The sequence below is a fragment of the Luteimonas sp. TWI382 genome (assembly GCF_039674545.1).
Lineage (GTDB): Bacteria > Pseudomonadota > Gammaproteobacteria > Xanthomonadales > Xanthomonadaceae > Luteimonas.
Genome location: NZ_JBDJNS010000028.1, coordinates 1 through 48796 on the forward strand (window position 1 = coordinate 1; position 48796 = coordinate 48796).

The 48796-nt window shown below is 69.1% G+C and carries 39 protein-coding genes, 1 other RNA gene and 1 riboswitch; of the genes, 28 read left to right on the plus strand and 12 right to left on the minus strand.

Going from position 1 to position 48796, the window contains the following annotated elements; genetic code table 11:
- From ABE505_RS14600 to ABE505_RS14615, 4 genes are all read right to left on the minus strand, one after another.
- On the minus strand, positions 1-4029 hold a 4029-nt coding region (locus tag ABE505_RS14600), incomplete at its 3' end, for an MBG domain-containing protein (protein WP_346458288.1).
- A gap of 10 nt (positions 4030-4039) precedes the next feature.
- Positions 4040-5728, minus strand: coding sequence for a ShlB/FhaC/HecB family hemolysin secretion/activation protein (locus ABE505_RS14605; protein WP_346445252.1), 1689 nt, complete (start codon positions 5726-5728; stop codon positions 4040-4042).
- 286 nt (positions 5729-6014) lie between these two features.
- Positions 6015-7913: an ATP-binding protein gene (locus ABE505_RS14610; protein ID WP_346445251.1), complete on the minus strand. Its 1899-nt coding sequence runs from the start codon at positions 7911-7913 to the stop codon at positions 6015-6017.
- Positions 7914-7918: 5 nt separating this feature from the next.
- Complete coding sequence (locus ABE505_RS14615; RefSeq protein ID WP_346445250.1) at positions 7919-8548, minus strand: response regulator transcription factor; 630 nt, start codon at positions 8546-8548, stop codon at positions 7919-7921.
- Positions 8549-8761: 213 nt separating this feature from the next.
- Here ABE505_RS14615 and glyA point away from each other — a divergent pair, with 213 nt between their 5' ends.
- From glyA to thiL, 8 genes are all read left to right on the plus strand, one after another.
- Positions 8762-10030, plus strand: a complete 1269-nt coding sequence (glyA, locus tag ABE505_RS14620; RefSeq protein WP_346445249.1) for a serine hydroxymethyltransferase — start codon at positions 8762-8764, stop codon at positions 10028-10030.
- Between the two features lie 105 nt (positions 10031-10135).
- Complete coding sequence (gene nrdR / locus ABE505_RS14625) at positions 10136-10660, plus strand: transcriptional regulator NrdR (RefSeq protein WP_346445248.1); 525 nt, start codon at positions 10136-10138, stop codon at positions 10658-10660.
- A gap of 118 nt (positions 10661-10778) precedes the next feature.
- Entirely contained in the window at positions 10779-11876 is a 1098-nt protein-coding gene (gene ribD, locus ABE505_RS14630) for a bifunctional diaminohydroxyphosphoribosylaminopyrimidine deaminase/5-amino-6-(5-phosphoribosylamino)uracil reductase RibD (RefSeq protein ID WP_346445247.1), read from the plus strand.
- A 177-nt stretch (positions 11877-12053) separates the two neighbouring features.
- A riboswitch (FMN riboswitch) is annotated at positions 12054-12221 on the plus strand.
- A gap of 94 nt (positions 12222-12315) precedes the next feature.
- Positions 12316-12933 carry a riboflavin synthase gene (locus tag ABE505_RS14635; protein WP_346445246.1) on the plus strand — a complete coding sequence of 206 codons (618 nt, stop codon included), beginning with the start codon at positions 12316-12318 and terminating at the stop codon, positions 12931-12933.
- Complete coding sequence (ribB, locus tag ABE505_RS14640; protein WP_346445245.1) at positions 12930-14030, plus strand: 3,4-dihydroxy-2-butanone-4-phosphate synthase; 1101 nt, start codon at positions 12930-12932, stop codon at positions 14028-14030. The genes ABE505_RS14635 and ribB overlap by 4 nt, the downstream gene beginning before the upstream one ends.
- Positions 14031-14070: 40 nt before the next feature.
- Positions 14071-14538: a 6,7-dimethyl-8-ribityllumazine synthase gene (gene ribH, locus ABE505_RS14645; protein WP_346445258.1), complete on the plus strand. Its 468-nt coding sequence runs from the start codon at positions 14071-14073 to the stop codon at positions 14536-14538.
- The gene (gene nusB, locus ABE505_RS14650; protein ID WP_346445244.1) at positions 14535-14999 is read left to right on the plus strand and encodes a transcription antitermination factor NusB; all 465 of its coding nucleotides are present in this window, start codon (positions 14535-14537) and stop codon (positions 14997-14999) included. Before ribH ends, nusB begins: the two co-directional genes overlap by 4 nt.
- A 21-nt stretch (positions 15000-15020) precedes the next feature.
- Entirely contained in the window at positions 15021-15977 is a 957-nt protein-coding gene (gene thiL / locus ABE505_RS14655; protein ID WP_346445243.1) for a thiamine-phosphate kinase, read from the plus strand.
- A 1-nt stretch (position 15978) separates the two neighbouring features.
- Here thiL and ABE505_RS14660 read toward each other — a convergent pair whose 3' ends face one another.
- The 3 genes from ABE505_RS14660 to ABE505_RS14670 form a co-directional block, all read right to left on the minus strand.
- On the minus strand, positions 15979-16536 hold the full coding sequence (locus ABE505_RS14660; RefSeq protein WP_346445242.1) for a TlpA disulfide reductase family protein: 558 nt from the start codon (positions 16534-16536) through the stop codon (positions 15979-15981).
- Between the two features lie 174 nt (positions 16537-16710).
- Positions 16711-17091, minus strand: coding sequence for a YraN family protein (locus tag ABE505_RS14665; protein ID WP_346445241.1), 381 nt, complete (start codon positions 17089-17091; stop codon positions 16711-16713).
- Complete coding sequence (locus ABE505_RS14670; protein ID WP_346445240.1) at positions 17088-18317, minus strand: penicillin-binding protein activator; 1230 nt, start codon at positions 18315-18317, stop codon at positions 17088-17090. The genes ABE505_RS14665 and ABE505_RS14670 overlap by 4 nt, the downstream gene beginning before the upstream one ends.
- Positions 18318-18393: 76 nt before the next feature.
- On the opposite strand from ABE505_RS14670, the gene rsmI reads away from it, so the two are divergent.
- From rsmI to lpxC, 17 genes are all read left to right on the plus strand, one after another.
- Complete coding sequence (gene rsmI, locus ABE505_RS14675; protein WP_346445257.1) at positions 18394-19230, plus strand: 16S rRNA (cytidine(1402)-2'-O)-methyltransferase; 837 nt, start codon at positions 18394-18396, stop codon at positions 19228-19230.
- Between the two features lie 38 nt (positions 19231-19268).
- Complete coding sequence (locus ABE505_RS14680) at positions 19269-20138, plus strand: alpha/beta hydrolase (RefSeq protein WP_346445239.1); 870 nt, start codon at positions 19269-19271, stop codon at positions 20136-20138.
- A gap of 112 nt (positions 20139-20250) precedes the next feature.
- An RNA gene (gene rnpB, locus ABE505_RS14685) (RNase P RNA component class A) lies at positions 20251-20629 on the plus strand.
- An 821-nt stretch (positions 20630-21450) separates the two neighbouring features.
- Positions 21451-21900: a division/cell wall cluster transcriptional repressor MraZ gene (locus ABE505_RS14690; protein WP_346445238.1), complete on the plus strand. Its 450-nt coding sequence runs from the start codon at positions 21451-21453 to the stop codon at positions 21898-21900.
- A complete protein-coding gene (rsmH, locus tag ABE505_RS14695) occupies positions 21888-22874 on the plus strand; it encodes a 16S rRNA (cytosine(1402)-N(4))-methyltransferase RsmH (protein ID WP_346445256.1) in 987 nt (328 codons plus the stop codon). Before ABE505_RS14690 ends, rsmH begins: the two co-directional genes overlap by 13 nt.
- Before the next feature lie 2 nt (positions 22875-22876).
- On the plus strand, positions 22877-23140 hold the full coding sequence (ftsL, locus tag ABE505_RS14700; RefSeq protein ID WP_183427949.1) for a cell division protein FtsL: 264 nt from the start codon (positions 22877-22879) through the stop codon (positions 23138-23140).
- Positions 23137-24966 carry a penicillin-binding protein 2 gene (locus ABE505_RS14705; RefSeq protein WP_346445237.1) on the plus strand — a complete coding sequence of 610 codons (1830 nt, stop codon included), beginning with the start codon at positions 23137-23139 and terminating at the stop codon, positions 24964-24966. Before ftsL ends, ABE505_RS14705 begins: the two co-directional genes overlap by 4 nt.
- The gene (locus ABE505_RS14710; protein ID WP_346445236.1) at positions 24963-26453 is read left to right on the plus strand and encodes a UDP-N-acetylmuramoyl-L-alanyl-D-glutamate--2,6-diaminopimelate ligase; all 1491 of its coding nucleotides are present in this window, start codon (positions 24963-24965) and stop codon (positions 26451-26453) included. Before ABE505_RS14705 ends, ABE505_RS14710 begins: the two co-directional genes overlap by 4 nt.
- Positions 26450-27877, plus strand: a complete 1428-nt coding sequence (gene murF / locus ABE505_RS14715; protein WP_346445235.1) for a UDP-N-acetylmuramoyl-tripeptide--D-alanyl-D-alanine ligase — start codon at positions 26450-26452, stop codon at positions 27875-27877. The genes ABE505_RS14710 and murF overlap by 4 nt, the downstream gene beginning before the upstream one ends.
- On the plus strand, positions 27867-28952 hold the full coding sequence (gene mraY / locus ABE505_RS14720) for a phospho-N-acetylmuramoyl-pentapeptide-transferase (protein ID WP_337244080.1): 1086 nt from the start codon (positions 27867-27869) through the stop codon (positions 28950-28952). Before murF ends, mraY begins: the two co-directional genes overlap by 11 nt.
- Complete coding sequence (ftsW, locus tag ABE505_RS14725) at positions 28952-30298, plus strand: putative lipid II flippase FtsW (RefSeq protein WP_346445234.1); 1347 nt, start codon at positions 28952-28954, stop codon at positions 30296-30298. Before mraY ends, ftsW begins: the two co-directional genes overlap by 1 nt.
- On the plus strand, positions 30295-31743 hold the full coding sequence (gene murC / locus ABE505_RS14730) for a UDP-N-acetylmuramate--L-alanine ligase (RefSeq protein WP_346445233.1): 1449 nt from the start codon (positions 30295-30297) through the stop codon (positions 31741-31743). The genes ftsW and murC overlap by 4 nt, the downstream gene beginning before the upstream one ends.
- Positions 31740-32714: a D-alanine--D-alanine ligase gene (locus ABE505_RS14735; protein WP_346445232.1), complete on the plus strand. Its 975-nt coding sequence runs from the start codon at positions 31740-31742 to the stop codon at positions 32712-32714. Before murC ends, ABE505_RS14735 begins: the two co-directional genes overlap by 4 nt.
- Positions 32711-33547: a cell division protein FtsQ/DivIB gene (locus ABE505_RS14740; protein ID WP_346445231.1), complete on the plus strand. Its 837-nt coding sequence runs from the start codon at positions 32711-32713 to the stop codon at positions 33545-33547. Before ABE505_RS14735 ends, ABE505_RS14740 begins: the two co-directional genes overlap by 4 nt.
- The gene (gene ftsA, locus ABE505_RS14745; protein WP_183427894.1) at positions 33544-34779 is read left to right on the plus strand and encodes a cell division protein FtsA; all 1236 of its coding nucleotides are present in this window, start codon (positions 33544-33546) and stop codon (positions 34777-34779) included. Before ABE505_RS14740 ends, ftsA begins: the two co-directional genes overlap by 4 nt.
- 215 nt (positions 34780-34994) lie before the next feature.
- Positions 34995-36281: a cell division protein FtsZ gene (ftsZ, locus tag ABE505_RS14750; RefSeq protein WP_346445230.1), complete on the plus strand. Its 1287-nt coding sequence runs from the start codon at positions 34995-34997 to the stop codon at positions 36279-36281.
- Positions 36282-36649: 368 nt separating this feature from the next.
- A complete protein-coding gene (lpxC, locus tag ABE505_RS14755; protein WP_346445229.1) occupies positions 36650-37558 on the plus strand; it encodes a UDP-3-O-acyl-N-acetylglucosamine deacetylase in 909 nt (302 codons plus the stop codon).
- A gap of 280 nt (positions 37559-37838) precedes the next feature.
- On the opposite strand, the gene ABE505_RS14760 is transcribed toward lpxC, so the two are convergent.
- A complete protein-coding gene (locus ABE505_RS14760; RefSeq protein WP_346458289.1) occupies positions 37839-38423 on the minus strand; it encodes a DUF721 domain-containing protein in 585 nt (194 codons plus the stop codon).
- Here ABE505_RS14760 and ABE505_RS14765 point away from each other — a divergent pair.
- The 3 genes from ABE505_RS14765 to ABE505_RS14775 all read left to right on the plus strand — a co-directional run bounded on the left by ABE505_RS14765 (position 38422) and on the right by ABE505_RS14775 (position 43709).
- Positions 38422-39213, plus strand: coding sequence for a M23 family metallopeptidase (locus tag ABE505_RS14765; RefSeq protein WP_346445255.1), 792 nt, complete (start codon positions 38422-38424; stop codon positions 39211-39213). The genes ABE505_RS14760 and ABE505_RS14765 overlap by 2 nt on opposite strands.
- 521 nt (positions 39214-39734) lie before the next feature.
- On the plus strand, positions 39735-42491 hold the full coding sequence (secA, locus tag ABE505_RS14770) for a preprotein translocase subunit SecA (RefSeq protein WP_346445227.1): 2757 nt from the start codon (positions 39735-39737) through the stop codon (positions 42489-42491).
- 267 nt (positions 42492-42758) lie between these two features.
- The gene (locus ABE505_RS14775; RefSeq protein ID WP_346445226.1) at positions 42759-43709 is read left to right on the plus strand and encodes a Nudix family hydrolase; all 951 of its coding nucleotides are present in this window, start codon (positions 42759-42761) and stop codon (positions 43707-43709) included.
- 293 nt (positions 43710-44002) lie between these two features.
- Here ABE505_RS14775 and coaE read toward each other — a convergent pair whose 3' ends face one another.
- From coaE to pilB, 4 genes are all read right to left on the minus strand, one after another.
- Entirely contained in the window at positions 44003-44635 is a 633-nt protein-coding gene (gene coaE, locus ABE505_RS14780; protein WP_346445225.1) for a dephospho-CoA kinase, read from the minus strand.
- A 12-nt stretch (positions 44636-44647) separates the two neighbouring features.
- Positions 44648-45511: an A24 family peptidase gene (locus ABE505_RS14785; RefSeq protein WP_346445224.1), complete on the minus strand. Its 864-nt coding sequence runs from the start codon at positions 45509-45511 to the stop codon at positions 44648-44650.
- Positions 45512-45514: 3 nt separating this feature from the next.
- Positions 45515-46675, minus strand: coding sequence for a type II secretion system F family protein (locus tag ABE505_RS14790; RefSeq protein ID WP_346445254.1), 1161 nt, complete (start codon positions 46673-46675; stop codon positions 45515-45517).
- A 223-nt stretch (positions 46676-46898) separates the two neighbouring features.
- Complete coding sequence (pilB, locus tag ABE505_RS14795; RefSeq protein WP_346445223.1) at positions 46899-48623, minus strand: type IV-A pilus assembly ATPase PilB; 1725 nt, start codon at positions 48621-48623, stop codon at positions 46899-46901.
- Positions 48624-48796: the final 173 nt, after the last annotated feature.

A 48796-nucleotide genomic window follows, 5' to 3' on the forward strand; every position in this document is an offset into this window, starting at 1 on the left:
CGGGTCGATGGTCAGCACGCCGTCAATGGCAGTGATGACATAGTTGCCGTTGGCCAACGCCGAGGCATCGATGGTGTAGCGGCCCACGTTCTCGCCGGCTTCGCGGGTGAGCGCACCGGCCAGGGTGTCGGCGCCGACGAGATGGCCTTCGGTCACCGACCAGGTGAGGGTGGGATCGGCATTGCCATAGACCTTGGCCAGGCTGTCGGCGGTGACGGTGATCGCTCGCGGGTCGATGGTGAGCACGCCGTCGATGGCAGTAACGACGTAGTTGCCGTTGGCCAGCGCGGAGGCATCGATGGTGTAGCGGCCCACGTTCTCGCCGGCTTCGCGGCTGAGTGCACCCTTGAGAGTGTCGGCACCAACGAGGCTGCCTTCGGTCACCGACCAGGTGAGGGTGGGATCGGCATTGCCGTAGACCTTGGCCAGGCTGTCGGCGGTGATGGTGATTGCCCGGGGGTCGATGGTCAGCACGCCATCGATGGCAGTGATGACGTAGTTGCCGTTGGCCAGCGCGGAGGCATCGATGGTGTAGCGGCCCACGTTCTCGCCGGCTTCGCGGGTGAGTGCGCCCGTGAGGGTGTCGGCACCGACGAGGCTGCCTTCGGTCACCGACCAGGTGAGGGTGGGATCGGCATTGCCGTAGACCTTGGCCAGGCTGTCGGCGGTGACGGTGATCGCCCGCGGGTCGATGGTGAGCACGCCATCGATGGCGGTGACGACATAGTTGTCATTGATCTGCACCGATGTGCCGATGGTGTAAGTGCCTGCGTTCTCGCCGCTCGAACGGACGAGGGTCACGGTCATCGTATCGCTTGCGGCCAGGCTGCCCTCCTTGAACGACCAGGACAGCATTGGGTCCGTATCCCCGTAGACCTTGCGGGCGTCGTGTGCGGCGATGGTGATCGCCCGCGGGTCGATGGTCAGTACGCCGTCGATGGCAGTGACGACGTAGTTGCCGTTGGCCAGCGCCGAGGCATCGATGGTATAGCGGCCCACGTTCTCACCGGCCTCGCGGGTGAGCGCACCCGCCAGCGTGTCGGCACCGACGAGATTGCCTTCGGTGACCGACCAGGTGAGCGTGGGGTCGGCATTGCCGTAGACCTTTGCAAAGCTGTCGGCGGTGACGGTGATCGCCCGCGGGTCGATGGTCAGTACGCCGTCGATGGCAGTGACGACGTAGTTGCCGTTGGCCAGCGCGGAGGCATCGATGGTGTAGCGGCCCACGTTCTCGCCGGCTTCGCGGGTGAGTGCACCCGTGAGAGTGTCGGCACCAACGAGGCTGCCTTCGGTCACCGACCAGGTGAGCGAGGGATCGGCATTGCCGTAGACCTTGGCGAGACTGTCGGCGGTGACGGTGATCGCCCGCGGGTCGATGGTCATGCTCGCATCGCCGTAGCTGATGTCATAGCCCTGCTGGCCCGAGTACAGGCCTGACAAAACAAGTGAACCATCCGTCGTGCGGTAGACGCCCACATTCCCGGACCGGGTCATGTAGGCGAGGCTGCCATCCAGCAGGGCGCCGCTGATGCTGGTGTCATAGGCGGCGATGCCCGTGGCAACGGTGCCGTCGTAAACCGTCCTCGGGAAGGTCGACGCCGTCACATCGATCGGAGTGAGAAAGCTGCGCAGCAGTGGCGTGCCGTGACCCTCGTAGAGGCGCCAGATGCTGCCGGTACCGCCACGCGTATCGAGATCGCTGCCCCAACTGGCAAACGTGCTGCGCTGGCCCAACTGCGCCAGCGTTCTGCCCGTGCCGACGCTGTTGCCTTCCCAGCCAGGTCCGCCCGCACCGCGATTGTTGATGGTGCCCGAGGCATCCGTGGTGGCGTAGAAGCTGCGGACGACACTGCTGGACGCCGTGCTCTGCCCCACCAGTCCACCCTTTTGCTGGCCGGACACGACCTGGCCCAGGGCATAGCTGTTGGCGACGTGGCCGTCGTTGTGATTGAAGCCAACCAGACCGCCTGCTGCGCCGACGACCGAATTGGGAACTTCGCTGGAGACCGAAGCCGCTGCGTAGCTGGCGTCGACGCGGCTGCTGCTGCGACCGACGAGCCCCCCGGCGTACGACGTGTGATCGCTGGAAGCATGCACCGTGCCGGTGGCATAGCTGTTGGCGATGACGCTGCCGGTGGCGAATCCTACCAATGCGCCTGCGGTGACGTAACTGCCGCTGTGTCCTCTGACATTGGCATCCGCCAGACCGATGTTGGCGATCCTCGCACCTGAACCTGTGCGACCGAACAGGCCTGCATAGGTGAACGTGTTGCCGTCGTCGGTGGTGTAGGTGGGGCCGGCTGAAATGGTCAGACCTGACACCACGTGGCTGCGGCCGTCCAGGCTGCCGGTGAATCGGCTCGGATTGCTGTCGGTACGATTGTCACCAATCGGCAAGAAACCGCTGCAGGTGCCGGCACTGCAGTTCCAGCCCCGCGTCCCACTTGCGTCGATGTCGTTCGCCAGCGCGAAGTGTCCGGTCAGGAACCCGACCATTCCCTGCAAGCCGTAGATGTCGGTCAGCTGGTACGGCGTGTCGGCTTGGGCGCCATCGCCCCCCAGCACACGCAGAAAACTACCGCCGCCGAGGCGGAAGTCGCGGGCGCTGAAGTCGGGCAGGTTGGGGCCGCGTTGCGACCAGTTTCCGCGATCAAGGGCAAACGTACCCAGGTCGAGGGTCGCATGTGCGGAGATGCCTGCACCCGCGTCGAGTTGCAGTCCGCCGGCGGGCGCCACGATCGCGGCGTCAAGGAGGATGTTCTGGTGGGCGCTGAGCGACAGCGTGGTATCGGCGCTCCAGGCCAGTGCGCCCAGGACCTGAACGTCGCCCGGATCGCTGGCCGAGGGCGTTGAAATCAGCGCGACGTTGGTGTTTTCCAGGTTGGCCTGGAGTGTCTGGGCAAGAAGCTTGCTTCCAGGTTGACCGACATCGCCCGGCCTCACCGCGAGATGCGTCGTTTCCATCGTCCACGCACCGGTCCGGCCTGCGTCCGCACGGGTCGAGATCCGGGCATCGTCGTGGATGCGCACATGTGTGCCGCTGGTGCGGACGGTGCCGCCATTGCCGGAGTCGGGCGCGCTGGCGTCCAGCGATCCGGCCACTTCGACCGCGCCACCTCTGGAGTGGCCAGCGAGGTGGATTGTGCCTGCGAGCTCGCCGACAGTGCGGGCGCGGACGGTGCCGGTGTTGTTGATGAGCGTCTGCAGCGTGGCGTCGACTGCGCGTCCGGTCAGCAGCACCTGGCCGCCATCGGCATGGATCTGGCCGTGATTCTCGACCAGCGCACCGACGGCGCCGGCCTGGAGGCTGGCACCGCCGTCGCCTGGATCCAGGGTGATGGTCCGGCCAGAGGCGAGGGTGATACGACCGCGCGGGGCTTCGATCTGTCCGTGGTTGGCAACCTTCCCGCCCAGGAGCGTGATGCTGCCACCAGGTTGGGCCGTCAACTCGCCATGATTGGCGATCGAAGCGGAAGGGGCGTTGCTCGCAGTGTTGAAGTGCAGGGTGCCGGTCAGGAAGTCGTCATTGCTGATGTCGAGCGTGGAGGCGACCAGTGCGCCCACATCGACTCGCGCGCCCTGGCCGAACACCACGCCTGCGCTGTTGACCAGGAACACGTGCCCGGGTGCTTCAATGCGGCCGTTGATGTAGCTGATGTCGCCGCCAGTCACGCGATTGAGCAGGACATCGCCGCTGGCCTGGTCGATACGCAGCAGCTTGTCTGCGCCCACGTTGAAGCTGTGCCAGTCGATCGCGGCGCGATGTGCAAACTGCTCAATGCGCATGCCGTCTTTATTCTGGGTAATACTCGAGATTCCTCGATAGCTTTGGATGCCGGTGGGGAGCGCGTCCGACGCGACCTGTGCCCAGGCGCTGCCACCGGCCAACGCGATCGCGACCGCAAGCGTCGAGGGCAGGCGCAAGCGCCGTGGACTGGCGCCGCGGCCGCACGAGTGGCAGGCCAGCTCGGAGGCGACCTGGATGCGGCCGAGGATACGGTTGAAGACAAGGCTGTAGATTCGATTCATGGTGGAGTCCTCAGAACGTCATGCCGAGACGGGCCCAGATCTGGGTGCCGTCGTCATCAAAGGCGCGGTGGCGGGCAGTCGGCCGCGCCGCGGTCAGATCCAGGCGCATGTCTGGCTGCCACGGCAGGCGCAGGCCGATGCCAACGCCAGCGCCTTCCAGGGCGATGGGCAGTGCGCCCCGGCGGCGGTTGTCGTCGGCCGGTGATACCCGGCCCCAGTCGTAGAACAGCGAGAACGTCAGCAGGTCGCGCCAGGTGCCGCCTTCGAGGGGGGATGCGCGATCGGCGAAGCCGGGGGCATCGACCTGGTACTCGAATGACGCCAGGACGCCGCGGTCGCCCAGTGCGCTCGACAACGGGAAGGCACGCACGCTGTCTGGCCCGCCGAGGCTGAACTGCTCGAGAGGTACCAGCGCATCCTCGGTGAACTGCGCACTGCCGCGCAGCAGCACGCGCTGGTTGCCCGGCAGGGCCTGCAGGCGGGCGAGCGACAGCTTGCTGACGAGGAAGTGCGATGCATGTGCCGGGTAGAGCCAGTTGAAGCCGGGCGATTCGTCGTTGATCGATTTGCGTACCGTGGCTTCGGCGACGTTGATGCCGCGCAAGCGCCGATCGGTATGGCGCAGGCGCACCCCGGTTTCCAGAACGTCGAACTTGTGGCGCGACAGCTCCATGCCCAGGCCGTCCAGGCGCGACTGTTCGTGGATCCAGCGTGCCGAGGCGCTGGCGGTGAGGCCAGCCGACTGCGCGAAGGTCCAGTCGAGGCCTGCGTAGCCGATGGTGGTCGGGCCGTGGATCTCCAGCGCCGCCATCGGGCCGGTATTGAGTTCCAGCTCGCTGCGGCTCAGGCCGAACACACCGCTCAAACCGGGCGTGTGGGCGAACGGCAGGTTGAGCGCGACGGCGGCCTGCCAGCTGTCGGCCGGGTCGACGCCATAGGCCAGGTTTGCCGACAGCGTGTCGCTCGCGCCCAGTACGTTGTACGCGGCGATGCCGGCTTCCACGCGGTATCGGCCCGTGGCATCGGTGCCGTGGTTGTTCACGCCCACGCGCACGCCATAGGGGCGGGCGTTGTCCTCGGCCTGCAGCAGCACGTCGGTTTCGCCCGGATTGAGGCCGGGGCGCAGAACAGGCGAAAGCGTGACGCCGGGCAGGTCGCGGGCATAGAGCAGGGCGCGCTCGAGTTCCCGCAGGTGGAGTGGCTTGCCGATCAGCGACAGGCTGCTGGCGGCGATCTGATCTTCGCGGTAGCGCTGGCTGCCATGCGTCAGGATCCGTCCGATGCTGCCTTCCAGCACTTCGATGCGCGCGATGCCGGTCTGGCTGATGTCCTGCGGCGGCAGATAGGCGTAGGCCACGACGAAGCCCGCCTGGCGATACAACCCCGTGATCTCTTCGGCGATCGCTTCGAGCTGCGCCAGGCTGGCCTGCGCCGGCAGCGGGCCGATGATCCGCGCCGCAGCGTCATTGGCGGCATCCTTCACGTGCTGTGCGGTGATGCCCTTGTCGGCGTGCTCGCCCGCACCCCTGACCGTGACGCCGCGCAGCAGCAGGGTTTCGCCAGCTGTCGGGCCGGATTCGACGGCAGGTGGCGCAGGGTCGTCGCCTGTCCGCGCCAGAGCAGGCTGAAGAACGGCGGCCAGGGCGAGGGCGAGGGCGCCGATGCCGGAATGACGTGTGGGGCGATGAATCGGTCGCATGCTTGGGAACTCCAGGTGGATACGGGTGCACTCGGGCGCACACGCGTCCTTGGCAAACGGACGGTGGGCGGAGCGCACAGGTGTGCGCCCAACGCGGATGCGATGCCGGGATTCCGGGAGCGGAGAGTGCGTGGCGACCGGATCCCCCGAGCGGTCAGCAGTGGTCTGTGGCAGTGCGGGTGGCACCGGGCAGAGGCGGCAGAGAAGTATGTAGACCGTTCCTGCGCGCAGGAATCACTGCAATTGGGTAATCGATCGAAAAATGCAGGTCAGTTGCGAGCCTGCGTCAGCAAGCCTGCGGCTCTGTTTTCAGGGCGTGCTGCACATCGCGTAGGTGCAGGCTGATCCGGGTGTGGCCCGCCCGCGACTGGATCTGGAGTTCCCCACCCAAGGCGCCTGCACGCGCCTGCATCGAGTGCATGCCAAGGCCTGCACCATGCTGGCGGACGTGGGGCGCGTCGAAGCCGACGCCATCGTCCTCGATCCGCAGTTCGAGCGCGCCCGGCATCGGGATGTGCAGGGTGACGTCGACGTTGCATGCATCCGCGTGCTTGATGACGTTGGTCAACGCCTCTTCCAGCAGCCGCTTCATTTCCAGGCACTGGCGTACATCGGGCGGAACGCCCCAATGCGCGGGCACCTGCCAGCGGCTGTGGATGTCGAGCTCATCGAACAGGGTCGAGAATCGGTGGCGGACGGGCGCGAGCCAGGCGGTGGGCGTTTGCGGGGGGACGGGGTCGGTGGCCGCGCCGCTGTCGATGATCTGGCGCAGGTCGTCTCGCAACGAACGCAGTGTCGACAGGTGACGGGCGTCATCAGACCTGCCGGTGGCGTGCCCAGGCTGCTCGGCCAGCGCAATGGCGCGGCCGAGCGCGGCGCCCAGGCTGTCGTGCAGGTCGTAACTCATCTGCAGGCGCTCTTTGAGGCGCGAGTTCGCGATTGCCAGTTCCCGCTCCTGCCGCAACGAGATTTCGAGGTCGGTGCATGCCGTCTCGACCGCGGCATTGAGACGTTGGCTGAAGCGCTCGACACGACGCATGTTGCGGGCCACACGTGCGGCGAGCACGATCGAAATGACGAGCGAGAGGGCAATCCCGGCAATGGGCGCATAGGCACCGCGCGTGTAGAGCAGTCCGTTGACTGCCAGCAGGTCGTGCGCGGCTGCGAACAGAAAGACAAGTGCCACGATGGCGAAGGGCCGGTTGCGTGCGTTCGCCCTGTGTGCGCTGCGTACGATAAGCTCGAGGCACGTCATGATGAACGCGCCCACCGCAACGAGTGCATTGATGGAAATGATCGAGGCGAGGAGCGCTTGAGGGGACAGCAGGATCGACGCGGCGCCCATGCCACCGAGCGCGGCCATGGCACGGGTCTGCCGGGTGGACGGCGCCTTCACCAGGAGCCGCAGCACAAACATCCGGAAACAGTAAGCGTATGCCAGCAGTGCGAGCGTGTTGGCTCGCATCAGTGTCTGGGTGTCGGGGAACGGCCAGGTGTCGGTGGCCAGGACGTTCCAGATGAAGCCGGCCCAGGCGAAGCTGGTCAGCGCGAACCAGCCGTGCTCGGCGCGGCGGCGATAGAAGAGCCACATCCCCGCAAACATGCCCCCCATGGCGAGCGAGAGGGTGAGGCTGACGGTGAACATGGTGCGCCGATGCAACTGCAGGGAGTCCATGAGTGCATGGGCCTGGGGCGCGTCGAGGAGATGCACCAGCCCGAGTCCTTGCGAGGGCTGTCCGTGGCCTTGCACCTTGAACCACAGGGTGTTGCGTCCCGGGCGCAGCCCCGATCCGGGCAGAATCCAGTGGCGCGGCATGTTCCAGCTGCGGGACATTGGCTCGTCGAGTTGCAGGTCAGCCCACAACAGGTCGTCGTTGGAGTAGACCGCCCCGGCCATCACGATGGACTCGATCACCAGCGACGGAGGCCCGGCTCTCTGCGTGCAGTCCGAGTGCCAGTCGATCCTGTACCAGACCGTGCCGTCGTGGCCGGGCCATCGCTGCGACCACCGGTCCGGCAGGGTGACCGGCACCCAGCCGGTGGCGGGGCGAGCGGCTGCGGCCTGCTGGGAACCCTCAACACCGCGCGCGGCGGAGATCGATTCGATGACCGGTGTGCAGCACCAGCCTGTGGTGGGCAGCAGCAGTAGCCACGTCAGCAGGCAGAGGGCGCGCTGGCGCAGCACGTGCGTCAGTACACCAGGCCTATTGAGCGGGCTTCGTTCACCGCGCGCGTGCGTGATGAGACTTCGAGCTTCCGGTACACGTTTTTGATGTGGCACTCGACCGTGTAGCGTGACAGGTACAAGGACTCGGCGATCTCGCGATTGCTCAGTCCCTTGGCGACGAGGGTCAAGATCTGTTGTTCCCGGGGACTGAGGCCTGCGCTGTCGGCGGCCGGCTCGCTTGGGGTGGCACTGAAGGGCAGTTCGGCGATGATGTGATGGGCGATGAATGGATCGATCGGAGCGCCACCGCGCAGAATGCTGCGGATCGACAGACTCACCTCCAGGTCATCGCGCTCCTTGAGCACGTATCCCGTTGCACCGGCGCGCAGCGCGGCATACAGCGTCCGCCGCGCGCTCCAGGCGGAGATCACCAGGATGCGCAGCGCCGGATCGGCGGCGCGGAGTTCCTTGATCAGGTCCAGGCCGTCCCCGTCAGGCAGCCGCAGGTCCACCAGCGCGATCGCGAACGGCCCGCTCCGGCTCAATGCGCGTGCCTGCGCAAGTGTGTCAGCACAGGTGATGGTACCAGCGCTATAGCCCAGATCCACCAGCAAACGTATCAGGCGTGCCTGGACGAGTGGTTCGTCTTCCACCAGGAGCAGCGGTGACGGGAGCGCGAGCGTTTGAGCGGGTATCATTCTCTGGAGCTTAACAAACCTGAACCAGTAATCAATAGGCCTCCTGCCATCCGAGCGCGTGTGGGTCCAGCGCACCGTGCGGAAACGGGCCGTGCAGATCGGAGCGCGCGGCGCCGAGGAGATACAATCGTTCGTTGATCTGCCTTCCCTATTCCTTACGGAGTCGTCATGTTTCTCCGCGCTGATCGTCTTGCCCAATTCGACCCCGAACTCGCCCAGGCCATCGCGCAGGAGGTCCGCCGGCAGGAGGATCACGTCGAGCTGATCGCGTCGGAGAACTACTGCAGCGCGCTGGTCATGGCCGCGCAGGGCAGCCAGTTGACCAACAAGTACGCCGAGGGCTACCCGGGTAAGCGCTACTACGGTGGTTGCGAGCACGTCGACGTCGCCGAGCAACTGGCGATCGACCGGCTCAAGCAACTGTTCGATGCCGACTATGCCAACGTGCAGCCGCACTCGGGCTCGCAGGCCAACCAGGCGGTCTACTTCGCGCTGCTGCAGCCTGGCGACAAGATCCTGGGCATGAGCCTGGCACACGGCGGCCATCTGACCCACGGCGCCAAGGTTAACGCCTCGGGCAAGCTGTTCGACGCGGTGCAGTACGGCGTGGACGATGCCGGGCTGATCGACTACGACGAGGTCGAGCGGCTCGCGCTCGAGCACAAGCCGAAGATGGTCGTCGCCGGGTTCTCGGCGTACTCGCAGAAGATCGACTGGGCGCGCTTCCGCGCGATCGCCGACAAGGTCGGTGCACTGCTCTTCGTCGACATGGCCCATGTCGCGGGTCTGGTCGCGGCCGGGGTCTATCCCAGCCCGCTGCCCCATGCGCACGTCGTGACCTCGACCACGCACAAGACGCTGCGCGGCCCGCGCGGTGGCATCATCGTCGCCAGTCGCGAAGGCGCGGGCGACGCGTTCGACGACATGAGCAAGAAGCTGCAGTCGATCGTGTTCCCCGGCATCCAGGGCGGCCCGCTGATGCACGTGATCGCTGCCAAGGCGGTCGCGTTCAAGGAGGCACTCGACCCGGCGTTCAAGACCTACCAGCAGCAGGTGGTGAAGAACGCGCAGGCCATGGCGAAGGTGATCATCGAGCGCGGCTACAAGATCGTTTCCGGCAGCACCGAAAATCACTTGATGCTGGTCGACATGATCGGCAAGGACGTCAGCGGCAAGGAGGCCGAAGAAGCCCTGGGCCGCGCTCACATCACGGTCAACAAGAACGCCGTGCCCAACGACCCGCGCAAGCCGTTCGTGACCTCGGGCCTGCGCCTGGGGACGCCGGCGGTGACCACGCGCGGCTACACCGAGGCCGACTGCGCCGACCTGGCCCATTGGATCTGCGACGTGCTCGACGCACCGGCCGACGACAGCGTCATCGCCGCCGTGCGCGAGAAGGTCGCCGCGCAGTGCGCCAAGTATCCGGTGTATGGCTGACGCGCCTGGATTGGGAATGCAGGCGTCGGGGTCCGGATTACGTCCGTTTCCCGGCGCGGTTGCTTCTCCCGATCTTCGGGCCTCGATCGCGAATTCCTACGCCTGATGCACTGCCCCTTCTGCCAGCACATCGATACCCGGGTGATCGATTCGCGCGCGTCCGAGGACGGCGCGACGATCCGCCGGCGTCGCGAGTGCGAGGCCTGCGGGGAGCGGTTCAGCACGCTGGAGACGATCGAGCTCAAGCTGCCTGCGATCATCAAGGGCGATGGTCGCCGGGAGCCGTTCGACGCGCGCAAGCTGCGCTTGAGCATGGACCGCGCGCTGCACAAGCGGCCGGTGTCGGAGGAGCAGATCGAGGCGACGGTGCGGGCGGTGGTGCACCAGTTGCGCATGACCGCCGAGCGCGAGGTCTCGTCGCGGCGAGTCGGCGAGTTCGTTATCGCCGAGCTGCGCAAGCTCGACCACGTCGGTTTCGTGCGGTTCGCCTCGGTGTACCGGGCATTCGAGGACGTGGCCGATTTCCGTGAGGAACTCGACCGGCTCGAGCGCGACCTGCCGGCCGATGCGCAACTGCCGCTACTCGGCGGCGAGGCGCTGCCGCCCGGCCGGGGCGCGCGCAAGCGCTGACTGGCCGCGCCAACTGTGCGGTTGGCGAGATCGGAGCACCGTGACCGCCGATGACGCGCCGAGCGCAGGCGCGCGCGCTGTGGCGAGGCCCGCCCCCTGATCGCCTGGAGACCCCCGCATGACCGACTTCGATACCGACGATCACCGCCATATGACGCATGCGCTGGCGCTGGCCGAACGCGGCGCCTGGACGACGCGGCCCAACCCGATGGTCGGCTGCGTGCTGGTGCAGGGCGGCGCGGTTGTCGGCGAGGGCTGGCACCAGCGCAAGGGCGGGCCGCACGCGGAAGTGTTCGCGCTGCAGGCGGCCGGCGCGCGGGCGCAGGGCGCCACCGCCTACGTGACCCTCGAGCCGTGCGCGCATGTCGGCAGCACCGGGCCGTGCGCCGATGCGTTGATCGCGGCCGGGGTGACACGCGTGGTCGCGGCGATGCGTGATCCGTTCCCGCAGGTCGACGGCGCCGGCTTCGCCCGGTTGCGCGCGGCCGGGATCGCAGTCCAGGCCGGCTTGCTGGAAGCGCAGGCGCGCGCGCTCAATGCAGGCTTCCTGTCGCGGGTCGAGCGCGGCCGGCCGTGGGTGCGGGTCAAGCTTGCCTGCAGTCTCGATGGCCGCACGGCGATGGCCGATGGCGACTCGAAATGGATCAGCGGGCCGCTGTCGCGGGCCGATGTCATGCGCTGGCGCGCACGCAGCGGCGCGATCCTGACCGGCAGCGGGACCGTGCTGGCCGACGATCCAGCGCTGACCGTGCGGCTCGAGGACGCGGCGTCGTTCGTGCCGCCGCTGCGTGTCGTGCTCGATGCCGGGCTCGCCTCGCTGTCGCGCCGACAGGTCCGCGATGCGGCCGCGCCCACGCTCTACCTGCACGCCGCGGATGTCGCGGTGGCGGCGGACCTTGGCTGCGAACACGCCGCGTTGCCGCGGCGCGACGGCCGGCTGGACCTGGCGGCGGCGCTGGAGTTGCTGGCCGCGCGCGGGATCAACGAGGTCCAGGTCGAGGCCGGGGCCGTGCTGTCGGGCGCGCTACTGCGCGCCGGCCTGGTTGACGAGTTGCTGCTCTACGTCGCCCCGGTGCTGCTCGGCGAGCGCGCCCGGCCGCTGTTCGATGGCCTGGGCATCGACGCGATGGCGCACCGGCTGCGGCTGGAAACGGTCGATGTTGCGCGTTTTGGCGACGACATCCGGCTGCAGCTGCGTCCGGTCGCAGCCGGCTGAGCCAGCCGCCCCCCGCCAAGGCACCGGATCGCGGCGCTTTCCTGCGCCCAGGGGCGGGCGGCGCGCCAGACAGGCGCATGAGGCCCGGCCCGATGCAATGAAGCGTCCCGCCGCGCGGGGCAGGCGAGGGCCGCGGCGCTGCTAGAATGCCCGCGCCGGCCTGTCCGGCAACCAATCGAATGTCTTCAGGGCGGGGTGGAAGTCCCCACCGGCGGTAGGCGCGGCGACGCGCGAGCCCGCGAGCGCTGCCGGCGACGTGCGAGATCCTCGCATCGGCCCGACAGGTCAGCAGACCCGGTCGAAGTCCGGGGCCGACGGTCAGAGTCCGGATGCAAGAAGACGACGTCATGCGTGGCCCCGCGGCCGCGCGCGCTGTCGCGTCCCGAACCGTTCCCATTCGGCACACCGTGCGGGCGACCGCGCGGACGGAGGCAGCGACATGTTCACCGGATTGATCGAAGGCGTCGGACGCCTGGTTTCCAACGAGTCCCGCGGCGGCGACGCGCGGCTGCGCATCGCGGTCGGCACGTTGCCGTTCGCGGACGTGGCGCTGGGCGAGAGCATCGCGGTCAACGGCGTTTGTCTGACGGTCGTCGCACACGACGACGCGCACTTCGAGGCCGATGCCTCGACCGAGACGCTGGCCCTGACCACGCTCGGTGCGCTGGCCGCGGGCCGACCGGTGAACCTCGAGCGCGCGATGCGCCCGACCGACCGGCTCGGCGGACATCTGGTCAGCGGCCACGTCGATGGCGTCGGCCGGGTGGCCTCGGTGCACGACGACGCGCGCGCGCAGCGCTGGCGCTTCGAGGCGCCGGCGGCATTGCTGCGCTACGTCGCGCATAAGGGTTCGATCTGCGTCGATGGTGTCAGCCTGACGGTCAACGCGGTCGATGCCGACGGCTTCGAAGTGGCGCTGGTGCCGCACACCGTGGCGCACACTGCGTTCGGCGTCACCGCGGTGGGCGAGGCGGTCAACCTGGAGGTGGACCTGGTCGCGCGCTATGTCGAGCGCCTGCTCGCCAGCGGCGTGGTGCCGCCTGGAGCGCACGCATGAACTTCGCCCCGATCCCCGAACTGCTCGAGGAGATCCGCGCCGGCCGGATGGTCGTGGTCGTCGACGATGAGGACCGCGAGAACGAGGGCGACCTGATCATGGCGGCCGAACTGGTCCGGCCGTCCGACATCAACTTCATGGTCACCCACGGTCGTGGCCTGGTCTGCCTGCCGCTGACGGCCGACCGCGCGGCCCAGTTGGGCCTGGCGCCGATGGTGCGAGCCAACACCGCGCAGTTCCAGACCAACTTCACGGTCAGCATCGAGGCCGCCGAGGGCGTGACCACGGGCATCTCGGCGCACGACCGCGCGCACACCATCCGCACCGCGGTCCGGGCCAACGCGCGGCCGGAGGACCTGCACCAGCCCGGCCACATTTTCCCGCTGATCGCCCAGCCCGGTGGCGTGCTGACCCGGGCCGGCCACACCGAGGCCGGTGTGGACCTGGCGATGCTGGCCGGTCTTGAGCCGGCGGGCGTGCTGGTGGAGATCCTCAACCCCGACGGCAGCATGGCGCGTCGTCCAGAGTTGGAGGCGTTCGCGCGCGAGCACGGGCTGAAGATGGGCTCGATTGCCGACCTGATCGCCTATCGCCTGAGCACCGAGCGCACCGTCGAGCGCATCGACGAGCGCGAGATCGAGACCGAGTTCGGCCCGTTCCGGCTGATGACCTATCGCGACCGGATCGCGCACGAGCTGCATTTCGCGCTGGTGCGCGGCACGCCGGATGCGGCGACGCCGACGCTGGTCCGTGTGCAGGTCGAGAACCCATTGGCCGACCTGCTGCACTGGCGCCGCGACGATTTCGGCGTCGCCGCCACCGATGCGCTGCGGGCGATCGCGGCCGAAGGGCAGGGCGTGATGGTCGTGCTGTCAGCGCCGCGCGATGCCGATGGCCTACTGGCGCGGCTGCGGCGCGAGCCGGTCGTGCGCCCCCCGGGCAAGGACAAGGATGTCGGGCAGTGGCGACGCAACGGCGCCGGCGCGCAGATCCTGGCCGACCTCGGCCTGGGCCGGCTGCGCGTGCTGGGCACGCCGCGCCGGCAGATCGGCCTATCCGGCTACGGGCTGGAGGTCGTGGAGACCGTTCCGGCATGACGCGCGCTAAACTGGCCGGCCTGAGCGAGACCCCATGCCCATGAGCCACATCGAAGGCGACCTGCGCGCCCCGACCGGCGCGCGTTACGCGATCGTCGCCAGCCGCTGGAATCCCAAGATCACCGACGCCCTCGTTGCCGGCGCGCGCGCGGCGTTTGCCGACCACGGCGTCGCCGACGATGCGGTCGACGTGGTGCGCGTGCCCGGCGCCTGGGAGATCCCGCTGGCGTGCGCGCGCCTCGCCGCGGCCGGCGATTATGCCGCACTGCTGGGCCTGGGCTGCGTGGTGCGCGGCGATACCCGGCACTACGAGCAGGTGGCCGACGGCTGCAGCGATGCGCTGATGCGCGTTGCGCTCGATGCCGGCGTGCCGGTCGCCAACGGCGTGCTCGCGGTCGAAGACTACAGCGACGCCGAGAAGCGGGCCGGCGGTAGCCATGGCAACAAGGGCGAGGAGGCGGCGCTGGTCGCCATCGAAATGAGCAACCTGCTGGACAAGATCGGATGACCCAGACCCGCAAACCCCATGGCGTCGACCCGGTGCTGCGCTCGCGCGCGCGCCGCCGCGCGCTGCAGGCCGTCTACGCGATGCAGATGTCCGGCGCGCAGGCGCGCGAGATCGTCGCGCAGTTCGCCCACGAACAGGCCAAGGAAGTCGCCGATCTGGCGTACTTCGAGGATCTGGTACACGGCGTGGGCAGCCGTTACCGCGAACTCGACGCCGCGCTGGCGCCGTTCCTCGACCGCGAGATCGACGAGGTCGACCCGATCGAGCGCGCGATGCTGCGCATCGCCGCCTACGAGCTGCAGCACCGCGTCGACGTGCCCTACCGCGTGGTCATCGACGAGGCCCTGCGCACGGTCAAGCGCTTCGGCTCCGAGCACGGCCACACCTACGTCAACGGCGTGCTCGACCGCGCCGCTGCGCAGTGGCGCGCGCCCGAGGTCGGGGCGTTGCGCAGCCGCTGACCGCCTTCGCGTCGCATTCCGGTGGCTGGCGAGTTCTCGCTGATCGATCGCATCCGCGCCCGCGTGGTGCGACGCGACGATGTGGTGCTGGGCATCGGCGATGACGCCGCGCTACTGACGCCCGAGGCGGGCGGGCAGCTCGTGGTGGCGATGGACACGCTCAATGTCGGCGTGCATTTTCCCGGCGACACCGCCGCTGCCGACATCGGCTGGAAAGCGCTGGCGGTCAATCTGTCGGACCTGGCGGCGATGGGCGCGCGACCGGCCTGGTGCACCTTGTCGCTGTCGCTGCCGAGCCCCGATACGGAGTGGATCGACGCCTTCCTCGACGGCTTCGACGCGCTGGCGCGTCCGCACGCGGTTGCGTTGGTCGGTGGCGACACCACGCGCGGCCCGCTGTCGGTCTGTGTCGCGGTCCACGGCTTCGTTGCGCCCGGGCAGGCGCTGCGACGTGATGGTGCCCAGGTTGGCGACGACGTCTGGGTCAGCGGCTCCCTGGGCGATGCGGCCGCCGCACTTGCGCAGTGGACGCAGGGCGGGGCGCGCTATACCGAATTGCGCCGCCGGCTCGACCGGCCGGACCCGCGGCTCCCACTGGGTCAGGCGCTGGTGACGCATGCGCATGCCGCGATCGACGTGTCCGATGGCCTGCTGGCCGATCTCGGCCATCTCTGCCGGGCGAGTGGGGTGGCTGCGCAGGTCGATGTCGATGCGCTGCCGGCCTCCGCGGCGTTGCGGCGCGAGATCGCCGATCCTGGACAGCGGCGTGCGCTGCAGGCCGCGGGCGGCGACGACTACGAACTGTGTTTTACCGTGCCCCAGCATGCGCGCGCAGCGATCGCCGCGATTGCGCGGGCCAGCGGGATCCCGGTCACCCGGATCGGGTGCGTCGTGGCCGGCGACGGCGTCGTCGCGCGCACCGGCGACGGTGCCGCCTGGACGCCCGCCCGCGCCGGCTGGGACCACTTCGCCGGTTGAATCAGCGCGATGCGGTGTCCGGCACCGGACGGGTGCGCACCTCGTCGGGCAGCAGGCTCAGCACTTCGTCGATGATGCCGGGCAGGGACTGCTCGCTGTAGCCGCGATGCGTGAAGGCGACGCGGCCGTCGCGGTCGAGCATGAACATGTGCGGCAGCGTCCTTACCCCGTAGAGATCGCTGATGCGGCCGCGCGGGTCCGGGACCCAGGTCAGGTCGATGTCGCGGTTCTTGCGGACCACGTCGATGAAGTCGGCGCGCGGTTCCTTGTAGTTGACCGCGACGACCTCGAGCGCATCCCGGCCGACCACGCGCTGGAAATGGCCCAGGACCGGCAGTTCCTTGCGGCAGGGCGGGCACCAGGAGGCCCAGAAGGTCACGATCACGACCTTGCCGCGCAGCGCGGCAAGATCCACCTCGCGGCCCGCGCGATCCTTGCCGAGCAACGGCGGCGGCACGCTGCCGACCGGCGGTGGTGTCGCCTCCTGGGCGCACGCGCCGCCCATCGCAGCGGTGAGCAGCGCGCAGGCCAGCACGCAGCTGACGATCGATCGCCTCATCCCTGAATCCCCTGTGGTTCCCCGCGCCGATCTTCGCATGCGCCCGGCCTGATACGTACTGGGTCTCGCCAGGGGCGGTGCGTTCGCGCGGCGATCGACACGCACGAATGCGTTTGATCGGGTATCGCTGCCTCGCGGATCGACGCACGCCGCCCGCGCGGCGCGGACACACGCTCAATCGTCCGCGCGGAACGCGTCCTCGATCCAGCGCAGGGTCGGCGCGGCCGCATCGCCGGTGGTTTCGACGACATCGAAGCGGCAGGGCAGGTCGCGCAGTCGGGGCTGGCGCGACAGGAACAACTGCGCTGCCAGTACGATCCGACGACGCTTGCCGGCATCGATCGACGCCGCGCCGCCGCCGAAGCGCAGGGTGCGCCGGTGCCGCACCTCGACGAACACGACCGTCGCGGCCGCGCCGCGCGCATCGCGCATGACCAGGTCCAGCTCGCCGCCGCGGTAGCCGACGTTGGCGGCCAGCAGCGTCAGTCCAGCCGCCTGCAGGTGGGCCAGCGCCGCCAGCTCGGCGGCCTGGCCGTCGCTGCGGCGCTCGTTCAACCGCCAGCGTCCGCCTGCGCGACCACGCGGCCGTCGCGCCAGGTCGCCCAGGCCGGCTGGCGCACGACCTGGCCGCCGGGGCCGATGCGCAGCATGCCGGTGGCGCCGCCGATGCCGGCCTCGGCATTGCGGCTCAGATGTTCGAGGTAGCCGCTCAGCAGCCAGGCATCGAAGCCGAACGCGAACAGCCGCGCCGCGCCGCCGCGCGCGGTCGGCAGGTCGCGCGCGATCGTCGCCTGCGGCGGCAGCGAGCGCGCGCTAGCGCCGGTGGACCAGCTTTCGGTCGGGAACATGATGCCGTCCAGGATCTGGTCTTCCTCCGGCTTGCCGGTGCCTGCGGTCAGCTGCGAGGTGCCCAGGCGCAACCGGCTGCCGAGCCCGGCGACCGACAGCTGGGGGGCGATCACGCGCGCCTGGTTGCCGCGGATCGCCAGGAACACCGCATCCACGCCCGCGCCGGCGGTCACCGCATTGTGGAAGGCGGCGGTCTGGTCGACCGGGGTGTCGCCGACGACCGCGATCGTGCCGACGATGGTGCCGCCGGCCTGGGTCAGACGCGCGCGCAGGGCGTCGACGCTGCGCCGTGCATTGTCGTCGCCATTGCTGAGCACCAGTACATTGCGCGCGTTGCGGCGCAGCAGGTACTGCGCGGCCGCATCGCCTTCGTCCTCCGGCGCCAACGAGAACGCCGCGGCGTTCTGGGGGGGCGTGGTCGCACCGCGGTTGAGCCCGAGCAGCGGCACCGCCGAGGCCGACTGCATGACCGCGTCGACCTCGTCGCGGCCCAGCGGCCCGACGATCTGGTCGGCGCCCTCGGCGATCGCGCGGGCATAGGCCCCGGCGGCGCCGGCCGGCGTGCCGGCGGTGTCGTAGAAGGCCAGTTCCGGCCGCGTGCGGCGCTCGCCGTAGTAGCCGGCCAGCAGGCCGTCCCGGACCGGGCCGGCGGCGGTGGCCAGCGCACCGCTCATCGGCAGCAGCACCGCGAGCTTGCGCGGCGGGCGGTAGCCGTCGGATTCGGCGGGCGGGCGAGCGTCGTCGAACTGCCAGCGGCCCGGCTCGGCGGGGGCGGCGTCGCCGGCCCCTGGGCCGGCGGTGCCGGTCGTGCGCACGGTCGCGCACCCGGCGATCAGCGCCACCAGGGCCACGGCCACCATCGGGCGGGTGGCGCTGCCGGGACGGAGGACGCGCGGGGTCGCGTGCGCGGTCTGGGCCTGGGTTGCTGTCATGTCGCGGTTCCGCTGCGGGATAATGGCCGCATTCTAGCGTTCCGCTGTGGAGACGATGACTGCATCCGCCCGCCCCATGCCCGCGCCGGGCGTCCTGCACGTCGTCGCCACGCCGATCGGCAACCTGGGCGACCTGTCGCCCCGCGCGCAGCAGGTGCTGCGCGAGGTCGATGCGATCTGCGCCGAGGACACCCGGCACACCCGCCAGTTGCTCGGCCATTTCGGCATCGAGCGACCGCTGGTCGCGCTGCACGAGCACAACGAGGACGGGCTGGCGGCGCGCCTGGTGGAGCGCCTGCGCGGCGGCGAGGCCCTGGCGCTGGTCAGCGATGCGGGGACCCCGCTGGTCAGCGATCCGGGTTTCCGACTGGTCGCGGCCGCGCGCGCGGCCGGCCTGCGGGTGTCGCCGGTGCCGGGCCCGAGTGCCTTGATTGCGGCGCTGAGTGCGGCCGGGCTGCCCAGCGACCGGTTCGTGTTCGAAGGGTTTCTGCCGGCGAAGGCGGGCGCGCGGCGCGAACGGCTGCAGGCGCTCGCCGCCGAGCCGCGCACCTTGTTGTTCTACGAGTCCTCGCACCGGATCGACGCAATGCTCGCCGACGCCGTCGCGGCATTCGGTCCCGCGCGCCGCGCGGTGGTCGCCCGCGAACTCACCAAGTTGTTCGAGACCGTGCTCGACGGCGACCTGGCAGCGTTGCACGCGCGCGTCGTCGCCGACGCCGACCAGCGCAAGGGCGAGTTCGTCGTGCTTGTCGAAGGCGCGCCCGCTTCCGAGGATGCAGCACTGGCGGAAGGGCGGCGGCTCTACGCCGCGCTCGCGCGACACTTGCCGCCGTCGACCGCGGCCAAGGTCGCCGCCGAACTCAGCGGCGCGCCGCGCAAGGCGCTCTACGGCCAGGGAACTCAGGACGCCTGAACGGGTCGAATGGCATCCGTCGCAAGGATGCCGATCGCATGTCCCGAGACCTCCGCCGTCTGGCGGCCGTCATGTTCTGTTTCGTGCTGGCCGGTTGTGCCTTCCGCGTGCAGGAATCGCATCTCGTCCGGCCGATGCCGGCGCCGCCGACCGATCTGGACGCGCTGCGTGCCGCCTACCCGGCCCACACCGCGACCGAGACGCGGATCGAGACCGCCGATGGCGCCTCGCTGTACCAACTGCGGTTGCAGCGGCCCGACGCCCGCGCGACGGTGCTGTACTTTGGCGGTAACGGCTATCGCATCGGGTTGCATGCCAAGTTCGCCCTGCGGGCTTACGAGGCATTGCCAGTGGATCTGGTGCTGGTCGATCACCGCGGCTACGGTGGCAGCACCGGGACACCGACCATCGCCGCGCTGCAGGCCGACGCGCTGCAGGTCTACGATGCGCTGCGCGCCGAGACCGCGGCGTCGGGCCGGCCGCTGATCGTGCACGGGCAATCGCTGGGCAGTTTTCTTGCCGGCCATGTCGCCGATGCGCGCACGCTCGATGCCGTGATCCTCGAAAGTTCGATGACCACGACCGAGGACTGGGCCGCGGCGATGCGCGCGCGGTCGGGGTTCTGGACGCGGCTGGCAGTGCGCCGCTTCGACATTGCGCCGGCGTTGCGGCAGGCCGGCAACCTCGAGATCGCCAGGCGGCTGGACGAGCCGGTGCTGTTCGTTGTCGGCGAACGCGACGTCGTCACTGCGCCGCGGTTCTCGCAGGCGCTGTACGACGCGACGCCGCTGCCGCCCCAGGACAAGCGCCTGGAGGTCGTGCCCGAGCGCGGCCACAACGACGCGTCGTCCTCGCCCCAGTTCCGCGCCGCGATGCTGGCGCTGCTGGATCGCGTCGAGCGCGATTGAGGGTGGGGGGGGGGGGGCGCAGGTTGCCGGTATGCATGAAACGCACCGCGTGGCGACGTGCTCCAAGCCGAGGCTGCCACGTTTGGAGTGGCATGCGACAATGCGCGCCGGCGGAGTCGGCCGGACAGTCGCGTCGTCGGCCTTCACTTCGGTGGAGACCGGCGCCGAGGAAAGTCCGGGCTCCACAGGGCACGGTGCCAGGTAACGCCTGGGCGGCGCGAGTCGACGGAAAGTGCAACAGAAAGATACCGCCAGCGGCCCGGTCGTCTCCGGACGGCCAGGTGCGGGCAAGGGTGAAATGGTGCGGTAAGAGCGCACCGCGAGCCTGGTAACAGGCCGGCACGGCAAACCCCACCGGGAGCAAGACCAAATAGGGACCTCATGACGCGGCCCGCGTCGGGTCCGGGTAGGTTGCTTGAGCGTATCGGTGACGATGCGCCTAGAGGAATGACTGTCCACGACAGAACCCGGCTTACAGGCCGGCTCCGCCACCTGATCGAAAGCGGCTGATCTCCCCTGCAGCGCAGGGGAGGTCGGCACGTGCTGCGGGCTGGACGGGCTGCGTTGGTCGAGATGCGGCGCGCTCGTCGAGGTCGCGGCGTGATGGAACGCAGTGAGTAGAGAAAGGCCCGATCCTGCGACCGTCCGCCCCCACCCCAGCCCTCCCCCGCATGGCGGGGGAGGGAGCAGGCGTCCGCCCCCGCCCCAGTCCTCCTCCGCAGGTGGGGAGGGACCAGGCGTCCGCCCCCACCCCAGTCCTCCTCCGCAGGTGGGGAGGGCGCAGGCGTCTGCCTCCACCCCAGGCCTCCCCCGCAGGCGGGAGAGGGCGCATGGCGGGTTCGCATTGCATGCGAGGTCTCCCTGCAGCGCCGCGTACCGATCACCTCCCCCGCACCGCGGGGGAGGTCGCGCGCGCAGCGCGCGGGTGGGGGCGGGTTGGGGGCGGGGCTCTCGTCGCTTAGGTGAGACAAACGCGACATTTCTGCGCGTCAACCCGTCGCACCCCGGCGGTCGGCCTGCATATGTTGCATTGCAACATGACGATTCCGTAAAGGCCGCGTGACGGTGACGTTCAGGTCCAAAAGTGACGCATTCTCAAAATTTGAGACGAAACAGACGGTTGTGGATAAAGCTTGAACAAGTCTCTGAAGAGTGTCGCAAGTCATTGACGGGACAGGCGAAAAGCGCCGTACAAAGCTGTTGACAACCCGCAGACGCACTCCTAAGGTGGCGACACGTGGGGAAACCTGGGATTTCGTGGTTTTCCGGCGCACAAGCCCGCCGAAGACGGGCGCCACGAGGTAGGACGGACGTGTTCCAGGGCGAAACCGCCATCACCATCGACGACAAGGGCCGACTGGCGATTCCCACCGCCTATCGGGATGTCGTCGCGCGTGAGTGCGACAACCGTCTGGTGCTGACCTACAACCCCTTCGACGCCGGCAGCCTCTACCTCTACCCGTACAAGGTCTGGGAAGGCGTTCGCGACAAGATCAATGCGTTGCCGCGCACCCGCTCCACCAACCGCACCCTCCAGCTCAAGCTGGTCGGTGCGGCGATGGTCGTCGAGCCCGACGGCAACGGCCGCATCGGCATCCCCGCCAGCCAGCGCACGACCGTCGGCATCGAACGCAAGGCGGTGCTGGTGGGCATGGGGGACAAATTCGAACTCTGGAGCGAGCAGGCGCACCAGGCCCAGATCCGGCAGACGCTCAGCGACGCGGACATGGACGGTGACGACCTGGTCGGATTGCAGTTGTGACGGGCGGTGGTGCGGATGCCACGTCCGGCCACCTCCCGGTGTTGTACGCGCAAGTCCTCGAGGGCCTGCGTGTACGTGAAGACGGGCGGTACCTGGACGGCACGTTCGGACGCGGCGGCCACGCTGGCGGCGTCCTCGAACGCCTTGGCCCCGGAGGTCGACTGCTGCTGATGGACAAGGATCCCGACGCGATCGCAGTGGCCCAGGCGCGCTTCGGCGCCGACGCGCGCGTGGCGATCCGCCGCGGCAGCTTCGCTGCGCTCTCCGATTGGGACGCCGTGGTGCAGGCGCCGCTCGACGGCGTGCTGTTCGACCTGGGCGTGTCGTCGCCGCAGCTCGATGTCGCCGATCGCGGCTTCAGCTTCGGCAAGGACGGCCCGCTGGACATGCGCATGGACCCCGACACGGGCGAAAGCGCTGCGCAGTGGCTGGCGCATGCCGCCGAGGCGGAGATCGCCGACGTGCTGTGGACCTATGGCGAGGAGCGCATGAGCCGGCGCATCGCGCGGGCGCTCGTCGCGCGCCGCGCGCAGGCCCCGTTCGAGCGCACCGCGGACCTGGCGGCGGTCATCGCCGCGAACGTGCCGCGCGCCAAGCCCCAGCGCGGCCAGCGCGAGACCCATCCGGCGACGCGCTCGTTCCAGGCGATCCGGATCCACGTCAACCGCGAGCTGGCCGATCTGGAGGCCGGTCTCGATGCCGCGCTCCAGGCGCTGGCGCCGGGCGGACGGCTGGCGGTGATCAGCTTCCATTCGCTCGAGGATCGCATCGTCAAGCGCTTTATCGCGCGCCACGCCAAGGCGCCGGCCGGCAATCGCCGCCTGCCCGAAGCGCAGGCGTTCGTGCCGGTGCTGCGCATCGTCGCCGACGCCACCAAGGCCGACGCCGCCGAGCTGCACGACAACCCGCGCGCGCGCAGCGCCGTGCTGCGCGTGGCCGAGAAGTTGCCGGCCGCCGATGCGGAGGTCGCATGAAGCTGCGCCACCTCGTCGTCGCCCTGCTGCTGGCTGCCAACGTGATCACCGCGATCGGCGTGGTGCACGCACGCCACGACTACCGCCAGCTGTACATCCAGCTGACCCGGCTCGAGCGTGCGCGCGACGAACTCAATGTCGATTTCGGCCGTCTGCAGCTTGAGCAGGCCACCTGGGCGATGAGCAACCGCGTCGACCAGGTCGCACGCGAGCGCCTGGGCATGCGTTTTCCCGAAACCGCCGAGATCGTGGTGGTGCGGCCATGAAGCTCGGCAGGTTCATCAAGGCCGGCGACGGCCACGCCAAGAAGCCGCGCAAGCGCGCGCAGTTCGATCTGCGCCTGCGGCTGATGCTGGTGGGCGGTGCGCTGGGCCTGGGCGCGATGGCGCTGGTCGGTCGCGCGGTCGACCTGCAACTGATCGACAACGCGTTCTACCAGCAGAAGGCCGATGCGCGCTTCCGCCGCGAAATGCCGATTCCGGCTTCGCGCGGCATGATCACCGACCGCAATGGCGAGCCGCTGGCGATTTCCTCGCCGGTCGAATCGCTGTGGATCAATCCCCAGGAACTGAGCAAGCATCCCGACCGCCTGCCGGAACTGGCCGAGGCGACCGGCCTGCCGCTCGAAGAGCTGTCGCGTGCGGTCTCGCAGCGGGCCGACAAGGAGTTCATGTATGTGCCGCGCCATCGCCGGATCAGTCCGTCGACGGCCAAGCGCGTGCTCGATCTGGGCATTCCGGGCGTGTTCTCGCAGCGCGAGTACCGCCGCTTCTACCCGCAGGGCGAGGCAGTCTCGCATGTGCTCGGCTTCACCAATATCGACGACCGCGGCCAGGAAGGCATCGAGCTGGCGTTCGACGACTGGTTGACCGGCACGCCCGGCGCGCAGAACGTGATCCGCGACCGGCACGGTCGCATCGTCGAACACGTGAACCTGGTCCGCGCCGCCGAGCCGGGCAAGGACCTGGTGCTGAGCATCGACCGCCGCATCCAGTTCCTGGCCCATCGCGAGCTGCGGCGCGCGATCGAGGAGACCGGCGCCAGCGCCGGTTCGATCGTCATCCTCGAGGTGGCGACCGGTGAGGTGTTGGCGATGGCCAACCTGCCGACCTACAACAACAACCGCGTCACCGGCGAAAACCGCGACGCGCACCGCAACCGCGCGGTGACCGACCTGCTCGAGCCCGGCTCGACGATGAAGCCGATCACGATCGCCGCGGCGCTGGAGAAGGGCGTCATCACGCCGACCAGCACCTTCAACACCAGCCCGGGCTGGATTCCCAACGGGCGCTTCAAGACCAGCGACTTCCGCAACTACGGCGTGCTCGACACCACCGGCATCATCACCAAGAGCTCCAACGTGGGCTCGGCGATGGTCGTGCACAAGCTCGACAGCCAGTACTTCTATGATTTCGTGCGCAGCTTCGGCTACGGCCGCAGCACCGGCAGCGGCTTCCCCGGCGAGGCCGCTGGCCTGTTCCCGGACCCCGCGCGCTGGAGCGGCACCACCAAGCAGGGCATGTCCTACGGCTATGGCCTGTCGGTGACGCCGATGCAGATCGCGCACGCCTACGCCACGCTGGGCAACCATGGCCGCGCGCTGCCGCCGACCTTCGTCAAGGGCGGGGCCGGCGAGCCGCGTCAGGTGCTGTCGGCGAAGGTCGCCGACGAAGTGGTGCGGATGATGCAGACGGTCACCGAGCCCGGGGGCACGGGCACCCGCGCCGCGATCCTGGGCTACCACGTCGCCGGCAAGTCGGGCACCGCGCGCAAGGCCAGCGGTGGCGGTTACGCCCGGCGGTATCTCGCATTCTTTGCCGGCCTGGTGCCGGTCGCCGATCCCCGTTTCGCGATGGTCGTGGTCATCGACGATCCCGACACCTCCAAGGGCGGCTCGACCTACGGTGGCGGCTACGTGTCCGCGCCGGTGTTCAAGCGCGTCATGGATGGCGCATTGCGGCTGATGGACGTGCCGCCCGACGACATCGAGACCTGGTTGGCCGCGCAGGCCGCCAACGAAGCCAAGCTCGCGCGCGAACAGGGCCGCAGGCCGACGGCCGCGCACGCGGCGACGACGGGGACGCCGCAATGAGCCGCGCGATGCCGTTGTCCGAGCTGCTGCCCGATGTTGCCGCCGTGCCGGCCGACACCGTGATCACCGGCCTGGTGCAGGACAGCCGTGCGCTGCGGCCGGGCGATGCCTTCGTCGCGATCGGCGGTTTCGGCACGCATGGTCTGCATTTCGCTGCCCAGGCCCAGGCCGCGGGCGCCAGCGCCGTGCTGTTCGAGCCGCCGGTCCCGGCCGAGATCGAGACGCTGCCGGCCGATGCGATCGCCGTGGCCGGCCTGCGCGATCGCATGGGCACGATGGCCGATACCTTCCACGGCCAGCCGTCCCAGGCGATGACCATGGTCGGCGTCACCGGCACCAGCGGCAAGACGTCCACGGTGCAGTTGCTGGCGCAGGCGCTGGAGGCATCGGGCACGCGCGCCGGCACGATCGGCACGCTCGGCGCCGGCCTGCACGGTGCCGTCGCCCCGACCGGCTTCACCACGCCGCTGGTGCTGCAGACCCATGCGCTGCTGGCGCAGTTGCGCGACGACGGCGCGCAGGCGGTGGCGATGGAAGTCAGCTCGCACGCGCTCGACCAGGGCCGTGTCGATGCGGTGCACTTCGATGTCGCGGTGTTCACCAATCTCACCCGCGACCACCTCGACTACCACGGCGACATGGCCGGCTACGGCGAGGCCAAGGCGAAGCTGTTCGTGCGCCCCGGCCTCAAGGCCGCGGTGATCAATGTCGACGATCCGTTCGGCGCCACGCTGCCGGCGCGGCTCGATATTGCCGTGCGCGCGATCCGCGTCAGCGCCACCGGCGCGGCCGATGCCGACATCGCCGCGTCCGATGTCGCGCTCGATGCTGACGGCATCGCGTTCTCGCTGCGCATCGGTGGCGAACGGCTCGCGGTGCGCTCGTCGCTGCTGGGCCGCTTCAATGTCGACAACCTGCTGGCCGTCGCTGGCGTGCTTGCCGCGCTCGGCCAGGCGCCGGCGCAGATCGTGCGCGCGCTCGGCGCATTGCAGCCCATCGCCGGCCGCATGAACCGCTTTGGCGGCGGCGACACGCAGCCGCTGGTGGTCGTCGACTACTCGCACAAGCCCGATCCGCTGCAGCAGGCGCTGCAGTCGCTGCGCGGCCACCTGCGCGGCCGGCTGACCTGCGTGTTCGGCTGCGGCGGCGAGCGCGACACCGGCAAGCGCGCGCAGATGGCGGCGATCGCCGAGGCCCATGCCGACCGGGTGATCGTCACCGACGACAATCCGCGCCGCGAGAATGGCGATGCCATCGTCGCCGACATCCTCGCCGGCTTCGAACGCGCCGATACCGTGCGCGTGCAGCGCGATCGCGGCCGCGCGATCGCCCAGGCGATCGCCGAGGCCGTGCCCGGCGACATCGTGCTGATCGCCGGCAAGGGCCACGAGCCCTACCAGGAGATCGACGGCGTGCAGCATCCCTTCGACGACCGACAGGTCGCGCAGGCCGCGCTGGCTGCGCGCGGGACGGAGGGCGCACAATGACGCCGCTGTCACTCACCCGCATCGCCGCGCTGGTCAACGGCCGCCTGCACGGCGCCGACGACGGCGTCGAGATCGAGGCGGTCGTCACCGACACCCGCCGGCTCGAGGCCGCGGACCCGCGCGCGCGGCTGTTCGTGGCGCTGCGCGGCGACAACTTCGACGGCCACGCGCACGTCGCGCGCGCCGCCGAGTTGGGCGTGCGCGCCGCGCTGGTCGCCCGCCCGCTCGATCTGGCGCTGCCGCAGATCGTCGTCGCCGACCCGCAGGTCGCGCTCGGCGCGCTGGCCACCGCGGTCCAGCGTACGCGCGTCGCCCAGATCGTCGCGATCACCGGCAGCAACGGCAAGACCAGCGTCAAGCAGCTGACGGTCGAGATCCTGCGCCGGCATGCCGCGACCTGCTTCAACCCCGGCAACCTCAACAACGAGATCGGCCTGCCGCTGTCGATCCTCGATGCGCCCGAAGACGCAGCGTTCGCGGTCTACGAGATGGGTGCCGGCCAGCCGGGCGACATTGCCTACCTCACGGCGATCGCGCGCCCGCGGATCGCCCTGGTCAACAATGTCGCCCCGGCGCATCTCGAGCGCATGGGCAGCCTGCTGGGCATCGCCGACACCAAGGCCGCGGTCTACGACGCGCTGCCCGCCGACGGCACCGCGGTGATCAATGCCGACGATGCGTTCGCGCCGTACTTCGCGCAGCGCGCCCATGGTCGCCGCCTGCTGCGCTTCGGCATCGAAGCCACGGCGGACGTCGTCGCTCACGCCATCCGTCCCGACGCGGCCTGCACCCGCTTCCAGCTGATCACGCCCGCCGGCGAGGCGCCGGTCGCGCTGCCGCTGGCCGGCCGCCACAACGTGCGCAATGCGCTGGCCGCAGCCTCGATCGCGCTGGCGGCCGGCGTGCCGCTGGCGACGGTCGTCGATGGGCTGCAAGCGGCGCAGGCAGTGTCCGGCCGGCTGGCTCGCCATCGCCTGTCCGGCGGTGCGGCCCTGATCGACGACAGCTACAACGCCAATCCCGGCTCGCTGCATGCCGCCATCGAGACCCTGGCGACCACGCCGGGCACGCGCTGGTTGGTGCTGGGCGACATGCGTGAACTCGGCGCCGACGGCGCCGCGATGCATGCCCAAGCCGGGTTGCGCGCCAAGGCCGCCGGTATCGCCGGGCTCTATGCACTCGGGCCGTTGGCCGCGCACGCGGCGGATGCCTTCGGCGATGACGCGCAGCATTTCGACACCCACGCCGCACTGGCGCAGGCCCTGGTCCGCGACCTGGATGCCAGCGCCGCGGCTCACGACACGCGGTCTTCCACGGACGACCGACCGGCCCTCACGATCCTGGTCAAGGGATCCCGGGGCAGTGCGATGGACCGGACGGTCGCCGCACTGCTCGACGCGCAAGGAACCCACGATGCTGCTTGAACTCGCCCGCTGGCTGCAGGGGTTCGAGGACTTCTTCGGTCTGTTCGAATACCTCACCTTCCGCGGCATCCTGGCGGCACTGACGTCGCTGTCGCTGTCGTTGTGGCTGGGCCCGGCGGTGATCCGCAAGCTGGCGCAGTACAAGGGCGGCCAGCCGATCCGCCAGGACGGACCGCAGACGCACTTCTCCAAGGCCGGCACGCCGACGATGGGCGGCGCGCTGATCCTGATCACCGTGTTGGCGGCCGTGTTGCTGTGGGGCGACCTGCGCAACAAGTACGTGTGGCTGGTGATGGCGGTGATGGTGGCCTTCGGCGCGATCGGCTGGTACGACGACTGGATCAAGATCGTGCACCGCGATCCCAACGGCCTGAAATCCCGCTGGAAGTATCTGCTGCAGTCGGTGTTCGGCCTGGCTGCCGGCCTGTACCTGTACCTGTACGCCGACGTGCCGGCGGCGACCACGTTCTACCTGCCGCTGTTCAAGTCGATCGCGCTGCCGCTGGCCGGCATCAGCTTCGTGGCGATCGCCTATTTCTGGATCGTCGGCTTCTCCAACGCAGTCAATCTCACCGACGGCCTCGATGGTCTGGCGATCATGCCCACGGTGCTGGTCGCCTGCGGCATGGGCGTGTTCGCCTACGCCTCGGGCAACGCGGTGTTCTCCAGCTATCTGCAGATCCCGCAGGTGCCGGGCGCCGGGGAACTGGTGATCATCTGCGCGGCGATCGCCGGGGCGGGGCTGGGCTTTCTGTGGTTCAACACCTATCCGGCGATGGTGTTCATGGGCGACATCGGCGCGCTCGCGCTCGGCGCGGTGCTCGGCACGATGGCGGTGATCGTGCGCCAGGAACTGGTGCTGGTGATCATGGGCGGCATCTTCGTCATCGAGACGCTGTCGGTGATGATCCAGGTGGCCAGCTTCAAGCTGACCGGCAAGCGCGTGTTCCGCATGGCGCCGATCCATCACCACTTCGAGCTCAAGGGCTGGCCCGAGCCGCGGGTGATCGTCCGCTTCTGGATCATCTCGGTGATCCTGGTCCTCGTCGGTCTCGCCACGTTGAAGGTGCGCTGATGGCCCGCGTCCACGACACCGCGCTCCACGAGGCCTTCAGCGCCCGTCAGGCGACCCGGCTCGACGAGATCCACGGGCGGTTCGACCCGTGGCTGGTCGGGATCATGGTCGCGATCGCGACGCTGGGCGTGATCATGGTCGCGTCGAGCTCGATCGCCGTCGGCGAGGACATGGGCGTGGGGCGCTACTACTTCCTCAGCCGCCATTTCATGTTCATTGGCCTAGGGCTGGGTCTGGCGTTCGCGGTGATGCGCACCGAGCTCAAGACCATCGAGAAGTACGACCGCTTCGTGCTGCTGATGTGCGCGGGGCTGCTGCTGCTGGTATTCGTGCCGGGCCTGGGGCGTTCGGTCAACGGTGCGCACCGCTGGATCAACCTGGGCATCTCCAACTTCCAGGTCGTCGAGGCGGTCAAGGTCATCTACATCGTCTGGCTGGCCAGCTACCTGGTGCGTTTCCGCGATGAGGTCAATGCCACCTGGGCCGCGATGCTCAAGCCGATCGGCGTGGCCGTGGTGCTGGTCAGCCTGCTGCTGCTGCAGCCCGACTTCGGCTCGTCGATGCTGCTGCTGGGCGTGACCGCCGGCATGCTGGTGCTCGGCGGCGGCCATCTCAAGCGCATGATGCTGCCGGTGCTGCTGCTGCTGCCGGCGGTGGTCGCGGTCGCGATCATGGAGCCCTACCGGCTGCGCCGCATCACCTCGTTCATGAACCCCTGGGAAGACCAGTTGGGCGCGGGCTACCAGCTCAGCAACGCGCTGATGGCGGTCGGTCGTGGGGAGTTCTCCGGGGTCGGCCTGGGGGCGTCGGTGCAGAAGCTTTCGTACCTGCCCGAGGCGCATACCGACTTCATCTTCTCGGTGCTGGCCGAGGAGCTGGGCTTTGTGGGCGTGTGCCTGGTCGTCGGCCTGTTCGTCGCGCTGGTCGGACGCGCGCTGTGGCTGGGCCTGAAATGCGTAGAGATGCGTCGCCACTTCGCCGGCTACTGCGCGTTCGGCGTCGCGTTGATGATCGGCTTGCAGAGCCTGGTCTCGATCGGCGTGAACCTGGGGCTGCTGCCGACCAAGGGCCTGACGCTGCCGCTGGTGTCCTCGGGCGGCTCGAGCGTGATGATGACCTGCGTGGCGTTCGGCCTGTTGCTGCGCGTGTCCTACGAACTCGACCGCGCCCAGCGCCAGGTCGCTCGGCTGCGCGGCGATGCCGCCGCGCCGGCACCCGCTCCGGCCGATCCGATGCCCCCCACCAATCAACCGCCGCTGCCCGTGTCGCCAGCGACCGCCACGCGCGGCACCAGCCGCCTGCAGCAGCGCGTCGAACCGAGCTTCGGCGGCAGGAGCCCCGCATGATCCGTCGCCTGCACCAGACCCGCGGTCTGTCGAAGGAGGACTTCGCCAAGGTCTTCTCGCGCGTCCATTTCGTCGGCATCGGCGGCACCGGCATGAGCGGCATCGCCGAGGTGCTGGTGACGCTCGGTTACAAGGTCTCCGGCTCGGACACCGCCGACAGCGCGGCGACCCGCCGGCTGGCCCGCCTGGGCGCGACCGTGCATCGGGGGCATGCGGCGGCCAACGTGCTGGGCACCGATTGCATCGTGGTGTCCAGCGCCATCCGTGCCGACAACCCGGAGCTGATGGAGGCGCGCGCCCAGCGCATCCCGATCGTGCCGCGCGCCGAAATGCTCGCCGAGTTGATGCGCTTCCGTCGTGGCATCGCGGTCGCCGGCACCCACGGCAAGACCACGACGACGTCGCTGACCGCCAGCGTGCTCGCCGAGGGCGGCCTGGATCCGACCTTCGTGGTCGGCGGGCAGTTGCTCGCCGCCGGCGCCAACGCCCGGCTGGGCAGCGGCGACTGGCTGGTCGCCGAGGCCGACGAGAGCGATGGCAGTTTCCTGCGGCTCAACCCGCTGGTCGCGATCGTCACCAACATCGACGCCGACCACCTGGAGAACTACGGCGGCGATTTCGCCCGCGTCCAGGATGCTTTCACCGAGTTCCTGCATCGGCTGCCGTTCTACGGGCTGTCGGTGCTGTGCATCGACGATCCCGAAGTCGCCAGGCTCGCGCAGAGCGTGCCGCGGCACATGATGACCTACGGCCTGTCGGACGAAGCGGACGTGCGTGCCGAGAACATCCGCCAGGACGGCGCGGCGATGCAGTTCACGCTGTGCCTGCCGGAGAACGTGCGCGTCGAGGCGCGGCTGGCGCTTCCGGGCCGTCACAACGTGCTCAACGCGCTGGCCGCCGCGGCGGTGGGCTGGCAGCTCGGCGTCGCGCCCGAGGCGATCGTCGCCGCGCTGGGTCGCTTCGAGGGCATCGGCCGCCGCTTCAACCTGCTCGGTGAACTGGTCACGCCGACCGGCGCACGCGTCCAACTGGTCGATGACTACGGCCATCATCCGCGCGAGTTGGCCGCGGTGTTCGCCGCCGCACGCGGCGGCTGGGGCGAACGCAGGTTGGTGGTCGCGTTCCAGCCGCACCGCTACAGCCGCACCCGCGCGCTGTTCGACGATTTTGCCGGCGTGCTGTCGGACGTCGACGCGCTGGTGCTGACCGAGGTCTATCCGGCCGGCGAAGCGCCGATCGCCGGCGCCGATGCCAAGACGCTGGCGCGCGCGATCCGCGCGCGCGGCCGCATCGAGCCGGTCGTCGTCAATGCGGCCGAGGACCTGATCGACGTGCTGCCCGACGTGCTGCGCGATGGCGACCTGTTGCTGATGATGGGCGCCGGCGACATCGGTGCGACCGTCCAGCGGTTGGTCCAGGACGGCTTTGCGGCGGTGCCCGCATGAGCGCGATCCTGCCCGCGCCGCGTGTCACCGACCCGGCCGCGTTCGGCCGTGTCGCCGTGCTGCTCGGCGGCCCTGGCTCGGAGCGCGAGGTCTCGCTGCAGTCCGGGCAGGGCGTGCTCGATGCGTTGCGCTCGCGCGGTGTCGACGCGCACGCGGTCGATGGCGTGCCCGCGCTTGCGCAGGCGATCGTCGCCGGCCGCTACGACCGCGTCTTCAACATCCTGCATGGCGGCGATGGCGAGAACGGCGTGGTACAGGGGCTGCTGGATGCGTTTGGCGTGCCCTACACCGGCTCGCGCGTGCTTGGCTCGGCGCTGACGATGGACAAGATCCGCACCAAGCAGGTGTGGCTGAGCCTGGGGCTGCCGACGCCGCGCTATCGCCGCATCGCGGCCGGTGAGGATGTGCACGCCGCGGCCCGCGAGCTCGGACTGCCGGTCATCGTCAAGCCGTCGAAGGAAGGCTCGAGCGTCGGCGTCAGCCGGGTCTTCGCCGATGCCGACCTCGACGCGGCGGTCGCCCTGGCCGCGCGCTATCCGGGCGAGCTGCTGATGGAGCAGATGATCGAGGGCGACGAGCTCACGGTCGGCATTCTCGATGCCGGGCAGGGCCCGCGCGCGCTGCCGTCGATCCGCATCGTGCCCAAGGGCGCGTGGTACGACTACGAGGCCAAGTACGTCTCCGACGACACCCGGTACCTGTGCCCGGGCCAGGAGGGCGACGACGAGGCGCGGATCGGTGCGCTGGCGGTCGAGGCGTTCGTCGCCGCCGGCTGCAGCGGCTGGGGCCGCGTCGACGTGATGCGCGATCGCGCCACCGGTGCGCTGTCTCTGCTGGAGGTCAACACTGCGCCCGGCATGACCAGCCATTCGCTGGTGCCCAAGGCGGCCGCGCAGTTGGGCATGGACTATGCCGCGCTGTGCTGGTGCGTGCTCGAATCGACGCTGATGCCGGAGGCGGCCGCGCGATGAACCAGGCGCTCGCCACCACGACGCGGATCCTGGCCTGGCTGCTGGCGCTGGCGCTGGTGGCGTTGCCGGTCGTCGCCGTGATGCAGGGCTGGATCGGCGCCGAGCGCTGGCCGCTGCGTGTGCTGCGGATCAACGACGGCCTCGAGCAGGTCGATGTCGCCCGTGTGCGCGAAACGGTGCTGCCGCACGCGCAGCGCGGCTTCTTCGCGGTCGATCTGACGCAGGCGCGGCGTGATGTCGCGCGTCTGCCCTGGGTCGCGGGTGTCGAGGTGCGCAAGCACTGGCCCGACGTGCTGGAAGTGCGCATCGGCGAGCATGTCCCGTTCGCGCGCTGGGGCGAGGACCGGCTGCTGTCGACCCGCGGCCGGCTGTTCTCGGCCGAGGGGGTCGAGGTGCCGGACGCGATGCCCCGCTTCGATGGTCCAGACGCGCGCGCCAACGAGGTCGTCGCGCTCTACAACGAGGCGCGCGAGCTGTTCCGGCCGTCGGGCCAGCAGATCGAAGGCGTCGTGCTCGACGCGCGCGGCAGCTGGCTGATCCACCTGTCGAGCGGCACCGAAGTGCTGGTCGGCAGCCAGGAAGCGGTCCCGCGCCTGGCCCGTTTCGCCCGGATGTTGCCGCGGTTGGTCGCCAACCGCGCCGAACCGCTGGCGCGCGCCGACCTGCGTTACACCAACGGCTTTGCCCTGGTCTGGGGGACGCCGAGCGCCGACACCGAGGCCGCGGGCACCGCGTCGGCATCCGCATCCGGCAGGCTGCCCGCACGGGCGCTCCACATGGCGGGCATGCCCGTTCATCACGACTCACGACTCACGAATCACGGCCTCTCATGAACCGCAAAGGCGACAAGACACTCATCGTCGGACTGGACATCGGCACCTCCAAAGTGGTGGCGCTGGTCGGCGAGTACTCGCCCGGCAACCCGATCGAGGTGATCGGGATCGGCAGTCACGAATCGCGCGGACTCAAGCGCGGCGTGGTCGTGGACATCGAGTCGACGGTGCAGTCGATCCAGCGTGCGGTCGAAGAAGCCGAGCTGATGGCCGGCTGCGAGATCCGTTCGGTCTACGCCTCGATCTCCGGCAACCACGTGCAGTGCCGCAACTCGCCGGGCATCGTGCCGATCCGCGACAACGAAGTGACCTGGTCGGACCTCGATCGCGTGCTCGATGCGGCCAAGGCGGTCGCGATTCCGGCCGACCAGAAGATCCTGCATGCGATCCCGCGCGAGTACGTGCTCGACGACTCGCAGGAAGGCATCCGCAACCCGGTCGGCATGACCGGCGTGCGCCTGGAGGTGCATGCGCACCTGGTGGTGTGCGCGCAGTCGGCCGCGGCCAACATCAGCAAGTGCGTGCAGCGCTGCGGCCTGCAGATCGACGACCTGATCCTGTCGTCGCTGGCCTCCAGCACCGCGGTGTTGACCTCTGATGAGCGCGAGCTCGGCGTGGTGCTGGTGGACATGGGCGCGGGCACGACCGATCTGGCGGTGTTCGTGCAGGGCGCGATCTGCCACACCGCATCGCTGCCGATCGCCGGCGACAAGGTCACCGAGGACATCGCGCACATGCTGCGCACGCCGACCCCGGAAGCCGAGCAGATCAAGGTCCGCTACGCCTGCGCACTCGCGCAGTTGGCGACCAGCGAAGAATCGATCCAGGTGCCCAGCGTCGGCGACCGGCCGCCACGGCGGCTGCCGCGCCAATCGCTGGCGCAGGCGGTACAGGCGCGCTACGAGGAAATCTTCGAGATGGTGCAGGCCGAACTGCGCCGCTCGGGCTTCGAGCAGCATGTGCGCGCCGGCATGGTGCTCACAGGCGGCGCGGCGAAGATGGAAGGCGTCGTCGAACTGGCCGAGGAAATGCTGCAGATGCCGGTGCGCGTGGGCATTCCCCAGCACGTCACCGGCCTGGGCGAGGTCGTGGGCAATCCGGTCCACGCCAGCGGCGTGGGCCTGCTGCTGATGGGCAGCCAGATCGAGCACCCCCGACGCCCGGTGATCTCCGCCGGCCGCGCGGGCGGGCTGCTGAAGAAACTCAAGACGTGGTTCAACGGCGAGTTCTGATGAACCCGCCTCGTGCTGCGCGATGAGGAATGGACGGTTGAAACAAACAGCAACAACAAGGGCAAGGGCAGGGCGGCGACGAAGACAGCGGTAACGGCAACGAGCGCATTCGACAACAACATAAATGCCGGATGGCGGTGAGAGATACGGGTTCGGCGCTTTCGAATCACGCATCCCCTTCCACCAATCACGGCTCCAAACCGAGGACAACGGACATGGCACATTTCGAACTGGTCGAGAAGATGGCTCCAAACGCGGTGATCAAGGTCATCGGCGTGGGCGGCGGCGGCGGCAACGCGGTCGCGCACATGGTCAACAACAGCGTCGATGGCGTGGAGTTCATCACCGCCAACACCGACGCGCAGGCAATCAAGAACTGCGGTGCCAAGCTGCAGCTGCAGTTGGGCAGCAGCGTCACCAAGGGCCTGGGCGCAGGCGCCAACCCCGAGGTCGGCCGCCAGGCCGCGCTCGAGGACCGCGAGATCATCATGGATGCGCTGCAGGGCGCCGACATGGTGTTCATCACTGCCGGCATGGGTGGCGGCACCGGCACCGGTGCGGCGCCGGTCGTGGCCCAGCTCGCCAAGGAAATGGGCATCCTGACGGTGGCCGTGGTCACCAAGCCGTTCCCGTTCGAGGGACGCCGGCGCATGCAGGTCGCGCTCAAGGGCATCGAGGAGATGTCGGCGCACTGCGACTCGCTGATCACCATTCCCAATGAGAAGCTGATCACCGTGCTTGGCCGCAACGCCACGATGATCCAGGCCTTCCGCGCCGCCAACGATGTGCTGCTGGGCGCGGTGCAGGGCATCGCCGACCTGATCGTGCGTCCGGGCCTGATCAACGTCGACTTCGCCGACGTGCGCACCGTCATGGCCGAAATGGGCCTGGCGATGATGGGCACGGGCCTGGCCCGCGGCGACGACCGCGCGCAGGCCGCCGCCGAAGCCGCGATCCAGAACCCGCTGCTCGACGACGTCAACCTGGCCGGCGCCAACGGCATCCTGGTCAACATCACTGCCGGCGCCGACTTCACGATGGCCGAGTTCGACGAGGTCGGCCGCACCGTCGAGAACTTCGCCAGCGAAGACGCGACGATCGTCATCGGCACCGTCCTCGACCCGGATATGCAGGACGAAGTCCGCGTGACCGTGGTCGCCACCGGCCTCAACCGGGCGCCGGCGCGCGGCACCGGGCACAACGACAGCGCCGGCCGCGGCAAGCCGCAGGTGCAGCTGATCAGCAACAACCAGCGCGGCGTTCGCGATGGCACCACCGGTTTGCTGATCGACGACGGCGATGCCGTGGCCCCGTACAGCCCGGGTCACAGCATCGCAGCCTCGCTGCGCGGTAATGGCGGTGCGGCGGCGTCGACCGCCTCGCGTCCGGCCGGGCAGGGCGCGGCGCGCAGCGATGCGGGCGATGCGCCGAAGGTCGCCGACTTCGGCAGCGACAGCAGCTACCTGGACATCCCGGCGTTCCTGCGTCGGCAGGCCGACTGAGCCTGTCGATGGCGTCGTCGACTGGCGCTGTACAGGCCGCACCGGCCTGTCGGCGTCGGGCGGACTGACGCCGGTGCCTGTGCCCGCATCGCACTTGTCCGGTGCGGCGGCGCGCAGGGTGTTGTCCTCGCAAGCATTGGCGCGCTGTTGTCCGCAGATCGCCGTTTTGGCCCGCCGGGTACGCCCGGCGGGCCGGTTTGTCGTTCGGCCATCCGGCCGGCGCATCGCCTCGGCGCGCAGTCCTGACCCCGGTCCCGCAGGGCCTCGATCGCCTCGGATCGCTTCGTTCAGGTTCAGCGGTCCCCGTGATAATCTCGCCCGGTTGCCTCCCGCGTCCGCGGTCGGCGCTTCTCTCCCCCGGATTCCCGATGCCCCGCCAACGCACCATCAAGAACGTCATCCGCGCAACGGGCGTCGGCCTGCACAGCGGCGAGAAAGTGTTCCTGACCATGCGTCCGGCCGCTCCGGATACCGGCATCGTCTTCCGGCGCGTCGATCTCGACCCGGTGGTCGACATCCCCGCAGAGGGCGGACTCGTCACCGAGACCACGCTGTGTACCGGGCTGAGCCTGGGGACGGCCAACGTGCAGACGGTCGAACACCTGATGTCCGCACTCGCCGGACTCGGCGTGGACAATCTGTATGTCGAGCTGTCGGCGGCCGAGGTGCCGATCATGGACGGCTCGTCTGGCCCGTTCGTGTTCCTGCTGCAGTCCGCAGGCGTGGTCGAGCAGGCCGCGCCCAAGCGCTTCATTCGGATCCTGGCGCCGATCGAAGTGCGCGAGGGCGACAAGATCGCGCGGTTCGAGCCCTACGACGGCTTCCGTCTCGATTTCACCATCGCCTTCGATCATCCGGCCATCCCGCTGGCGCAGTCGCGTGCCGAAGTCGAGTTCTCGACCGAGGCCTACATCCGCGAGGTCAGCCGTGCGCGCACCTTCGGGTTCATGCGCGACCTGGAATACATGCGCGAGCGCAACCTGGGGCTCGGTGGCTCGATGGACAACGCCATCGTGCTCGACGAGTTCCGCGTGCTCAACGACGACGGCCTGCGCTACGCCAATGAGTTCGTGCGCCACAAGATCCTCGACGCGGTCGGCGACCTGTACCTGGCCGGCCATCCGATCCTGGGCCTGTTCAAGGGCTACAAGTCCGGACACGCGCTGAACAACAAGCTCGTGCGCGCATTGCTCGAGACCCGTTCGGCCTGGGACATCGTCAGCTTTGCCGAAGACGATGCGGCCCCCGTCGTCTATGGAGCCCCGGTCGCTGCCTGAATCGCTCGGCCGCGCCGCGCCCGCCTCTCTGCCTCCCCGCGCTTGTCGACCGGAGGGCGGCCCATCTGCGAATCGACCCCCGGCGCGTCTGCTGCAGGCGTGCCGCAGGAATGCGATCGCTTGGGTTCAGCCTGGGCGCCTTCGATAACGATTATTTAACTTTTGCTTTCTGAAAAGTTAGCTTCGTGTTAACGCCCCGTGGGGCGATGCCCGGTAGCATGCCCCCTCTCCTTCACTTGGCCTTGATGCCGATGAAGGGGGCAGGCGGCACCCATCCAGATCACACCCCTTCGTCCTTGCCGCCTTCCGGCGGTCGGAGCGAGGCCAGTACCGAGCGGAGCGTGTCGCGTGCGACCGCCGACGGCGGGTTGGCCAGCGCACCGCGGGCCTCTGGCGGTGCTGGTCGCAGGGGCTGGGTTGACGTCCTGACGACGATGTCGTCGACATCCAGTCCGATGGAGCGGGCAGCGTCGAGCAGCGTATCGGCCGACAGGCGCAGCCTGGCGTGCCAGATGGGCGAATCGACGAGGAACACCAGTCTGCGGCGATCGACATTGGCCAGCCGCGCATGTGGCGCCAGTGCCGGAGGCAGCAGGGGAACGAGGCGGCGATCCAGTGCGTCGAGCCACATGGCCCGGCGGATCGGATCGGCCGACGTGCCATCCAGCGCCGCGTCCAGCGCGGCGGTCGGGGCTCCGATGCGGGATGGCTTGGATCTGGACCGGAAATCAGACATTGGCACCATGACCGTCAAAACCTTGTTGAATGATATGCGCGGCATCGCCGCACAGGTGGCCCGCAGGGCCCGCATCCTGGCCCGTCGCCGGCCGGTCTCGATGGCGATCGTGGTCGCTGCGGCCGGCATGTGCGCTGCCGGGGCCATGAATTCGGCCGAGATCGCCCGCCTCCACGGTGTGGCCGCTGCCCACGAGCGCAGCCTGGACGAGACCCGCCGCGAGGCGCAGCGCGAAGTCAACGCGCTCGCCGCCCGGCTCGGCGAGCTGCAGGCCCAGGCCAACCGCCTCAACGCGCTCGGCGACCGGCTCGCCCGCGGTGCGGGCATGGAGGACGGCGAGTTCGACTTCGACCGGACCCTCGGTGTCGGCGGACCCGAGCCGGCCCAGGACATGCCGGCGGGCAAGCTGCTCGGCGGCCTGGATGCGCTGGAGGGCGACCTGACCCATTCCGGCCAGCAGCTCTCGGTACTCGAGGCGCTGCTGCTCGACCGCAAGCTTCAGCGCGACGCGCTGCCGTCGCGCTCGCCGGTGAGCCGCAGCTTCGTGACCTCGTCCTATGGGTACCGCGCCGATCCGTTCGGTCGCGGCGGTCAGTTCCACAAGGGCATCGATTTCGACGCGCGCACCGGGGATCCGGTGATGACGGTCGCCGACGGCGTGGTCAGCTATTCGGGCGTGCGCCGTGGCTACGGCAACGTCGTCGAGGTCGACCACGGCAACGGCTACGTCACCCGGTATGCGCACAACTCGCGCAACGTGGTGAAAGTCGGCGATCTGGTCCGCATCGGTGACGAGATCGCCAAGGCCGGGTCGACCGGCCGTTCCACCGGCGCCCACGTGCACTTCGAGGTCTGGGAGAACGGGCAGGTGCAGAACCCGCGCAAGTTCCTTGGTGCCATGGGCGTGAGCCGGCAGTAACCGATTGGGGCGCCCCCCCCCCCCGCCCAACCCGCCCCCGCATGCGGGGGAGGGCGGTCAGATGGCCGCGCCGGTAGGCCTGGTTGCCCAACTCGCCCCCGCACGCGGGGAGGGCGAATGCGCGGCACAGCCGCTCCGGCGCTCATCGGCGCGCAAGCCGGTGGCTTGCAAACGCGCCTCTTCGTTCCGGCCCTCCGCGGCACAGCCGCTCCGGCGCTCGTCGGCGCGCAAGCCAGTGGCTTGCAAACGCGCCTCCTCGTTCCGGCCCTCCGCGGCACAGCCGCTCCGGGCGCTCGCTGGGGCGCAAGGCATGCCTTGCAAACGCCCCCGCTCGTTCCGGCCTGCGCGGCACAGCCGCTCCGGCGCTCGTCGGCGCGCAAGCCAGTGGCTTGCAAACGCGCCTCCTCGCCCCGAGCTACAATGCGCGTTGCCATCAAAGGGCGCCTAGCGCCCTTTTCTGTTTGCGGCTTCTGGGGAATCCGCCTCGGTCCCGCGCTCCGATTCCAGACTTCGGTACTCCAATGCTCAATCGCTTGCTCACCAGTGTCTTCGGCAGTCGCAACGACCGCTTCGTCAAACAGCTCGAGAAGGTCGTCGTCAAGATCAACGCGCTCGAGCCGCAGATGGAGGCGCTGTCCGACGAGGCCCTGCAGGCCAAGACCCCGGAGTTCAAGCAGCGCATCGCCGACGGCGAGACGCTCGACAAATTGCTGCCCGAAGCCTTCGCGGTCTGCCGCGAGGCCAGCAAGCGCGTGCTGGGCATGCGCCCCTACGACGTCCAGCTGATCGGCGGCATGGTGCTGCACATGGGCAAGATCGCCGAAATGCGCACCGGCGAGGGCAAGACCCTGGTCGGCACGCTGCCGACGTATCTCAATGCGCTCGAGGGCAAGGGCGTCCACGTCGTCACCGTCAACGACTACCTGGCTCGCCGCGACGCGGCACAGATGGGCAAGCTCTACAACTGGCTGGGCCTGTCGGTCGGCGTCATCTGGCCGGGCATGCCGCACGGCGAGGCCAAGCGCGAGGCCTACCGCGCCGACATCACCTACGGCACCAACAACGAGTTCGGCTTCGACTACCTGCGCGACAACATGGCGCTGTCGAAGGCCGACCGTTACCAGCGCGCGCTCAATTACGCGATCATTGACGAGGTCGACTCGATCCTGATCGACGAGGCGCGCACGCCGCTCATCATCTCCGGCCCGGCCGACGATTCCCCCGAGCTCTACATCAAGGTCAACCGGATCGTTCCGTCGCTGGTCCGCCAGGAAGCCGAGGACGGCGAAGGCGACTTCTGGGTCGATGAGAAGGCCAAGCAGGTCCACCTCTCGGAGGAAGGCCAGGAACACGCCGAAGCGCTGCTGCGCGGCGCGGGCATCCTCGGCGAGGACGAAAGCCTCTACGCGCCGCAGAACATCCACGTCGTGCATCACCTCAACGCCGGGTTGCGCGCGCACGCGATCTACCAGCGCGACGACCACTACATCGTCCGCGACGGCGAAGTCGTTATCGTCGACGAATTCACCGGCCGTACCCTGCCGGGCCGCCGCTGGTCGGATGGCCTGCACCAGGCGGTCGAAGCGAAGGAAGGGGTGCCGGTCCAGCGCGAGAACCAGACGCTGGCCAGCATCACCTTCCAGAACCTGTTCCGCATGTACGGCAAGCTCTCGGGCATGACCGGTACGGCCGACACCGAAGCCTTCGAGTTCGAGAGCATCTACGGCCTGGAGGTCGTGGTGATCCCGACCCATCGCCCGATGATCCGCAAGGATGCGCCGGATGCCGTGTTCCTCAACCGCGCCGGCAAGTACCGCGCCGTTGCGCGCGAGATCCAGGCCTCGCACGAACGCGGACAGCCCGTGCTGGTCGGTACGACCTCGATCGAGGTCTCCGAACTGCTCAGCGAGCACCTGCGCAAGGAAGGCATCGCGCATGAAGTGCTCAACGCCAAGCAGCACGAGCGCGAAGCGCAGATCGTCGCCCAGGCCGGCCGCCCGGGCGCGGTGACCATCGCCACGAACATGGCCGGCCGCGGTACCGACATCGTGCTCGGTGGCTCGCTCGAGACCGAGCTCGCGCTGCTCGAGGCCGAGTCCGGCGTGCCGGTCGACGACGCCACCAAGGCGCGCCTGCGCGCGGAGTGGCAGCAGCGCCACGACGCCGTCGTCGCTGCCGGCGGCCTGCACATCATCGGCACCGAGCGCCACGAATCGCGGCGTATCGACAACCAGCTGCGCGGCCGCTCCGGTCGCCAGGGCGACCCGGGGTCGTCGCGCTTCTACCTGTCGCTCGAAGACAACCTGATGCGCATCTTCGCCGCCGACTGGGTGCAGAAGGTCATGGCGCGCATGGGGCTGCAGGAAGACGACATCATCGAAAGCCCGTTGGTGACCCGCCAGATCGCCAACGCGCAGCGCAAGGTCGAGGCGCACAACTTCGACATCCGCAAGAACCTGCTCGACTTCGACGACGTCAACAACGACCAGCGCAAGGTCATCTACGGCCAGCGCGACGAACTGCTGGACGCCGAAAGCGTCAAAGAGAACGTCGACGGCATCCGCGCCGACGTCGTTGCCGGCATCGTCGGCCGCTATGTGCCGCCGCAGTCGATCGACGAGCAGTGGGACCTGCCGGGCCTGGAGGCCGAGATCGAGCGTGAGTTCGGCCTGCGCCTGGAACTGGTGTCGATGGCCAAGGCGCGCGACGAGCTCGACGCCGAGCAGATCGCCGAACACGTGCAGCAGTCGGTCGATGCGCTGTTCGCGGACAAGGAGACGCAGCTGGGCGGCGAGACGATGCGCATGCTCGAAAAGCACATCATGCTCAACGTGCTCGACCAGGGCTGGAAGGAGCACCTGGCCCGCATGGACTACCTGCGGCAGGGCATCCACCTGCGCGGCTACGCGCAGAAGCAGCCCAAGCAGGAGTACAAGCGCGAGGCGTTCGAGTTGTTCTCCGAAATGCTCGACAAGGTCAAGCACGAAGTCGTGACCATGCTCGCACGCGTGCGTGTGCGCAGCGAGGACGAGATCGCTGCGCTCGAGGAAGAGGAGCGTCGCCAAGTCGAGGCCAAGCTCAATCAGGCTCAGTTCCAGCACGCCGACGCCGGTGGCTACGGTGCCGACGAGGAAGCCGAGGACGTGCGGGCCGCCCAGGCCGCCGCTGCCGGTCCGCAGGCGCAGATCGTCCGCGACGGCGCCAAGGTCGGCCGCAACGATCCCTGCCCCTGCGGCAGCGGCAAGAAGTACAAGCACTGCCACGGTCAGCTGAGCTGATCTGTCATGCCCCGCCATCGCGGGGCCGATGCGCAACGGCCGGGCCGGACGTGACGTCCGGCGATCGGCGCCTCGCAGCGGCGGGCGATGCCCGGCTGAGGCGCATGGTGGCCGGTCGATCGCGGCGTGGCCTCACCCGCCTGCGTGCCGGCGGCCTTTGTGGGCGTCGCAGCTGACGCGCTGCCGGCCGTACCGGTCGTCCCGACCGCTTGGCAAGCCGCCGTCGCCTGCCTAATCTCGACCCCTTGTCCGCCGAATCCGCCAGGCATGAGCGAGCGCGTCGTCGAAGTCGTTGCTGGGATCATCACCGACAAGCGCGGCCGCATCTTGCTGTCCCGGCGCACGCCGGGCCGTGACATGCCGGGCTTGTGGGAGTTTCCCGGCGGCAAATGCGAGCCGGGCGAGACGCCGGAAGCGGCGCTGGCGCGCGAGCTCGACGAGGAGCTGGGCATCCAGGTCGTCGTCGGCGCGCCGCTGATGGTGGTGCCCCAGCGCTATCCCAGCAAGCGGTTGCGGCTCGACGTCCGCCACGTGGCCCAGTGGCACGGCAGTCCCAAGGGGCGCGAAGGTCAGGCCTTGACCTGGGTCGCGCCCGACAAGCTCGGCCGCTACTCGATGCCGCCTGCCGACCTGCCTGTGGTGGCCGCCCTGCAGGCCCCCGATCGCTACCTCGTCACCCCACCGCCGGGCGACGATGACGCCGCCTGGTTACGCAGCCTGGACGACGCCCTGCGCAGCGGCATCGGCCGCGTGCAACTGCGCCTGCCCGGCATCGCCCCGGACCGGCAGGCGAGTTTGCTCGCCGAGGCTGCCGCGCGCTGCCGCCGCCGCGGCGCGGAACTGTTGTTCAATGGCGCGCCGGCCTTGGCGCAGGCCGCGGGCGTCGGCCTGCATCTCAAGGCCGCCGCGCTGCGCGAACATGCGCAACGGCCGCTCGCCGCCGGTCTGCCGCTCGCGGCCTCCTGCCACGACGCCGACGATCTCGCCCATGCCGCGCGCCTGGCCTGCGACTTCGTCGTGCTGGGCCCGGTGTCGGAGACCGCCAGCCATCCCGGCCAGCCCGGCATCGGCTGGCCGGCCTTCGCCAGCCTGCGCGAACACAGTGCGCTGCCGATCTACGCCATCGGCGGAATGACCCCCTCCGACATCGAGACCGCCCGGCGCCACGGCGCCCAAGGCATCGCCGCGATCCGCAGCCTCTGGCCAGACATCGCGTGAGAAGCGGCCCCCATCCCAACCTTCCGCCCGTGAAGGGCGCAATGCCCCCGTGCGGGGGAAGGCGCAAAGCAGTATTTGCGCGGGTGAAGTTTGTCCGCGCGCTGTGTACTGGATTCGTCTCCCCCGCGTGCGGGGGAAGGCGCAAAGCAGTACTCGCGCGGGTGAAGTTTGTCCGCGCGCTGCGTACTGGAGTCGCCTCCCCCGCGTGCGGGGGAGGCCGGCGCCCTTGGGCGCCGGGTGGGGGCCGGTGGGTCGCGGCGACCCTCACAGCGTCAGGTACAACCGAGCGCCGATCAGTCTGCCGCCAATCCCTCCGCACGCGCCGCGGCGAGTGCGCGATAGCGGGTGTCGAGGTCGCCGATGCGCGTGTCCAGTTCGGCCAGGCTGCCGTCGTTGACAATGATGTCGTCGGCGATGACCAGGCGGGCGTCGCGGGTGGCCTGGGTGGCGATCATTTTCTGGGCCAAGGCCTCGTCGATGCCGTCGCGGCGGAGCAGGCGGGCCAGTTGGACCGCCACCGGCACGTCGATCACCAGCACGCGGTGGAGCCAGGGATAGTGGACGCGCCCACCCTCGGCCAGCAGCGGGATCGCGGCGACGGCGTATGGCCCTGTCGCGGCGTCGCAGGTGGCGCGCAGGGCAAGGCGGATGCGCGGATGGAGGATCTCCTCCAGGCGCGCGCGGGCGTCGGGGTCGGCGAAGATCCGTCGCCGCATCGCGGCGCGATCGAGGCTGCCGTCGGCGGCCAGGGCGTCGGTGCCGAAGGCCGCCACCACCTCGGCCAGGCCTTCGCTGCCGCGGGCGACGGCCGCGTGCGCCGCGACGTCGGCGTCGGCGACGACGATGCCGCGCGCTTCGAACGCCGCCGTGGCCGCGGACTTGCCCGAAGCGATGCCGCCGGTGAGACCGATGACCAGCGCGACCATCTTGGCGGTGCGCTACTGCAGACCGGACACGCGCAGGTAGAACGCGGTCAGGTCCTGGCCCCACATGAAGGTCACCCAGCCGGCAACGGCCAGGTACGGCCCGAACGGAATCGGCGTGGCCCGGTCGCGTCCGCGGACCGCAAGAATGATCGAGCCGACGATCGCCCCGGTCACCGCCGACAGCAGGATGATCGGCAGCAGTCCAGCCAAGCCACACCAAGCGCCGAGGGCGGCCAGCAGCTTGAAGTCGCCGTGGCCCATGCCCTCCTTGCCGGTGGCCTGCTTGAACAGCCACCACACCGACCACAGGCTGGCGTAGCCGACCACCGCCCCCAGCAGCGCGGGCTTGGCCGGCATGTACAGGTTGTCGAGGCTGGCGATGAGTCCCAGCCACATCAACGGCAACGTCAACGAGTCGGGCAGCAGTTGCGTGCGCGCATCGATGCCCGACAACGCGACCAGGAAGCCGGTCAGCACCAGTGCGCCGAAGCCTTGCCAGCCGAAGCCGAACCGCCACACGCAGGCCGCGAACAGCAGCATCGTCAGCAGCTCGATCGCCGGGTACTGGACCGAGATCGGCGCCTTGCAGCTGCGACAGCGCCCGCGCAGCGCCAGCCAGCTGACCACCGGGATGTTCTCGTACCACGACAACTGGTGCCCGCAATGCGGGCAGTGGGAGCGTTCGACGACGATCCCCGGTGGCGGCGGGTCGTAGAGGTCGGGTTCGCCGAGAATCTCGCGGCTGTCGCGCTTCCACTGCCATTCCAGGCGTCGCGGCAACCGCAGGATCACCACGTTGAGAAAGCTGCCCACCAGCAGGCCGAGGCCGGCGGCGAGGGGATAGCCCAGGGCCGGGTTGTGATCGAGAAACGCCATGGGTCAGCCGGTCGCCGCCATTGCGAGCTTGAAGATCGGCAGGTACATCGCGATCACGATCGCGCCGACCAGGGTGCCGATGATGACCATCACGAACGGTTCGATCAGGCTCGAGATCGCATCGACAGCGTTGTTGACCTCTTCCTCGTAGAACTCGGCCACCTTGAACAGCATCGTGTCCAGCGCACCTGCCTCCTCGCCGATCGCGGTCATCTGCACCACCATGTGCGGGAACAATGCGGTCTGCCGCATCGCCATGTTGAGTTGGTAGCCCACGGCCACATCGTCACGCATGCGCAGCACCGCGTGCTCGTAGACCGAACTGCCGGTCGCGCCGGACACCGAGTCCAGCGCCTCGACCAGGGGCACGCCGGCCTTGAAGGTCACGCCCAGCGTGCGCGCAAAGCGCGCGATCGACGAGTTGTGCAGCACCCGGCCGACCACCGGCAGGCGCAGCAGCGTGCGGTCCACGCCGTGCTGCAGCGCCGGGGAGCGCTTGAACGCGAACATGAAGCCGAATGCGGACGCGAACACGACGATCGCGATCAGCCACCACCACTTCACCATGATCGCCGAGATGCCGAACACCAGTTCGGTGAACGCAGGCAAGTCGGTGCCGAAGCTTTCGAAGGTCTCGCGGAAGGTCGGGACGACGAACACCATCAGGATCGCGCAGACCAGGATCGCCACCCCGATGATCGCGACCGGATAGAACAGCGCCTTCTTGATCTTGCCCTTGATCGACTCGATGCTCTCCTTGTACGAGGCGATCGTGTCGAGCACGGTTTCCAGCGCGCCGGCCGACTCGCCTGCGCGCACCAGGTTGCGGTAGAGCTCGTCGAACTGCACCGGATACTTGCTCAGCGCCTCGAAGATCGACGCGCCGCCCTCGATGTCGACGCGGATGCCGTCGACCATCTGCTTCATGCGTGGGTTCTTCTGGCCGTTGCCGATGATCTCCAGCGCCTGCACCACCGGTACGCCCGACTTCATCATCGTGGCGGTCTGCCGGCTGAAGATCGCGATGTCGCGTGCAGAGATCGACTTGCCGGCACCGCCGAACAGCGGCTGGCGCTTGGGCTGCACCAGCGTCGGCTGGATACCCTGGCGACGCAGCTCGGCGCGCAGCAGGTTCGCGCTCTTGGATTGCTGCTCGCCCTTCATCTTGACGCCGCGCCGGTCCGTGCCTTCCCAGGCGAACAGGCGCAGCGTCGCCCCGGCCTGTGCCGGCGTCGCGTTCGAAGCGCGGACAGTCTTGCGGGCCGCGGTACGTGAGGTCGACATGGAACGTTCCCCAGGGGTCGGCGTGTCCCTCGCCGGACGGATGGCCGCATGGTAGCGAAAACCGGCCCCCGGCGCTCGACGCCGCGGGGCTCCGGCGGGGGGATCAGTCCTTGGTGACGCGGTTGATCTCGGCCAGGCTGGTCAGGCCCTGGCGGGCCTTCTCCAGCGCCGACTGGCGCAGGTCCTTGACCCCGGCGCGCTGCGCAGCCTCCGCGATCTGCATCGCGTTGCCGCCCTGCAGCACGATGGTCTGGATCTGCTCGCTCATCGGCATCACCTGGTACACGCCCACGCGTCCGCGGTAGCCGTTGGTGCATTCGTCGCAGCCGACCGGTTCGTAGATCTCCACGCCGGCGCGGACCTGCTCCTCGGTGAAGCCCTCGGTGAGCAGTGCATGGTCGGGCAGCACGACGCGCTGCTTGCAACGCGGGCACAGCCGCCGTGCCAGCCGCTGGGCGATCACCAGCGTGACCGAACTGACGATGTTGTAGGGCGCGATGCCCATGTTCATCAGGCGCGCGATCGTCTGCGGCGCATCGTTGGTGTGCAGCGTCGAGAGCACCATGTGGCCGGTCTGCGCGGCCTTGATGCCGATTTCCGCCGTTTCCAGATCGCGGATCTCGCCGACCATGATCACGTCGGGGTCCTGACGCAGGAACGCGCGCAGCGCCGCGGCGAACGTCATGCCCCGGCGCTCGTTCTGCTGCACCTGGTTCACGCCCGGCAAGCGGATCTCGACCGGGTCCTCGACCGTGGAGATGTTGCGGGTCTCGTCGTTGAGGATGCCCAGCGCCGTATACAGCGAGACCGTCTTGCCCGAGCCTGTCGGACCGGTGACCAGCACCATGCCGTAGGGCTTGTGGATCGCGTCGAGGAACAGCTTCTGCTGGTCCGGCTCGTAGCCCAGCTTGTCGATGCCCAGCTTTGCGGCGCTGGCATCGAGAATGCGCAGCACCACTTTCTCGCCGAACAGCGTCGGCAGTGTGCTCACGCGGAAATCGATCTGTCGCGTCTTGGACAAGTTCAACTTGATGCGTCCGTCCTGCGGCGCCCGCTTCTCGGCGATGTCGAGCTGCGCCATGACCTTCAGGCGCGCGGCGATGCGCTGGTTGAGCTTGACCGGCACCTTGGCCGCCAGCTTGAGCATGCCGTCGACGCGCAGCCGCACGCGGTAGTCGGTCTCGTAGGGTTCGAAATGGATATCCGAAGCGCCGCGCTTGATTGCGTCGACCAGCACCTTGTTGACGAAGCGCACGATCGGCGCATCGTCCTTGCCGTCGACGACGTTCTCGATCCGGCCGCCGTCCTCGTCGTTGCCCACGTCCAGGCTTTCGAGGCCTTCGGCATCGTCCAGCGCGCCGGCCAGCGAATCCGAACTCGACAGCCACAACTCCAAGGTGCGGCGGATGCTGTCCTCATCGATCAGGATCGGTTCGACCGTGAGGTTGGTCTGGAACTTGATGTCGTCCAGCGCCAGGGTGTTGGTCGGATCGGCGGTGCCCACGAACAGCCGCGGCCCGCGCTGGAACAGCGGCAGCACCGCATGCTTATTGAGCAGCTCTTCGCTGACCAGCTTGACCGCGCTCGCCTGCGGTGCCATCGCCGCCGGGTCGAACAGCGGCATGCCGAACTCCACCGACAACGCCGCCGCCATCTGCGCAGCGCTGACCAGCTTGTGTTCGCGCAGGTAGCCTGCGACATTGCGTCGCGCCGCGGTCGCCTTGTCCAGCGCCTCGCGCGCCGCGGCCTCGTCCAGGGCACCGTCCATGACCAAGCGGCGGGCGATGCCGGTGATGCCGACGAGATTGGGGCCGGATTGGACGCTCATCTGATCGCTCTGCGGTGGACGCGGGCACTCTACTGCAACCGGCGTCGCGACGGCGCATCGTGGCCCGCCAAGCCGTTCGGCGCCGGCGATGCCGATGCGTATGAATGAGGCTTCGCCGCCAGAACCGGGGTGAGAGATGAAATATGACACACGCAAAAAAAAAAGAAAACCCC

Bases quoted from the DNA above. Each gene is read 5' to 3' on its own strand.
- ABE505_RS14605 (WP_346445252.1), bottom strand. From the start codon at position 5,728: ATGCGACCGATTCATCGCCCCACACGTCATTCCGGCATCGGCGCCCTC.
- glyA (WP_346445249.1), top strand. From the start codon at position 8,762: ATGTTTCTCCGCGCTGATCGTCTTGCCCAATTCGACCCCGAACTCGCC.
- nrdR (WP_346445248.1), top strand. From the start codon at position 10,136: ATGCACTGCCCCTTCTGCCAGCACATCGATACCCGGGTGATCGATTCG.
- ribD (WP_346445247.1), top strand. From the start codon at position 10,779: ATGACCGACTTCGATACCGACGATCACCGCCATATGACGCATGCGCTG.
- ABE505_RS14635 (WP_346445246.1), top strand. From the start codon at position 12,316: ATGTTCACCGGATTGATCGAAGGCGTCGGACGCCTGGTTTCCAACGAG.
- ribB (WP_346445245.1), top strand. From the start codon at position 12,930: ATGAACTTCGCCCCGATCCCCGAACTGCTCGAGGAGATCCGCGCCGGC.
- ribH (WP_346445258.1), top strand. From the start codon at position 14,071: ATGAGCCACATCGAAGGCGACCTGCGCGCCCCGACCGGCGCGCGTTAC.
- nusB (WP_346445244.1), top strand. From the start codon at position 14,535: ATGACCCAGACCCGCAAACCCCATGGCGTCGACCCGGTGCTGCGCTCG.
- ABE505_RS14660 (WP_346445242.1), bottom strand. From the start codon at position 16,536: ATGAGGCGATCGATCGTCAGCTGCGTGCTGGCCTGCGCGCTGCTCACC.
- ABE505_RS14670 (WP_346445240.1), bottom strand. From the start codon at position 18,317: ATGACAGCAACCCAGGCCCAGACCGCGCACGCGACCCCGCGCGTCCTC.
- rsmI (WP_346445257.1), top strand. From the start codon at position 18,394: ATGCCCGCGCCGGGCGTCCTGCACGTCGTCGCCACGCCGATCGGCAAC.
- ABE505_RS14680 (WP_346445239.1), top strand. From the start codon at position 19,269: ATGTCCCGAGACCTCCGCCGTCTGGCGGCCGTCATGTTCTGTTTCGTG.
- ABE505_RS14705 (WP_346445237.1), top strand. From the start codon at position 23,137: ATGAAGCTCGGCAGGTTCATCAAGGCCGGCGACGGCCACGCCAAGAAG.
- ABE505_RS14710 (WP_346445236.1), top strand. From the start codon at position 24,963: ATGAGCCGCGCGATGCCGTTGTCCGAGCTGCTGCCCGATGTTGCCGCC.
- murF (WP_346445235.1), top strand. From the start codon at position 26,450: ATGACGCCGCTGTCACTCACCCGCATCGCCGCGCTGGTCAACGGCCGC.
- mraY (WP_337244080.1), top strand. From the start codon at position 27,867: ATGCTGCTTGAACTCGCCCGCTGGCTGCAGGGGTTCGAGGACTTCTTC.
- ftsW (WP_346445234.1), top strand. From the start codon at position 28,952: ATGGCCCGCGTCCACGACACCGCGCTCCACGAGGCCTTCAGCGCCCGT.
- murC (WP_346445233.1), top strand. From the start codon at position 30,295: ATGATCCGTCGCCTGCACCAGACCCGCGGTCTGTCGAAGGAGGACTTC.
- ABE505_RS14735 (WP_346445232.1), top strand. From the start codon at position 31,740: ATGAGCGCGATCCTGCCCGCGCCGCGTGTCACCGACCCGGCCGCGTTC.
- ABE505_RS14740 (WP_346445231.1), top strand. From the start codon at position 32,711: ATGAACCAGGCGCTCGCCACCACGACGCGGATCCTGGCCTGGCTGCTG.
- ftsA (WP_183427894.1), top strand. From the start codon at position 33,544: ATGAACCGCAAAGGCGACAAGACACTCATCGTCGGACTGGACATCGGC.
- ftsZ (WP_346445230.1), top strand. From the start codon at position 34,995: ATGGCACATTTCGAACTGGTCGAGAAGATGGCTCCAAACGCGGTGATC.
- lpxC (WP_346445229.1), top strand. From the start codon at position 36,650: ATGCCCCGCCAACGCACCATCAAGAACGTCATCCGCGCAACGGGCGTC.
- ABE505_RS14765 (WP_346445255.1), top strand. From the start codon at position 38,422: ATGTGCGCTGCCGGGGCCATGAATTCGGCCGAGATCGCCCGCCTCCAC.
- ABE505_RS14760 (WP_346458289.1), bottom strand. From the start codon at position 38,423: ATGCCGGCCGCAGCGACCACGATCGCCATCGAGACCGGCCGGCGACGG.
- secA (WP_346445227.1), top strand. From the start codon at position 39,735: ATGCTCAATCGCTTGCTCACCAGTGTCTTCGGCAGTCGCAACGACCGC.
- ABE505_RS14775 (WP_346445226.1), top strand. From the start codon at position 42,759: ATGAGCGAGCGCGTCGTCGAAGTCGTTGCTGGGATCATCACCGACAAG.
- coaE (WP_346445225.1), bottom strand. From the start codon at position 44,635: ATGGTCGCGCTGGTCATCGGTCTCACCGGCGGCATCGCTTCGGGCAAG.
- ABE505_RS14785 (WP_346445224.1), bottom strand. From the start codon at position 45,511: ATGGCGTTTCTCGATCACAACCCGGCCCTGGGCTATCCCCTCGCCGCC.
- ABE505_RS14790 (WP_346445254.1), bottom strand. From the start codon at position 46,675: ATGAAGGGCGAGCAGCAATCCAAGAGCGCGAACCTGCTGCGCGCCGAG.
- pilB (WP_346445223.1), bottom strand. From the start codon at position 48,623: ATGAGCGTCCAATCCGGCCCCAATCTCGTCGGCATCACCGGCATCGCC.